Source organism: Streptomyces sp. NPDC047880, from assembly GCF_040706515.1.
In the GTDB taxonomy this organism is placed as follows: Bacteria; Actinomycetota; Actinomycetes; order Streptomycetales; family Streptomycetaceae; genus Streptomyces.
On the sequence record NZ_JBEZOK010000024.1, the window covers coordinates 1 to 55,120 of the forward strand.

The 55,120-nt window shown below is 70.0% G+C and carries 58 protein-coding genes, 3 tRNA genes and 1 pseudogene; 37 read left to right on the top strand and 25 right to left on the bottom strand.

Annotation, left to right across the window (positions count from 1 at the left end):
- Positions 1–118 precede the first annotated feature (118 nt).
- The 4 genes from AB0937_RS29265 to AB0937_RS29280 form a co-directional block, all read right to left on the bottom strand.
- Entirely contained in the window at positions 119–1,927 is a 1,809-nt protein-coding gene (locus tag AB0937_RS29265; RefSeq protein ID WP_366715933.1) for a copper resistance protein CopC, read from the bottom strand.
- Between the two features lie 131 nt (positions 1,928–2,058).
- A complete protein-coding gene (locus AB0937_RS29270) occupies positions 2,059–2,538 on the bottom strand; it encodes a cupin domain-containing protein (RefSeq protein WP_366715713.1) in 480 nt (159 codons plus the stop codon).
- The gene (locus tag AB0937_RS29275) at positions 2,535–3,143 is read right to left on the bottom strand and encodes a GNAT family N-acetyltransferase (RefSeq protein WP_366715715.1); all 609 of its coding nucleotides are present in this window, start codon (positions 3,141–3,143) and stop codon (positions 2,535–2,537) included. Before AB0937_RS29275 ends, AB0937_RS29270 begins: the two co-directional genes overlap by 4 nt.
- Entirely contained in the window at positions 3,136–5,415 is a 2,280-nt protein-coding gene (locus AB0937_RS29280) for a penicillin acylase family protein (RefSeq protein WP_366715717.1), read from the bottom strand. The genes AB0937_RS29275 and AB0937_RS29280 overlap by 8 nt, the downstream gene beginning before the upstream one ends.
- A gap of 81 nt (positions 5,416–5,496) precedes the next feature.
- On the opposite strand from AB0937_RS29280, the gene AB0937_RS29285 reads away from it, so the two are divergent.
- On the top strand, positions 5,497–6,219 hold the full coding sequence (locus AB0937_RS29285) for a siderophore-interacting protein (RefSeq protein ID WP_366715718.1): 723 nt from the start codon (positions 5,497–5,499) through the stop codon (positions 6,217–6,219).
- Between the two features lie 36 nt (positions 6,220–6,255).
- Positions 6,256–6,849, top strand: a complete 594-nt coding sequence (locus AB0937_RS29290; protein WP_366715720.1) for an HhH-GPD-type base excision DNA repair protein — start codon at positions 6,256–6,258, stop codon at positions 6,847–6,849.
- A gap of 362 nt (positions 6,850–7,211) precedes the next feature.
- Here AB0937_RS29290 and AB0937_RS29295 read toward each other — a convergent pair.
- Positions 7,212–7,435 (bottom strand): annotated as a pseudogene (locus tag AB0937_RS29295) (ATP-binding protein); the annotation flags it as partial.
- A gap of 106 nt (positions 7,436–7,541) precedes the next feature.
- On the opposite strand from AB0937_RS29295, the gene AB0937_RS29300 reads away from it, so the two are divergent.
- On the top strand, positions 7,542–7,838 hold the full coding sequence (locus tag AB0937_RS29300) for a type II toxin-antitoxin system VapB family antitoxin (protein WP_003999914.1): 297 nt from the start codon (positions 7,542–7,544) through the stop codon (positions 7,836–7,838).
- A gap of 143 nt (positions 7,839–7,981) precedes the next feature.
- Complete coding sequence (locus AB0937_RS29305; RefSeq protein WP_366715935.1) at positions 7,982–8,599, top strand: LytR C-terminal domain-containing protein; 618 nt, start codon at positions 7,982–7,984, stop codon at positions 8,597–8,599.
- A 13-nt stretch (positions 8,600–8,612) separates the two neighbouring features.
- Here the strand turns inward: AB0937_RS29305 and upp are convergent, their stop codons facing one another.
- Positions 8,613–9,248 (bottom strand): uracil phosphoribosyltransferase, encoded by a 636-nt coding sequence (upp, locus tag AB0937_RS29310; protein WP_234848532.1) that lies wholly within the window; start codon positions 9,246–9,248, stop codon positions 8,613–8,615.
- Positions 9,249–9,380: 132 nt separating this feature from the next.
- Between upp and AB0937_RS29315 the strand changes: the two genes are divergently transcribed.
- The 8 genes from AB0937_RS29315 to AB0937_RS29350 all read left to right on the top strand — a co-directional run bounded on the left by AB0937_RS29315 (position 9,381) and on the right by AB0937_RS29350 (position 13,958).
- On the top strand, positions 9,381–9,614 hold the full coding sequence (locus AB0937_RS29315; protein ID WP_366715723.1) for a hypothetical protein: 234 nt from the start codon (positions 9,381–9,383) through the stop codon (positions 9,612–9,614).
- A 275-nt stretch (positions 9,615–9,889) separates the two neighbouring features.
- A complete protein-coding gene (locus AB0937_RS29320; protein ID WP_366715937.1) occupies positions 9,890–10,432 on the top strand; it encodes a hypothetical protein in 543 nt (180 codons plus the stop codon).
- A gap of 62 nt (positions 10,433–10,494) precedes the next feature.
- The gene (gene tadA, locus AB0937_RS29325) at positions 10,495–10,926 is read left to right on the top strand and encodes a tRNA adenosine(34) deaminase TadA (protein ID WP_366715725.1); all 432 of its coding nucleotides are present in this window, start codon (positions 10,495–10,497) and stop codon (positions 10,924–10,926) included.
- Positions 10,927–10,971: 45 nt separating this feature from the next.
- A tRNA-Ser gene (locus AB0937_RS29330) sits at positions 10,972–11,056 on the top strand.
- Positions 11,057–11,172: 116 nt separating this feature from the next.
- The gene (locus AB0937_RS29335) at positions 11,173–11,349 is read left to right on the top strand and encodes a hypothetical protein (RefSeq protein ID WP_366715726.1); all 177 of its coding nucleotides are present in this window, start codon (positions 11,173–11,175) and stop codon (positions 11,347–11,349) included.
- Complete coding sequence (locus tag AB0937_RS29340) at positions 11,349–11,642, top strand: Dabb family protein (protein ID WP_366715728.1); 294 nt, start codon at positions 11,349–11,351, stop codon at positions 11,640–11,642. The genes AB0937_RS29335 and AB0937_RS29340 overlap by 1 nt, the downstream gene beginning before the upstream one ends.
- A 197-nt stretch (positions 11,643–11,839) precedes the next feature.
- The gene (locus tag AB0937_RS29345; RefSeq protein WP_366715939.1) at positions 11,840–12,787 is read left to right on the top strand and encodes a SigB/SigF/SigG family RNA polymerase sigma factor; all 948 of its coding nucleotides are present in this window, start codon (positions 11,840–11,842) and stop codon (positions 12,785–12,787) included.
- A 268-nt stretch (positions 12,788–13,055) separates the two neighbouring features.
- Positions 13,056–13,958, top strand: coding sequence for an RNA polymerase sigma factor SigF (locus AB0937_RS29350; RefSeq protein ID WP_366715730.1), 903 nt, complete (start codon positions 13,056–13,058; stop codon positions 13,956–13,958).
- A 313-nt stretch (positions 13,959–14,271) separates the two neighbouring features.
- On the opposite strand, the gene AB0937_RS29355 is transcribed toward AB0937_RS29350, so the two are convergent.
- Entirely contained in the window at positions 14,272–14,469 is a 198-nt protein-coding gene (locus AB0937_RS29355) for a hypothetical protein (RefSeq protein ID WP_366715733.1), read from the bottom strand.
- A 216-nt stretch (positions 14,470–14,685) separates the two neighbouring features.
- On the opposite strand from AB0937_RS29355, the gene AB0937_RS29360 reads away from it, so the two are divergent.
- The 3 genes from AB0937_RS29360 to AB0937_RS29370 all read left to right on the top strand — a co-directional run bounded on the left by AB0937_RS29360 (position 14,686) and on the right by AB0937_RS29370 (position 18,641).
- Entirely contained in the window at positions 14,686–15,174 is a 489-nt protein-coding gene (locus tag AB0937_RS29360) for a MarR family transcriptional regulator (RefSeq protein ID WP_366715735.1), read from the top strand.
- A gap of 13 nt (positions 15,175–15,187) precedes the next feature.
- Positions 15,188–17,728 (top strand): MFS transporter, encoded by a 2,541-nt coding sequence (locus AB0937_RS29365; RefSeq protein WP_366715737.1) that lies wholly within the window; start codon positions 15,188–15,190, stop codon positions 17,726–17,728.
- Between the two features lie 91 nt (positions 17,729–17,819).
- Positions 17,820–18,641 carry a YceI family protein gene (locus AB0937_RS29370; protein WP_366715739.1) on the top strand — a complete coding sequence of 274 codons (822 nt, stop codon included), beginning with the start codon at positions 17,820–17,822 and terminating at the stop codon, positions 18,639–18,641.
- On the opposite strand, the gene AB0937_RS29375 is transcribed toward AB0937_RS29370, so the two are convergent.
- Both AB0937_RS29375 and AB0937_RS29380 read right to left on the bottom strand, forming a co-directional pair.
- Positions 18,624–19,325 carry a GAF and ANTAR domain-containing protein gene (locus AB0937_RS29375; RefSeq protein ID WP_366715741.1) on the bottom strand — a complete coding sequence of 234 codons (702 nt, stop codon included), beginning with the start codon at positions 19,323–19,325 and terminating at the stop codon, positions 18,624–18,626. The two genes, AB0937_RS29370 and AB0937_RS29375, sit on opposite strands and share 18 nt — an antisense overlap.
- Positions 19,326–19,382: 57 nt before the next feature.
- Positions 19,383–20,102 carry a GAF and ANTAR domain-containing protein gene (locus AB0937_RS29380; protein ID WP_366715742.1) on the bottom strand — a complete coding sequence of 240 codons (720 nt, stop codon included), beginning with the start codon at positions 20,100–20,102 and terminating at the stop codon, positions 19,383–19,385.
- 273 nt (positions 20,103–20,375) lie between these two features.
- Here AB0937_RS29380 and AB0937_RS29385 point away from each other — a divergent pair, with 273 nt between their 5' ends.
- Together AB0937_RS29385 and AB0937_RS29390 are read left to right on the top strand one after the other, a co-directional pair.
- On the top strand, positions 20,376–20,669 hold the full coding sequence (locus AB0937_RS29385; protein WP_366715941.1) for an STAS domain-containing protein: 294 nt from the start codon (positions 20,376–20,378) through the stop codon (positions 20,667–20,669).
- 10 nt (positions 20,670–20,679) lie between these two features.
- A complete protein-coding gene (locus AB0937_RS29390) occupies positions 20,680–21,150 on the top strand; it encodes a PPOX class F420-dependent oxidoreductase (RefSeq protein WP_366715744.1) in 471 nt (156 codons plus the stop codon).
- Here the strand turns inward: AB0937_RS29390 and AB0937_RS29395 are convergent.
- The 8 genes from AB0937_RS29395 to AB0937_RS29430 form a co-directional block, all read right to left on the bottom strand.
- Positions 21,147–21,920, bottom strand: coding sequence for a TetR/AcrR family transcriptional regulator (locus tag AB0937_RS29395; RefSeq protein ID WP_366715746.1), 774 nt, complete (start codon positions 21,918–21,920; stop codon positions 21,147–21,149). The genes AB0937_RS29390 and AB0937_RS29395 overlap by 4 nt on opposite strands.
- Positions 21,921–22,038: 118 nt before the next feature.
- The gene (locus AB0937_RS29400) at positions 22,039–23,535 is read right to left on the bottom strand and encodes an MFS transporter (RefSeq protein WP_366715747.1); all 1,497 of its coding nucleotides are present in this window, start codon (positions 23,533–23,535) and stop codon (positions 22,039–22,041) included.
- Between the two features lie 106 nt (positions 23,536–23,641).
- The gene (locus AB0937_RS29405; RefSeq protein WP_366715749.1) at positions 23,642–25,798 is read right to left on the bottom strand and encodes a glycosyltransferase family 39 protein; all 2,157 of its coding nucleotides are present in this window, start codon (positions 25,796–25,798) and stop codon (positions 23,642–23,644) included.
- Positions 25,795–27,219, bottom strand: a complete 1,425-nt coding sequence (locus AB0937_RS29410) for a bifunctional glycosyltransferase family 2/GtrA family protein (protein WP_366715751.1) — start codon at positions 27,217–27,219, stop codon at positions 25,795–25,797. The genes AB0937_RS29405 and AB0937_RS29410 overlap by 4 nt, the downstream gene beginning before the upstream one ends.
- A gap of 14 nt (positions 27,220–27,233) precedes the next feature.
- Positions 27,234–28,826 (bottom strand): HAMP domain-containing sensor histidine kinase, encoded by a 1,593-nt coding sequence (locus tag AB0937_RS29415; RefSeq protein ID WP_366715753.1) that lies wholly within the window; start codon positions 28,824–28,826, stop codon positions 27,234–27,236.
- Positions 28,823–29,563, bottom strand: a complete 741-nt coding sequence (locus AB0937_RS29420) for a response regulator transcription factor (RefSeq protein WP_366715755.1) — start codon at positions 29,561–29,563, stop codon at positions 28,823–28,825. Before AB0937_RS29420 ends, AB0937_RS29415 begins: the two co-directional genes overlap by 4 nt.
- 105 nt (positions 29,564–29,668) lie before the next feature.
- Positions 29,669–30,547: a DUF2797 domain-containing protein gene (locus AB0937_RS29425; RefSeq protein ID WP_366715757.1), complete on the bottom strand. Its 879-nt coding sequence runs from the start codon at positions 30,545–30,547 to the stop codon at positions 29,669–29,671.
- A 190-nt stretch (positions 30,548–30,737) separates the two neighbouring features.
- Positions 30,738–31,136, bottom strand: coding sequence for an HGxxPAAW family protein (locus tag AB0937_RS29430; protein ID WP_366715758.1), 399 nt, complete (start codon positions 31,134–31,136; stop codon positions 30,738–30,740).
- A 98-nt stretch (positions 31,137–31,234) separates the two neighbouring features.
- Between AB0937_RS29430 and AB0937_RS29435 the strand changes: the two genes are divergently transcribed.
- The gene (locus tag AB0937_RS29435) at positions 31,235–31,711 is read left to right on the top strand and encodes a MarR family transcriptional regulator (protein WP_366715760.1); all 477 of its coding nucleotides are present in this window, start codon (positions 31,235–31,237) and stop codon (positions 31,709–31,711) included.
- A gap of 5 nt (positions 31,712–31,716) precedes the next feature.
- Here the strand turns inward: AB0937_RS29435 and AB0937_RS29440 are convergent, their stop codons facing one another.
- Both AB0937_RS29440 and AB0937_RS29445 read right to left on the bottom strand, forming a co-directional pair.
- Positions 31,717–31,983, bottom strand: a complete 267-nt coding sequence (locus tag AB0937_RS29440; protein WP_366715762.1) for a hypothetical protein — start codon at positions 31,981–31,983, stop codon at positions 31,717–31,719.
- A 109-nt stretch (positions 31,984–32,092) separates the two neighbouring features.
- Positions 32,093–33,337 (bottom strand): hypothetical protein, encoded by a 1,245-nt coding sequence (locus AB0937_RS29445; RefSeq protein WP_366715763.1) that lies wholly within the window; start codon positions 33,335–33,337, stop codon positions 32,093–32,095.
- Positions 33,338–34,358: 1,021 nt separating this feature from the next.
- On the opposite strand from AB0937_RS29445, the gene AB0937_RS29450 reads away from it, so the two are divergent.
- A complete protein-coding gene (locus AB0937_RS29450; RefSeq protein WP_366715765.1) occupies positions 34,359–34,724 on the top strand; it encodes a hypothetical protein in 366 nt (121 codons plus the stop codon).
- A 777-nt stretch (positions 34,725–35,501) separates the two neighbouring features.
- On the top strand, positions 35,502–36,035 hold the full coding sequence (locus AB0937_RS29455) for an NUDIX hydrolase (RefSeq protein WP_366715767.1): 534 nt from the start codon (positions 35,502–35,504) through the stop codon (positions 36,033–36,035).
- Here the strand turns inward: AB0937_RS29455 and AB0937_RS29460 are convergent.
- Positions 36,013–37,353: a hypothetical protein gene (locus AB0937_RS29460; protein WP_366715769.1), complete on the bottom strand. Its 1,341-nt coding sequence runs from the start codon at positions 37,351–37,353 to the stop codon at positions 36,013–36,015. The genes AB0937_RS29455 and AB0937_RS29460 overlap by 23 nt on opposite strands.
- 113 nt (positions 37,354–37,466) lie before the next feature.
- Here AB0937_RS29460 and AB0937_RS29465 point away from each other — a divergent pair, with 113 nt between their 5' ends.
- From AB0937_RS29465 to AB0937_RS29480, 4 genes are all read left to right on the top strand, one after another.
- Positions 37,467–37,709, top strand: a complete 243-nt coding sequence (locus AB0937_RS29465; protein ID WP_366715770.1) for a hypothetical protein — start codon at positions 37,467–37,469, stop codon at positions 37,707–37,709.
- A 205-nt stretch (positions 37,710–37,914) separates the two neighbouring features.
- Positions 37,915–38,358 carry a hypothetical protein gene (locus AB0937_RS29470; protein WP_366715772.1) on the top strand — a complete coding sequence of 148 codons (444 nt, stop codon included), beginning with the start codon at positions 37,915–37,917 and terminating at the stop codon, positions 38,356–38,358.
- A gap of 70 nt (positions 38,359–38,428) precedes the next feature.
- The gene (locus AB0937_RS29475; RefSeq protein ID WP_366715773.1) at positions 38,429–39,313 is read left to right on the top strand and encodes a protein kinase; all 885 of its coding nucleotides are present in this window, start codon (positions 38,429–38,431) and stop codon (positions 39,311–39,313) included.
- A 275-nt stretch (positions 39,314–39,588) separates the two neighbouring features.
- Positions 39,589–40,335, top strand: coding sequence for an RICIN domain-containing protein (locus AB0937_RS29480; RefSeq protein ID WP_366715775.1), 747 nt, complete (start codon positions 39,589–39,591; stop codon positions 40,333–40,335).
- A 1,389-nt stretch (positions 40,336–41,724) separates the two neighbouring features.
- Here the strand turns inward: AB0937_RS29480 and AB0937_RS29485 are convergent.
- Both AB0937_RS29485 and AB0937_RS29490 read right to left on the bottom strand, forming a co-directional pair.
- Complete coding sequence (locus tag AB0937_RS29485; RefSeq protein ID WP_366715777.1) at positions 41,725–42,366, bottom strand: GNAT family N-acetyltransferase; 642 nt, start codon at positions 42,364–42,366, stop codon at positions 41,725–41,727.
- Positions 42,347–43,105, bottom strand: coding sequence for a GntR family transcriptional regulator (locus AB0937_RS29490; RefSeq protein WP_366715779.1), 759 nt, complete (start codon positions 43,103–43,105; stop codon positions 42,347–42,349). The genes AB0937_RS29485 and AB0937_RS29490 overlap by 20 nt, the downstream gene beginning before the upstream one ends.
- A 465-nt stretch (positions 43,106–43,570) precedes the next feature.
- On the opposite strand from AB0937_RS29490, the gene AB0937_RS29495 reads away from it, so the two are divergent.
- The 12 genes from AB0937_RS29495 to AB0937_RS29550 all read left to right on the top strand — a co-directional run bounded on the left by AB0937_RS29495 (position 43,571) and on the right by AB0937_RS29550 (position 53,889).
- On the top strand, positions 43,571–43,840 hold the full coding sequence (locus tag AB0937_RS29495; protein ID WP_366715781.1) for a DUF6284 family protein: 270 nt from the start codon (positions 43,571–43,573) through the stop codon (positions 43,838–43,840).
- Positions 43,837–44,283 (top strand): Pycsar system effector family protein, encoded by a 447-nt coding sequence (locus AB0937_RS29500; protein ID WP_366715783.1) that lies wholly within the window; start codon positions 43,837–43,839, stop codon positions 44,281–44,283. The genes AB0937_RS29495 and AB0937_RS29500 overlap by 4 nt, the downstream gene beginning before the upstream one ends.
- A 71-nt stretch (positions 44,284–44,354) precedes the next feature.
- Complete coding sequence (locus tag AB0937_RS29505) at positions 44,355–45,164, top strand: protein spdB (protein ID WP_366715785.1); 810 nt, start codon at positions 44,355–44,357, stop codon at positions 45,162–45,164.
- Entirely contained in the window at positions 45,164–45,499 is a 336-nt protein-coding gene (locus AB0937_RS29510) for an RRQRL motif-containing zinc-binding protein (RefSeq protein WP_366715787.1), read from the top strand. Before AB0937_RS29505 ends, AB0937_RS29510 begins: the two co-directional genes overlap by 1 nt.
- Positions 45,500–45,525: 26 nt before the next feature.
- Positions 45,526–46,083 (top strand): hypothetical protein, encoded by a 558-nt coding sequence (locus AB0937_RS29515; RefSeq protein ID WP_366715789.1) that lies wholly within the window; start codon positions 45,526–45,528, stop codon positions 46,081–46,083.
- A gap of 114 nt (positions 46,084–46,197) precedes the next feature.
- The gene (locus AB0937_RS29520; RefSeq protein ID WP_366715791.1) at positions 46,198–48,315 is read left to right on the top strand and encodes an FtsK/SpoIIIE domain-containing protein; all 2,118 of its coding nucleotides are present in this window, start codon (positions 46,198–46,200) and stop codon (positions 48,313–48,315) included.
- Positions 48,316–48,519: 204 nt separating this feature from the next.
- On the top strand, positions 48,520–48,981 hold the full coding sequence (locus AB0937_RS29525) for a hypothetical protein (RefSeq protein ID WP_366715793.1): 462 nt from the start codon (positions 48,520–48,522) through the stop codon (positions 48,979–48,981).
- A gap of 11 nt (positions 48,982–48,992) precedes the next feature.
- Positions 48,993–49,460 carry a hypothetical protein gene (locus AB0937_RS29530; protein WP_366715795.1) on the top strand — a complete coding sequence of 156 codons (468 nt, stop codon included), beginning with the start codon at positions 48,993–48,995 and terminating at the stop codon, positions 49,458–49,460.
- Positions 49,461–49,549: 89 nt separating this feature from the next.
- Entirely contained in the window at positions 49,550–50,452 is a 903-nt protein-coding gene (locus tag AB0937_RS29535; protein ID WP_366715797.1) for a DNA primase, read from the top strand.
- 328 nt (positions 50,453–50,780) lie between these two features.
- Entirely contained in the window at positions 50,781–52,175 is a 1,395-nt protein-coding gene (locus AB0937_RS29540; RefSeq protein ID WP_366715798.1) for a phage/plasmid primase, P4 family, read from the top strand.
- 239 nt (positions 52,176–52,414) lie between these two features.
- Positions 52,415–52,612, top strand: coding sequence for a helix-turn-helix domain-containing protein (locus tag AB0937_RS29545; RefSeq protein WP_366715800.1), 198 nt, complete (start codon positions 52,415–52,417; stop codon positions 52,610–52,612).
- Complete coding sequence (locus tag AB0937_RS29550; protein WP_366715802.1) at positions 52,612–53,889, top strand: tyrosine-type recombinase/integrase; 1,278 nt, start codon at positions 52,612–52,614, stop codon at positions 53,887–53,889. The genes AB0937_RS29545 and AB0937_RS29550 overlap by 1 nt, the downstream gene beginning before the upstream one ends.
- 80 nt (positions 53,890–53,969) lie before the next feature.
- Here AB0937_RS29550 and AB0937_RS29555 read toward each other — a convergent pair.
- Together AB0937_RS29555 and AB0937_RS29560 are read right to left on the bottom strand one after the other, a co-directional pair.
- Positions 53,970–54,042: transfer RNA gene (locus AB0937_RS29555), tRNA-Arg, on the bottom strand.
- Positions 54,043–54,287: 245 nt separating this feature from the next.
- Positions 54,288–54,443, bottom strand: a complete 156-nt coding sequence (locus AB0937_RS29560; RefSeq protein ID WP_366715804.1) for a hypothetical protein — start codon at positions 54,441–54,443, stop codon at positions 54,288–54,290.
- Positions 54,444–54,655: 212 nt separating this feature from the next.
- Here AB0937_RS29560 and AB0937_RS29565 point away from each other — a divergent pair, with 212 nt between their 5' ends.
- Positions 54,656–54,877: a hypothetical protein gene (locus AB0937_RS29565; RefSeq protein WP_366715805.1), complete on the top strand. Its 222-nt coding sequence runs from the start codon at positions 54,656–54,658 to the stop codon at positions 54,875–54,877.
- Positions 54,878–54,902: 25 nt separating this feature from the next.
- Here AB0937_RS29565 and AB0937_RS29570 read toward each other — a convergent pair.
- Positions 54,903–54,993: transfer RNA gene (locus tag AB0937_RS29570), tRNA-Ser, on the bottom strand.
- Positions 54,994–55,120 lie beyond the last annotated feature (127 nt).

Consider the following 55,120-nt stretch of genomic DNA (forward strand, 5'->3'; position numbering starts at 1 on the left):
GCCGCGAACGCCTCCAACTCACCACGCACCAAGCCAATCTCGTCCGGAGTCACACACCCTCAACGCCACACCAGGCCCGGAGGACACGCACCACCGCAACCGACCTGACCAAGCACTACTAGGGTGCGATCCGCACCCGGCGCTCCACCGACACCTGGTCCACGTCCGACACCCGCACGGTCGTCTTCATCGTCCAGTTCCCGGCGAGCGGCAGGTTGACGGAGTTGGTGCTCCAGTAGCCGCCCCGGTCGACGAGTTCGGCGTCGATCGGGCCGACCTTCCGGGAGGGCAGGGCGAAGGTGATGCGGACCTCGGGGACGACGATCAGGCCCTTGTCGGAGCCGGCGACCACGGCCTGGACGCCGTTCTCGCCGACGCGGGCCGGATCCAGGGTGACCTGGACCGTGCCGCGTCCGCTCACGGATGCCGTGCCCGTGTCGTAGGGCACGGTGACCAGGGTGGTGGGCGGCAGCGCGCCCGCCGGGGCCTGCCGGGCCGCCTCGGCCTGGGCACGGGCCGGGAGGGTCCCCGTGAGCACCGTGGTGATCATCAGCACCACCGCCGCGACGGCGGCCTCCACCAGGACGGACCTGCGCAGCAGGCGCTGGGCGTCCGGACCGGCTCCGGGCACGGGAGACCCCTCAGCCCCCTTGTCCGGCGTCCCGGGCTCCCCAGGGCCCTGGCCCTGCGCCGGTGCCCCGACCGGCTGCGGGACCCGCTCCTGGACGGCGGCCGCCCGGGTGACGGCCGCCGGGGCCGCGATCCGCGCCGTCCAGCGCCGTGAGTACCGGGCCGCCAGCAGCAGCACGGCCACCCCGGCCAGCTTGGCGAGCAGCAGACGGCCGTACGACGTGCCGGACAGCGCGGACAGGGAGCCTAGGCCGCGCCAGGACTGGTAGACGCCCGTGACGGCCAGGACGGTCACCGCGGCGAAGGCGATCCGGGAGAAGCGGGGGACGACCTCGGCCATGTCGGCCGCCAGGTCGCCGCCGGAGGAGCGGCGCAGGGTCAGCAGCAGCGCCACCAGGCCGCCGAGCCAGACGCCCGTCGCCAGCAGGTGCAGCACGGACGACGTCATCGCCAGCGGCACCTGGATCCCGGCGGAGGCGTGCTCGGCCGCCGCCCAGGTCAGGGCCAGGGCGGCGGCCAGGGCGGTGCCCGTGGCCAGGGCGAGCGGCCGCTGCTCGGCGTCACGGCGCCTGGACAGCCACATCAGGAAGGCCGCGGTCAGCAGGAGGACGGCCAGCCGGGCGAGCAGGGCCTGGCCCGGGCGGCCGGTGACAGTACGGCCGAGGGCGTCGGCGTCGAACGCGGCGGCCGGGCCGGTGCCCGCCTCGTACGGGGCGCGCAGCAGGAGCAGGACGACCGTCGAGCCCAGCAGCGTCCACCAGGCCGCCACCAGCGGCCGGCGCAGGGCGGAGGTGTCCGCGGGCCGGCAGAGCAGGGCGAACGCGGCCAGGCCGACGAGCAGCGCGCCGGCGAGGTAGGCGAGGTAGCGGGCGGCGTCGTTGAGGCCGCCGGTCAGCGGGTCCTCGGTCGGGCCCGTGTCGATCTGGGTGGTCGTCGCCGAACGCTTCCCCACGGAGAAGGAGAAGGCGCCGGAGACCGGGTGGCTGTCGGCGGAGACCACCCGCCAGGCCACCGTGTAGGTGCCCTGGGCGAGCTTGCGGGGCAGGCCGATCCGGGCGGTGTCGGAGCGGCCGTCCGCGTGCGTGGCCTCGCCGGTGTGGACGCGGCGCTGGTCGGGGCCGAAGACCCGGAAGGAGTCGTCGAGCAGGCCCACGGACTCGGTGAAGGTCAGGGTGACGTGACGGGGGGCCTTCCGGACGAGGGATCCGTCGTCGGGGTCGGTTCCGCGCGGGGCGGCGTGGGCGGAGGCGGGGGCTGCTCCGGCGAGGAGCAGTACCAGCACGGTGCCGAGCAGCACCAGGGCCTGGAATCGCCGGGGGCGTCCGACATTGCGATCCTCGTTCCGCCGTTGGTCCACGTGGTTCTCCGGGGTCGGGCTGGACGGCTCCGGGTTATGTACGGACGGGATCGGTGTAGTGCTCAACGGGCTCAGGGGGCGGACCTGGACAGTCCTGCGATCTTGTCGGCCACCGCGGGGTAGCGAGCCGTCAGCTCCGCGGCGTCGCCGTGTTCGTAGCCGTCGAAGGTGAAGCCGGGCGCCATCGTGCAGCCGAACAGGGCCCACTGTCCGGCCCCGTGCACCCTCCCGCCCATCCACGTGCCCGCGGGGACCGTGAACTGGACGTGCTGTCCGTGCAGGACGTCCGGCCCGAGCACCACCGTCCTCGCGGTACCGTCCGGGGCGAGCAGCAACAGCTCCAGGGGATCGCCCCGGTAGAAGTGCCAGATCTCGTCCGTCGGCAGGCGGTGGAGGGCGGAGAAGTCGTCCGCCGTCAGGAGCGCGACGATCGCCGTGCCCTCCGGCCTGCCGTCGGGTCGTTCGGCGCCGGCCCAGGTCTGGCGGAACAGGCCGCCCTCGCGCGGGATCGGTTCCAGGCCGTAGTGGGCGATGAGGTCCTCGGGGGTCACCCGGGGAACAGTATCTCCCGGTCCAGGAAGGCGAGCCGGGCCTTCTTCTCCGGCAGGTACACGTCCGGCAGGTCGATCTCGGGCAGGACCACCACCGGGCCGGGAGTGAAGCCGAGCCTGAGGAAACGGGAGATCGCCTTCTCGTTGCGCAGGTCCGGGTCGACCACGATCCGTCGGCGGTCCAGACCCGGCAGGACGTACCCGGCGATGGCCGTCACCAGCCGGGCGGTCCAGCCGCGTCGTCCGCCGTCCGGGCCCGCGGGGGCGAGGAGCAGGTGGACGCCGATGTCGCCGGGGCGGACCTGGTAGCACTCGCTCACGCGGTCGGCCTCCGGCTCGTAGGTCTGCAGGAGCGCGACCGGCTCGCCCTCCCTGACGACGAGGTAGGCGTGGTGCGTCTCGAGCGTGGCCATGTGGGCGTAGACGTCCGCGACCTGTCGTTCGGTCAGGTCGGTCATGCCCCAGAAGGCGGCCCGGTCCTCGCGCACCCAGCGGTGGATCACGGCGGCGTCGGCGCCGGGGTCCAGCGGCAGGACGCGGACGGTGCCGAAGCCGTCGGTCACCTCCTCGTGGACACAGGGGCGGGAGGCGTACGGGTCAGACATCGGTTTCCTTCGTCAGCTGGGCCCAGTCGGTGACGACCGGGACGAGGTCTCCCGCGAGCCACAGCGGGAGCTGGTCGCGGTGGTGGGGCGAGCCGGGGACGCCCGAGGCGCCGAGCGGGACCACCCAGCGGCTGTCCTCGCGCCGGGCCAGGTCCCAGACGTACCGGGCGGCCGGGCCCCGGGCGGCGCGGTCGGTGAGGCCCGGCACGCCCGAGGTGCACAGCACGCAGTCGTGGTCGCCGGACAGCCCCGGTTCGTCGTAGGGCTGCTCCGGCTCCAGAGCCCGCCAGGGGGCGAGGCGGTGGGTGTCGCCCCAGACCCCGGCTGGCGGCCGCGGGGCGACCTCCTCGATCGCCGCGCGGACGGCGGCCGGGCGGTCGATGCCGTACAGGTCCTCGGCCCGCAGCAGGTGTTCGAGGGCGAAGCCGACCCGCGGGACGAGGGCGAGCCAGGGCTGGAACACCTCCGGGTACGCCGGCGGGGTGGTGAGCGCGGCGAACGCCGGGTGCGCCGCGAGCCGCCGTACGACCGCTCCGCGCACGGCGGCGTAGAGGGCCGCGTCGGCGCTGCCGGCGTCCATGCGGCGGTCCCAGCGCAGGAGCCGGTCCCGGAGGGCGGCGGCCTCGGGGGTGAGACCGTCGAGGGCGTCGAGGTGGTCCAGGAGCGGGGACGCGGAGGCCAGGTGGGTGTCGGTGTGCAGGGCGGGCATGTCGGCGGCGGACCAGCGCTCCTGGCCCGCGAGCAGCGCGGTGATGCGGTCGGCGCGGTGCGGCGGGGCGAACTCGACGCCGAGGGGTTCGGCCGGGCCGCGCTGGTTGGCCATGACGGCGACACCGTCGGTGAGTCCGGCACGCGGTGACACGTGCCAGCCGCACCACTCGTGCCCGGGCTCCCACGCGGGCACCAGGCGCAGCCGGTTGGCCTCGGCGCGCAGCGGCACCCGCCCGGCCACGCGGTGCAGGACACCGCCCTCGGTGTCGGCGGCCTGCACGACGTTGACCGGCTCGGCCCAGCGATCGAAGGCCCGGTCCACATCGCCGACGCGACGGGCCCGCAGCAGCGGCAGCAGGGCACTGAAGCCGAGGTCGCCGGTGACCCGGGGCGGGTAGCGCAGACTGACCGCCACGGGCACGCCGGAAGGGCCGGCCGGGTGGTCCGCGCCGCCCGGGCGCGGCGAGTCCGCCCGGGCATCCGCACCGGCCGGGTCACCGTTCGGATCCTGCGGGCCTGCCGGGTCTCCGGGCGCCGCCGGCGCCAACGGATCGTCCTCGTGCGCCAGGTCCGCCGGATCGTCCTCGTGCGCCTGGTCCGCCGGATCGTCCTCGTGCGCCGGGTCCGCCGGATCGCCGTCGATGCCTTCGGGGCCACCGATGATCAGTGGGCCCCGGTCCGTCTCGATCACCTCGACCTCGACCGGCTCCTCGCCCGCCACCTCGATCGTCTCGGTGTGCCGCGACGCCCGCCGCCAGACGCCGTCCGGGTCGAGGGCCTCCACGCCGGCGCCGGTGCGTCGCAGCCGCTCCCGGTAGAGGTCCTGGTAGTCGGCCATGGCGTTGGTGATGGCCCAGGCGACCGTGCCGGTGTGCCCGAAGTGGGCGATGCCGGGGACGCCGGGGACGGCCAGACCCACGACGTCGAACTCGGGGCAGGACAGGTGGATCTGCTGGTAGACGCCGGGGTCCTCGATCCAGCGGTGGGGGTCGCCGGCGATGACGGCCCGCCCGGTGGCCGTCCGCTCGCCGCCGACCAGCCAGCCGTTGCTGCCGGAGGTGCCGGGGCCGTCGGTGGCGAAGAGGCCGATGGCGTCCGCGTCCAGGTGCGCGGCGACCTGCTCGCGCCAGAGCTTGGCCGGGAACCCGGCGAACAGGATGTGGGTGGCGAGCCAGACGCCCAGCGGCGTCCAGGGCTCCCAGCGGCCGGGGGCGAGACCGGTGCGGGCGAACTCCGGGGCGGTGGCGTCCGCGAGCCCCTCGTTGACCCCGTCGACGTACGCCCGCACCCAGCGCGCCGTCCCGGGGTCCCGTCTCTCCAGGTCCGCGAAACAGCGTCTCGCGGTGTCGTCGAGCCGGGCCCGTCGCGCGAACCGGTCCCAGGCCAGGGCGCTCCCGCCGAGGAAGGACGCCGAGGTGCCCTGCGCCCGGTGGCGCTCGACCTCCAGCTGCCAGGCCCGGTCGCGGGCGGTCACGAGGCCCTGTGCCCGGGCGAGTTCGGCCGCGCTGCCCGCACGCAGGTGCGGGATGCCCCAGGCGTCACGGTAGATCTCGACGGTCACGCTGTATCCCCATTATCCTTTAGGTTAGCCTTGCCTAAGTCAAAGCTGTGGCCGGAATCGTACGCGAAAGGCTGAAACGCGATGGGGCAGGGGCGGGGTTGGGAGGGCGCGGTCCTCAAACTGCTGCGCGGCAAGGACTTCGAGTTCACGGTGACGGACGTCGAGGACGTCACCCCGCACTACCGGCGGCTGCGCTTCACCGACGGCGGTCTGCTGGCCGCGACCGGCGTGCACCCCACCATGTGGGTACGGCTGTGGTTCGACAACGCGGGCAAGCCGCACCAGCGGGCGTACACCCTGGTCGACCCCGACGCCGAGGCGGGCACCTTCGGCCTGGAGTTCGCCCTGCACGAGGGCTGCGCCAGCGACTGGGCCAGGGCGGCCAAGCCGGGCGACACCATCGAGGCGACCGTCCAGGGCACCGGCTTCGAGCACCCGAGCCCCGCCCCCTCGCACGTCTTCGCCGTCGGCGACCCGGCCTCGCTCCCGGCCATCAACTCCCTCCTGGACGCCCTGGGCTCCGCACCGGCCACCGTCTGGTTCGAGGGCGGCGACGACGCGCTGCCCTTCCGCACCGACCCGGACCGGCACGAACTGCGCGCGGTACCGCGCCGGGACTCCGGCGCCCACCTGGTCGACCGCGTGAAGTCGGACCTGCCCGGCCTGCTCCAGGACACGGCCGACCCCTACGTCTGGATCGCCTGCGACACCGCGACGACCCGGACCCTCGCGGCGTACGTCCGCAAGGAGCTGGGGCTGCCCAAGCAGCGGGTGCACGCACTCGGGTACTGGCGGGCGACCTGAGCAGCGGCCGGGCCCGCCCCGGGGGATGATCGGGGCATGGACGTCACCCTTCACCTCGCCCAGGATCCCGAGGCCGACGCGCTGCTCGGCCGCAGTCCGCTCGCCGCGCTGGTCGGCATGCTGCTGGACCAGCAGGTGCCCATGGAGTGGGCGTTCAAGGGCCCGGCGACGATCGCCCGGCGGCTCGGCGCGGACGACCTGGACGCGCACGAGATCGCCGCGCACGAGCCGGAGGCCTTCGCCGCGCTGCTGTCCGAGAAGCCGGCGGTGCACCGCTACCCGGGCTCCATGGCCAAGCGGATCCAGCAGCTGTGCCAGTACCTCGTCGAGCACTACGACGGTGACGCCGAAGCCGTCTGGAAGGATGTCGGCACCGGCAAGGAGCTGCTGAAGCGCCTCGCCGAACTGCCCGGCTTCGGCAAGCAGAAGGCCCAGATCTTCCTGGCCCTGCTGGGCAAGCAGCTCGGCGTACGGCCAACGGGCTGGCGAGAGGCCGCGGGCTCCTACGGCGAGCCGGACTCGTTCCGCTCGGTCGCCGACATCACGGGCCCGGAGTCGCTGGTCAAGGTGCGGGCGCACAAGCAGGAGATGAAGGCGGCGGCGAAGGCGGCGAAGGCAGCCGGCAAGTAGGGCCCACCCGAACGAGACCCCCGAGGCCCGCCGCACACCGCCGACGGACGCGTCAGCCGCCTGGCCCGTTCCCCGCCGACCGACCCGTCACCCACCCGACCCGCTCCCGCAGACCGACCCGTCACCCACCCGTCCTCTTCCCGCCGACGGACCCGTCACCCACCCGGCCCGCTCCCGCCGACGAACCCGTCACCCACCCGACCCGCTCCCGCCGACGAACCCGTCACCCACCCGACCCGCTCCCGCAGACCGACCCGTCACCCACCCGTCCTCTTCCCGCCGACGGACGCATCAGCCACCCGACCCGCTCCCGCCGACGGACCCGTCACCCACCCGGCCCGCTCCCGCCGACGGACCCGTCACCCACCCGCGCCGGCGACCAGTCCGTTGCGGTTGAGCATCGCCAGCGGCACCCGGATCTGCGCGTCCGGCAGGCACTGCCCGTCCCGCAGCAGGGCGCCCAGATGCGGGGCCGGCCCTGGAAGGCGTAACCCGACGCGCTCCGCAGGGCCTCCCGGGGAAGGGCGGCGGCGCGCCCGGACACCTCCGGGGCGGCGGCCGACGGCATGGCCTCGCGGTCCGGCATGTTCACGCCCCTGTTCCGGGTTCATACCGCCTTGTGGGGTTACTTTCAGCGCCGCACCTCGCCGCCATGGCTGCGCCCGGAAGGTCTTGACCGGTAGGCTTTCCGTGTGATCTTCAAGCGCATCGGAAACGGCCGGCCGTACCCCGACCACGGCCGGGAAAGCACCCGGCAGTGGGCGGACGTCGCGCCGCGCCCGGTCCGCCTCGATCAGCTCGTGACGACCAAGGGTCAGCTCGATCTGGAAACACTGCTCGCCGAGGACTCGACGTTCTACGGCGATCTCTTCGCGCACGTCGTGAAGTGGCAGGGCGACCTGTACCTGGAGGACGGGCTGCACCGCGCGGTGCGGGCGGCACTCCAGCAGCGTCAGGTGCTGCACGCGCGCGTGCTCGAACTCGACTGATCCCCGGCGGTCGCTCGACCGATCCCCGGCGGTAGCGGGTTGGCCCTTTCGGGTTCCGCCGGGCGATGTCGAATGATCATCTAGTAGGCATCGCCGCCCAGGCGCACTACGCTGCGCTCATGAGCATGCTGACTCCCCCCGGCATGGGCGGCAAGTACCGCATCACGGGCAACAAGTACCCCAAGATGCGCCGGCCCCGGCGGCGCGGCAGGCTCGTCGTCCTGACCGTCGCGTCCGTCGTCGTGCTCGGCGTGGGCGGCTGGGGCACACTGCAGCTCATCGACGTCTTCACCGGCGGCGGCCGAAAGGCTTCGGCGGCCGGTGACGGGACGGACTGCGGCGTCACGACCAAGGCGAGCCCCTCGCCCAGCGCCAAGCCCGTCCCGCAGCCGCGCACGATCACCGTCAACGTGTTCAACGCGACCACGCGCAGCGGCCTGGCGAAGAAGACCGCCGACGAGCTCAAGAAGCGCGGCTTCAAGATCGGCGACGTGGGCAACGCGACCAAGCAGTACGACAAGCGGGTCAAGGGCACCGGCCTGCTGCTCGGCCCCGCCGCCGCGCTCGACACCTCGCTGCCCGTGCTCGGCACGCAGCTCCCGGGCGCCGAACGGCGTACCGACGCGGCCCGCAAGGGCGCCGCCGTCGACCTCGTCATCGGGGACGGCTTCAAGGAGCTGGCGAAGAAGCCGGACGCCGACCGGGCGCTGACCGAACTGGCCAGGCCCGAGCCGGCGCCCAAGCCCAAGAAGGGGTGCTGAGGGCCCGTCCGGCCTACTCGGCGGCCCCGTACATCCGGTCCCCCGCGTCCCCGAGGCCCGGCACGATGTAGCCGTGCTCGTTGAGCCGCTCGTCGACCGAAGCGGTCACGACCGTCACCGGCGTGCCCGCCAGCTCCCGCTCCATGATCTCGACGCCTTCCGGGGCGGCCAGCAGCACCACGGCGGTCACGTCGTCGGCGCCGCGCCGGATCAGCTCCCGGATCGCCGCGACCAGCGTGCCGCCGGTGGCGAGCATCGGGTCGAGCACGTACACCTGACGACCCGACAGGTCCTCCGGCATACGCGTCGCATACGTGGAGGCCTCCAGGGTCTCCTCGTTGCGGATCATGCCGAGGAAGCCCACCTCGGCGGTCGGCAGCAGCCGGACCATGCCGTCCAGCATGCCGAGCCCGGCCCGCAGGATCGGCACCACCAGCGGCCGCGGGTGGGAGAGCTTGACGCCCGTGGTCTGCGCGACCGGCGTCTGGATGTCGACCTGTTCGGTGCGCACGTCCCGCGTGGCCTCGTAGGCGAGCAGGGTGACCAGCTCGTCGGCGAGACGGCGGAAGGTCGCGGAGTCGGTGCGCTGGTCGCGCAGCGTGGTGAGCTTGTGGGCGACCAGAGGGTGGTCGACGACGTGGAGACGCATGTCCACCACAGTAACCGGGCGGGGTGCCCCGGCCTGCACGGCAAGCCCGCCGTACGGCCGCCACCCGGACGCTGGCGTCAAACCGCCCGTCCGGGGGAAGGTGGGAAGGACGGACTGGGGGTGGTGAACCTGATGCCCGACCGGAAATTCCGAGACGATCCGTTGCCGCGCACCTGGCCAGGGGCGGGCCCGACGCCCGACCGGCCGGACGGGACCGACGAGTCGGAAGCCGAGCGGCGCCGCCGTCGCGCCCGCTTCCTGCGCGACCTGGCTGAGGCCCGGGCGCTGCGCGACCGCGTCCAGCCGCGCCGCGCCAAGACGGCCCGGCTGCGGCACGCGATGCGTATGCGCACCTTCCGCTGGTAGGAAACGGGTGAGGAACCTCCGGCAAAGATCACGAACCGCGCGGAGGTTGTCGCGGGTGACCGCGCGTGCAGCAGGGCAAATCCGCGTACGATCCGCAGGTGGCGGCAACGAGCGTGCGGGCAGAACTGCCGGACACAGGGAGCCGAAGACGTCCCCTGAACGCCTTGTTTCTGCCACGATTCCGAGTGGGTGGGGCTCGGACGAGCACTCCCCGCCCGTAACCTCCGCCGGGGGGACCTCCAACCGGCACGCCTATGACCAGTGGGAGAGTCACGGTGTACTTCGCCGCACTGCTCGCGCGCACCGAAGACGGGTGGGAAGCGAGCGACACGGAGCTCGACGATGTGGAAACCCTGTCGGATCTCGCCGACCTGGCCCGTGAAGCCTCCCCCGACGAGGACACGGTGCTCGTGCTCATCGAGCAGGAGGACGCCTGGTTCGGCGTCGTCCGCGTGGACGGTGAGGAGGATCCTCGCATCTACGTGTCGGACGCCGCCGCCGCTGCCCGCAGCAGCTACGGCGAGATCCTGCTCACCGACGAGCTGCTGGGCCGCGATCCGGACGACGGGGACGACCTCGACGCCCTCGACCTCGACGGCACGGAGGACGGTGAGTCCGACGAGGACGACGACGATGCCGAGGACGGTGCCGGGGCCGCCGGCTCCGCCGAGTCCGTGCCGCACGGCCCGGTCGGCGACGCCCTGATCCTCGACGACCTCGGCGTCAGCGAGAAGGAGCTGCGGCTGATGTCGACGGACGCCGTCACCGAGATCGCCGAGTCCCTGGGCGCCTCGGAGACCCTGGAGACCGTCCGCTGACCGGTCGTGACGACGCGGGCGCGGGGGTCCCGGATCCGGTCCGGGACCCCTGGCGGCCCGCCATGCGACGCGCCCTGGACGAGGCCGCCGAGGCCGTCCGGGGCGGGGACGTCCCCGTCGGCGCCGTCGTCCTGGCCCCGGACGGCACGACCGTGCTCGCGGCCGGGCACAACGAACGCGAGGCCGGCGGCGATCCGACGGCCCACGCGGAGCTCCTCGCGCTGCGGCGGGCCGCCGACGCCCTCGGGGCGTGGCGGCTGACCGGCTGCACCCTCGTGGTCACGCTGGAGCCCTGCACGATGTGCGCGGGCGCGATCCAGCAGTCCCGCGTCGACCGGCTCGTCTACGGCGCCCGCGACGAGAAGGCCGGCGCGGCCGGCTCCCTCTGGGACCTCGTCCGCGACCGGCGGCTCAATCACCGGCCCGAGGTGATCGAGGGCGTGCTCGCCGAGGAGTGCGCCGGGCTGCTCACCGCGTTCTTCCGCGGTCGCTGAATACCGATTTCAAAGCACGCGGCACCTTGCTGTAAGGTCTCCCTCGGTAGCGTGTCCGAGCGGCCGAAGGAGCTCGCCTCGAAAGCGAGTGTGGCGCAAGTCACCGAGGGTTCAAATCCCTCCGCTACCGCTTCGGAAGGGCCCCGTCGTCAGGCGGGGCCCTTCGTGCGATCTGCCCCTTCGGGTGATCCGTCCTTCGTGCGATCATGTGCGCTGCATGGGACACCAGTGACAGGGGAGGCCGCGATGGCGGTGAACGCCAAGAAGGTCGCCGTCTACGCCGTCGTGGTCTTCGCGCTGTACGTGATCATCACGGACCCGGCCAAGGCCGCCGACTACGTGCAGATAGGCTTCCAGGGCATTTCGGACGCCGCCAAGGCCCTCGGCGACTTCGCCACGTGGGTCGCCAACGGAGGAAAGTGATGATCCGCCACCTGGTGCTCTTCAAGCTCAACGAGGGCGTCGAGCGTGACGACCCCCGCGTCGTGAAGGGCGTCGAGGCCTTCCGCGCGCTCGGCGACACCATCCTGGAGCTGCGCCACTGGGAGCTCGGCTGGAACGTCAGCGACCGCCCCATCGCGTACGACTTCGCCATCAACTCCGCCTGCGACGACGCGGACGCGCTGCGGCGGTACGTGGAACACCCGGACCACCAGGCGGGCGTCGCGCTGTGGCGGGAGTTCGCCACGTGGGTGATCGCGGACTACGAGTTCTGAGACCGGTTCCGAGACCGGCCGCTCCGGGCCCCCTGTCGCTTCGACCGGGGGTCCTTCTGTTGCCCGAGTTGATTTATGGGGCTTTCATCACTCAACACGTAGTTATGGGGTGCTTGCACACAGTGCACATGTCTTGTGATGCTATGACCGCTTTTGATGGAAGAGTTGACGGATGAGTTGACGATGACGAGGTGGAGTTGACCGTGCTGGCCAGTACCGCACCTCAGGCACCGTCCGCTCAGGCACCCTCCCCCCAAGCACCGTCCGCTCAGGCACCCCCCTCGCCGGCACCGTCCGCTCAAGCACCGTCCGCTCAGCCTCAAGGTGCGCCGGCTCAGGCCGCGTCACCGGAAGCCGCTCCGGCGGCGGCCCAGCGGAGCAGTCGTGGCGCCGACACCCGGGCCCTCACCCAGGTCCTCTTCGCGCAGCTCAAGGAGCTCCAGCCGGGCACCCCGGAACACGACCGCGTACGCGGGGCGCTCATCGAGGCGAACCTCCCGCTCGTGCGCTACGCGGCCGCCCGGTTCCGCTCCCGCAACGAGCCGATGGAGGACGTCGTCCAGGTCGGCACCATCGGGCTCATCAACGCCATCGACCGCTTCGACCCGGACCGCGGTGTGCAGTTCCCGACGTTCGCGATGCCGACCGTGGTCGGCGAGATCAAGCGGTACTTCCGCGACAACGTCCGCACGGTGCACGTGCCGCGCCGGCTGCACGAGCTGTGGGTGCAGGTCAACAGCGCGACGGAGGACCTGACGACCGCCTTCGGACGGACCCCGACGACCGCGGAGATCGCCGAGCGGCTGCGCATCACCGAGGACGAGGTGCTGTCCTGCATCGAGGCCGGGCGGTCGTACCACGCGACGTCCCTGGAGGCCGCACAGGAGGGCGACGGCCTGCCGGGGCTGCTGGACCGGCTCGGCTACGAGGATCCCGCGCTGGACGGCGTGGAACACCGCGACCTCGTACGGCACCTGCTCGTCCAGCTGCCCGAGCGGGAGCAGCGGATCCTGCTGCTGCGGTACTACAGCAATCTCACGCAGTCCCAGATCTCCGCGGAGCTCGGCGTCTCACAGATGCACGTGTCGCGGCTACTCGCGCGTAGCTTCCAGCGGTTGCGGTCTGCGAACCGCATCGACGCATAACCGCAAACACTGGCGAGATGTCACCGTCGGGAGGGAATCGCCCATCAGGGCGGTTGCCGACAGTTGAGAGCCGAAAACCCGTCAGACCCCTTGTTTGCAGGGCGTATTCGCGTCCCAGATGTCGACATGTCACTACAGCGTGTTGCCGACATGTGACATTCTGCGGGAAGCGCGTTTGCCGGAGCTCCGGCTCCGGTATTCAGGTGAAGGCTGCGTTCCTCAAGCGGGGGCGTTCGCCGCGACCGTCCCGCGACCCAAAGGGGGTGGCATGTCCGCAGAACAGGGCAGCTCGAAGGTGCTCACGCTCGCGGAGAGCGAGTCAGCTCCCCATGCTCTCGACTCACTCGGCTCCATCGATGACGTGCCGGCCCTCGCGGCCGAGCCCGTTCCGGTCCTTCCGGCTGCGGGCGCCATCGACACCCGCACCCTGTCCCGCTCCCTGTTCCTGCGACTGGCCGCGCTCGGCGAGGACAGCCCCGAGCGTGCGTACGTCCGCGACACGCTGATCGAGCTGAACCTGCCGCTCGTGCGGTACGCCGCCGCGCGGTTCCGGTCGCGGAACGAGCCGATGGAGGACATCGTCCAGGTCGGCACGATCGGGCTGATCAAGGCGATCGACCGGTTCGACTGCGAACGGGGCGTGGAGTTCCCGACGTTCGCGATGCCGACCGTGGTCGGCGAGATCAAGCGGTTCTTCCGGGACACGTCGTGGTCGGTGCGGGTGCCGCGCCGGCTGCAGGAGCTGCGGCTCGCGCTGACCAAGGCGAGTGACGAGCTGTCACAGAAGCTGGACCGGTCGCCGACGGTCACCGAACTGGCCGCTGTGCTCGGGGTGTCCGAGGAGGACGTCGTCGACGGGCTGGCGGTGGGGAACGCGTACACGGCGTCCTCACTGGACTCGCCTGCGCCTGAGGACGACGGTGGCGAGGGGTCGCTGGCGGACCGGCTGGGGTACGAGGACACCGCGCTGGAGGGTGTGGAGTACCGGGAGTCCCTGAAGCCGCTGCTGGCGAAGCTGCCGCCGCGGGAGCGGCGGATCATCATGCTGCGGTTCTTCGCGAACATGACGCAGTCGCAGATCGGCGAGGAGGTCGGCATCTCGCAGATGCACGTCTCCCGGCTGCTGACGCGGACGCTGGCGCAGCTGCGGGAAGGTCTGATCTCGGACTGACAGGGTCCTGACGGAGGGCTGAGGCGCGGTCGTCGGACCGCGCCGTCCGCCTGCGCCTGTCGCCGGGTCGGGGGGGTGTCCGTCCTCGAAACGGCGCGATGGGCCCCCAGACCGACTGACTGTCCGTTGACGCGCCAACCGCTGCGGGCGGACACCCCCGACACGTCCCCTGCTCGCCGTACGCGCGTGCGGGCGCGTCGTGGCTCGCCCCGGCTGCGGGCACGCGCCGCTCAGCCGCGCCCCGCTACGGCCGGGTTGCGGACCCACTCCGCCCCAGCAACGACGCCGGGTTCCGGAGAACCCGCCGTACGTCTTACGCCAGCGCCAGCCAAGCCACCGCCGCGACGATCGCCACGGCGACGACCACGCCGAGGATCACGCCGATGCGCGGGCCGCTGTTGGTGGATGCCGCCGCCTGACGGCCCTGCGGGGCCTCGTCGACGAACGCGCGGAACATCTGGGTGCTGCCGGCGGGGTCGTGATTGCCCTGCGGGGCCTGGTTGTTAGCCATGGCCCGAGACCCTAGCGAAAACGGCGGAGCTCCCCAAGTGGGGGTTGGGGTTCCGTTTGGGCCCGAGTGACCCCTACCGCCAGGCTCACCACCAGCACATTTACTCCCGCAATACTTGCCTTTGCCAACTTTTTATACCTGAACCCCCCTCTTTTATTTGCCTGCAGCAACCAACCGCTCCTATGGTTGCCCTAAGCAACGAAAGCGGGAGGTGTCATGGCCGAAAAGGCGCAGTACGAAGAGCTGGTCCGCCAGTTCAGCGCCTTCGGTGCCGTGAAGCGGGAGCTCGGCCGGATCATGCCCGCCGAGTGCCCCGGCGGGTCGGCAGCCGTTCTGACGCTGCTGGGACGCCACGGCGACATGCGCATGAGCAAGCTCGCCGAACTGCTGGCGGTGGACATGTCGGTCACCAGCCGGCACGTCGCGCACGTCGTGGACCGGGGCTGGATCGAACGCTCCCCCGACCCGGCGGACAAACGCTCACGCATCCTGCGCCTCACGCCCGCGGGCCACGCACAGCTCGACGAGCTGTCCCGGCGGACCACCGAAGTCCTCGCCGAGCGCCTGAGCGACTGGACCGACGAGGAGGTCGGCCAGCTCACGGACCTCATGGCCAGGCTGCGGGAGAGCTTCGACTGCCGGCCCGGGACCCGGGCCGCGCCGGCCGCTTTCGACCAGACCACCCGTACACCCGCAAGCACGTAAGAAAAGGAAGCCCATGGCAACGACCACACCAGCCGGTGTGCGGGCTCATGCCAAGCACGGGGGAGGGTCCCACGGCTCCTCCGGCGACGGCGCTCCGATGACGCACCGGCAGATCATGGAGGCCCTCACCGGCCTTCTGCTCGGCATGTTCGTCGCGATCCTGTCGTCGACGATCGTCTCCAACGCCCTGCCCCGGATCATCGGCGACCTCGGCGGCGGCCAGAGCGCCTACACCTGGGTCGTCACCGCGTCCCTGCTGACGATGACCGCCACCACCCCACTGTGGGGCAAGCTCGCCGACCTCTTCTCCAAGAAGCTGCTGATCCAGCTCGCGCTGGTCGTGTTCGTACTGGGGTCGGCGGCGGCCGGCATGTCGCAGAACCCGGGCATGCTCATCACGTTCCGCGCCGTCCAGGGCATCGGCATGGGCGGTCTGTCCGCGCTGGCCCAGATCATCATGGCGGCGATGATCTCGCCGCGTGAGCGCGGGCGTTACAACGGCTACCTCGGTGCCGTCTTCGCCACCGCCATGGTCGGCGGTCCCCTGGTCGGCGGTGTCATCACCGACACCGACTGGCTCGGCTGGCGCTGGTGCTTCTACGTCGGCGTGCCCTTCGCCGTGATCGCCCTGATCGTGCTGCAGAAGACCCTGCACCTGCCCGTCGTGAAGCGGAAGGTCAAGGTCGACTGGGCCGGCGCCTTCTTCATCACCGCGGCCGTCTGCCTGCTGCTCATCTGGGTGACCTTCGCCGGTGACAAGTACGACTGGATCTCCTGGCAGACGTACGCGATGGTCGGCGGGTCCGTGGTGCTGCTGGCGCTGTTCGTCCTCGTCGAGGCGAAGGCCAGCGAGCCGATCATCCCGCTGCGGCTGTTCCGCAACCGCACCATCACGCTCGCCTCCGTGGCCTCCCTGTTCGTCGGCGTCGCGATGTTCTCCGGCACCGTCTTCTTCAGCCAGTACTTCCAGCTGGCGCGGGACAAGTCCCCGACGATGTCCGGTGTGATGACGATCCCGATGATCGCGGGTCTCTTCGTCTCCTCCACCGTCTCCGGGCAGATCATCACCCGCACCGGCCGCTGGAAGGGATGGCTGCTGGCCGGCGGCGTGCTGGTGACGGCCGGCCTCGGGCTGCTGGGCACGATCCGGTACGACACCGAGTACTGGCACATAGCGATCTTCATGGCGCTGATGGGCCTCGGCATCGGCATGATGATGCAGAACCTGGTGCTCTGCACGCAGAACCAGGTGGAGCCGGGTGACCTTGGCGCCGCCAGTTCCACGGTGACCTTCTTCCGGTCCCTGGGCGGTGCCGTGGGCGTCTCGGCGCTGGGCGCGGTCCTGGGCAACAAGATCACCGACTACGTCGAGGACGGCCTGGCCGACCTCGGCGCGAAGGGCGCGGCCCTCGGGCACGCCGGTACCGGCGGTGGCGGCATCCCCGACCTCGACGCGATGCCCGCGCCGATCCGCACCGTCGTGGAGAGCGCCTACGGCCACGGAGTCGCGGACGTCTTCCTCTACTCGGCCCCGATGGCGCTGCTCGCCCTGCTGGTGTCGCTGTTCATCAAGGAGGTCCCGTTGAAGACGAAGGGCGGGCTGGCGCAGGCCGCCGAGCCCGAGACCCCCGCCGTGGCTCCCGCCGAGGCGGTCGCCGTCCAGGCTCCCGCCGCGGAGAAGGCCGCGCCGAGCTGGGCCGTGGCCGACACCGGGACCGCCGACGGCACCGGACCCGAGGACACGCGGCGGCTCGCCGCCGTCGCCACGGCGGAGCGTCCGGAGGAGACCTCCGGTGGTGTCCCGGTCCGTGGGTTCGTGCGCGGCGACGAGTCCGCGCCCGTGCCGCAGGCCGCCGTCACGCTGATCTCGCTGGCCGGGCGCCAGCTGGGCCGGTCCGTGGCGCAGGCCGACGGCTCGTACGCGGTGGACGCGCCGGGCGCCGGATCGTACGTCCTGATCGCCTCCGCCGACGGCTTCCAGCCGCAGGCCTCCACGGTCGTCGTGAACGGCGAGCCGGTCGCCTACGACATCCTGCTCAACGGCACCAGCGGGCTGACCGGCCTGGTGCGGGCCGCCGAGAGCGGGGCTCCGGTGAAGGACGCGATGGTCATCGTGACCGATGTGCGCGGCGACCTGCTGGCCAACGGGACCACGGGTGAGCAGGGCGAGTTCTCCTTCGCCGAGCTGGTGCCGGGGGCGGTGACCGTCGCGGTGAACGCCGACGGGTACCGGCCGCGCGCCCTGCCCCTCGAGGTGGGCGGCACCGGGGTCACCCGGGTCGAGATCGACCTGGACGCGGGCGCCCGGGTCCAGGGTGTCGTCCGCGCCCCGCACGGCCCGCTGGCCGACGCCCGGGTGACCCTGGTCGACCAGGCGGGCAACGTCGTCGGCTCGGCCACGACCGGGACGGACGGAGCGTACGCCTTCACCGACCTGGACGGCGGCGAGTACACCGTGATCGCCACGGGCTACCCGCCGGTGGCCACCGCCCTGACGGTCACGGGCGCCGGCACCGACGCCCACGACATCGAACTCGCCCACCCCGGCGAGTAGCCACGACCCCGGCCCGTGACAGGGGTGAGCGCGCTCTGAGCGGAGGTGCGCCCCCTGTCGCGGGCCGGCTTCTTTCTGAGGAGCAGCAGAGATGGGACTGACCGCGAGGATCCGTACTCGCGACGGATGGGCCGTGCCGCACGCGGTCGTCACGGTCGCGGACATGACCGGCGCGCAGGTGCTGCGGGCCGGAGCCGACGCGGAGGGTGCCGTACGGGACACGACGCCGATGGAGGCCGGGGCGTACACCGTCATCGTCACGGCTGTCGGCTACGCGCCCGCGGCCGCCAGCGTCATCGTCACCGCGAGCGGGCGGGCCGAGGTCGGCACGGTGACGCTGGCCCGGCAGGGCGGCACCGAGCTGCCGCCGCCCGGCCCGTGGACCGTCGACCCGGTGCACTCCAGCGTGGCCGCCGTGGCCCAGCACCTGGGCATCTCCAGCGTGCACGGCCGGTTCACGGAGTTCTCCGGCGCGATCGAGATCGCCCCGGACGACGTCACCAAGTCGCGTGTGGAGGCGGTGATCCGGGCCGCGTCGATCGACACCGGCAACGGCATGCGCGACGGGCACCTGCAGTCGCCGGACTTCCTGGACGTCGAGCGGTTCCCGGAGATCACCTTCCGGTCGGCGGGGCTGACGGCGGCCGGCTCCGACCGGTGGACCGTCCACGGCGAGCTGGGCATGCACGGAGTCGTACGGCCCGTGGACCTGGACCTGGCCTACCTCGGCACGGGTCCGGACCCGTGGGGCGGCACCCGGGCGGCGTTCCGCGCCACGACCGAACTGCACCGCGAGGACTTCGCGATGAACTACAACCAGGTGCTGCAGGCGGGCATCGCCGCCATCGGCACCACGCTGAAGGTGGAGCTGGACATCCAGGCCGTGCAGGGCGAGTCACTTCCGGCGGCGTGAGTCCGGCGCGGACACCCGCGCCACCAACTGGCCGCACAGATCCCGGAGCTTGACATTCCGGTCCTGCGAGGCCCGGCGCAGCCGCTCCAGCGCGATCCGCGCGTCGATCCGCTCCCGGGCCATCAGGATGCCGATCGCCTGGTCGATGACGCTGCGGGAGAGCAGCGCGGTGCGCACATCGGCGGCCGACTGGCGCCGGCGCTCGATCCGCAGCGCCACGTCGATGGCGTCCCCGGCCCGGGCCGCGAAGGCACGGGCCGCGTCCCGGCCCGGGTCCAGGGCCCGCGCCCGCACTCCGTAGAAGTTGAGCGCGGCGCCCTTCTCGCTCTCCACGACGACGGGCACCGCCAGCGCACAGCGGACGCCCACGGACAGCGCGTACTCCCGGTACGCCGGCCAGCGGGACTCCTCGGCGAGGTCCGGGGCGTACTGCTCCTCGCCGGTTCCGGCCGCGTCGACGCACGGGCCCGAGCCGTTCTCGTACTGGCGCAGGTCCAGCCCGCTGGGCATGCCGTCACTGCCGGCCAGGGTGAGCAGCCGACCGGCGCGGCGCACGGTGATGCTGCACGCGTCGGCGCCGGGCACTTCCTGCACCGCACGGTCGGTCAGATCCCGCAGCAGGGTGTCGAGACCGCTGCTGCGCACCATCGCCTGGTCCAGCGTGTCGGACGTCTCGGAGCTCATGACCGTACGGGTATCCCGTCACCACCCGAACACGCCCCCGACGTGACTCATGCCGCCTCAGGGCGAGTTGTCGCCCACGATCCGGCGGGCGAGGTCGCGCAGTTTCACGTTCTCCCGCTGGGAGGCCCGCACCAGGCTCTCGAAGGCCGCGGCCGCGTCGATGCCCTGGCGTTCCATGAGGATGCCGGTGGCCTGGCCGATCAGGTCCCGGGTGTGCATGGCCTCGGTGAGCTGCTCGCGCACGGTGGCGGAGTCCAGGGCGATGCTGACGTGCGCGCTGAACAGCCGGCCGACGCGCGTCGCCTCCTCGTCGAAGGCGCCCGGTTTGCGCGCGTAGGCCGTGAGCACGGTCAGCCGGCGGCGGTCGGCGCGCAGCCGCAGGCACAGCGCCGAGCGCAGTCCCAGGTCCGCCAGCACGTCCCAGCCGTCGTCCGCCTCGCTGTCCGTTATGCGGGCGATCGGGTTGTTCCACAACTGGTCCCACAGCCCGTGCTGTTCGCGGCCGGTGTGCCGGGCCTCGGCGGCGCGCACGACCTCGTCGGTCCAGGCCAGGGTGCGGAGCTTGTTGCCGCGCTCGATCACGGAGATGCCGGCGTGCTCGGCCCCCGGCATGAGATGCACGGCCAGGCGCACCGCCGTGCGCAGCGCACTGTGCGGCGTGAGGGTTTCGTGCAGTTGCTGAGACGCCACCGTCAGCGCTTCGGCCAGCTCGACGCCAGCCGGAAAACGGGGCAAATCAGGAAACTCGGACGCAGCCACCACGAACCTCTTCGGCATGCACGGCCATTGGCCGTGCGCAGGAGAGCTCCGCAGCACATTCCCGACTGCGAGCACAGGACGGACAGCACTCTAACTGCTCGGTTGCCTCCAAGTGACGTCCGGCCGACGCCGCCCCGAGAGCTTCCACCGCACGCCCCCCGCATGGTGGAATGGCCTCCGGGTCAGGAAGCGGCCTTACCGGAATCCGGACGAACGTCTGCCAGGTGAGCCGTGACCTTCTTCACGAATCCCACAGAACCGCGCGACCTCCCCGGCCGCGCCCACCTCACCCTGCCCGCCGAGATCGACTACTGCAACGCGGCGGAGCTGCTGCCACTCGTCATGTCCGCCGCCCGCGCCCGGGGCGACCGGCTGGAGGTCCTCGTCCTGGACCTGACCAAGACCTCCTTCATGGACTCCCAGGGCATCCGCCTCATCAACGACGTGCGGCAGCGGCTGCACCCGGGCGCCACGCTGCGTCTGGCGGCCCGGCCCGAGGGGGTCACCGGCCGGGTCCTGGAGCTGACCGGACTGCGCCGGGACGTGCCCGTGTACGACAACCTCACCGAAGCCCTGGGGTCGTAGGCTGCCGCCCATGGCACCGAACATCGCGACGAACACCCGCGTCTCCCTGGACGAGTTGCTCGACTTCGTACGCCCCCGGCACCACGCCATCCTGCTGACCCGGCGGGCCGACGGCACCCCGCAGGGCTCCCCGCTGACCTGCGGCGTCGACGACTCCGGCCGGATCGTCGTCTCCACCTACCCGGAGCGCGCCAAGACCCGCAACGCCAAGCGGGACCCCCGTGTGAGCCTGCTCGTGCTCAGCGACGACTGGAACGGCCCCTGGGTGCAGATCGACGGCGCGGCCGAGGTCGTCGACGCCCCCGACTCCGTCGAACCGCTCGTGGAGTACTACCGGAACATCGCCGGCGAGCACCCCGACTGGGACGAGTACCGCGCGGCCATGCTCAAACAGGGCAAGTCGATCATCCGGATCACGCCGGAGCGGTGGGGGCCGGTGGCGACCGGGGGGTTCCCGGCACGCCTGGTGGAAGGGGACTAGTCCCCGGGAGGGCCGCTCTCGCGGGCGACCATCGCCTCGATGCCCGCGATCAGCAGTTCCAGCGCGAACTCGAAGTCGCGCTCCAGCATCTCGGCGACGGTGTCGCCGCCGCGCGCCGCCATGATCTCCCGCGACTCCCGCAGGACGTCGGCCGCCTGCGGGGCCGCGGTCACGGCGTCCAGGGCCTGCTGGAAGTACTCGTCCACGCTCACCCCGCCGGCCGCGGCCCGGGAGGCGAGGTGGCCCTCCAGGGTGCCGTAGCCGTAGACGAACTGGAAGACGGCCGAGATCGTGCTCGTCATGCGCTTCGCGGGCAGCCCGGTCCTGCGGACGACGCGCTGGACGACCCGGGAGAACGCCAGGTTGTTGGGGCCGATGTTGAGGAAGACGCCGACCAGCGCGGACACCCAGGGGTGGCGCACCAGCAGCGTCCGGTACTCCCGGGCGAGCGCCCGCACCTGGTCCCGCCAGTCCTCCCCGGCGTCCGGGTCGGGCAGCCGCATCCCGCCCATGACCTCGTCCAGGGCGAGTTCGAGCAGGTCGTCCTTGGTGTCGACGTACCAGTAGACGGACATCGCGGTGACGTTCAGCTCACCGGCCAGCCGCCGCATGGAGAACCTGGCCAGTCCATCGGCGTCCAGCAGCCGCACGGTGGCCTCGATGATGCGCGCCCGGTCCAGCCCCGACGGCTGCCCGCCACCGCGCCGCCGGTGCGCCTTGCCCTCCAGCCAGACGCTGGACCGCGCGGCCTTCTCGGCTGCCTTCGCCATGGCGCACCTTCCTCGACCTCTTGCTGCCGGTCATGCTAGGCGCCCCTGAGGGCCGCGGGGAACTGCGCGATCAACCGCAGCGCGCCCGCAGCCGCACGAGGACCGCACCCCCGGGCTCCTAGACGGACTCTGCCCGCTCGGCCCGCCGAAGCAACGCGGCCGCGACCAGCCCGCCCGCCAGCACAGCGACTGCCCCGACCAGCTGACTGGTCTCCAGCCCGGAGGCGAACGCATCGGAGATCCGGGCCTTCTCCGCGGCCGAGTCGGCGGAGGCCAGCGCCGCCGGCAACGACGCCGCCGACACGGCGACCAGCGACGCGAACCGGGAGTTGAGCACCGCACCGAGCACGGCGACACCCAGCCCGTTGCCGAACTCGGCGAGCGTTCCGTTGATCCCCGCTCCCACCCCCGCCTTCTCCGGCGGGATCGCCCCCATGATCGCGTTGGCCATCGCCGGCATGGACAGCGCCACACCCGCCCCCATCACGACCAGCCCGAGCAGCATCCCGCCGTACCCGTGCCCACCGAGCAGCGCGATCGCCGCGAGCCCGGCGGACACCAGGGTCATGCCGAGCGCGATGGCCGCCGGCGTCCCCGCCTTCAGCACCAGCTTCGCCCCGACCCCCGTGAAGTTGAGCGCGACGACGGTCAGTGCCAGCGGCGCCGTCCGCAGACCGGCGTCCAGCGGCTCGTACCCGAGCACGAACTGCAGGTGCTGCGTGAGCAGGAACAGCGAGCCCGTCATACCGAACGCCACGAGGATCGCGCCCGCGACCGCGCCCACGAACTTCTGGTTGCGGAAGAAGTGCATGTCGAGCATCGGGTGCTCGGTCCGCAGCTCCCACAGCACGAACAGGCCGAGGACGACCACGCCGATCAGCGCCGAGACCAGCACCTGCGCGGAGGTCCAGCCGTGCTCGGGCCCGGTGATGATCGCGTACACCACGGCCGTCATGCCGATGGTCGACAGCACCGCGCCGACCAGGTCGGGCCGGTCACCGGCCTTGTGCTTCGACTCGGGCACCAGCGCGGCGACCGCGACCAGGCCGAGCAGGGCGACCGGGATGTTGATGAGGAAGATCGCGCCCCACCAGAAGTGGTTCAGCATCACACCGCCGATCAGCGGCCCGGCGGCGAACCCGAGCGAACTGACCGTCGACCACAGCGCGATGGCCTTCACGCGCTCCTGGTCGTCGAAGATCTGCACGACCACGGCCAGGGTCGTGGTCATCAGCAGCGCACCGCCGACGCCCATGCCCGCGCGAGCCGCGATCAGTTGGCCGGGGCTCTGGGACAGCCCCGCCGCGAGCGATCCCACGCCGAAGATCGCGAGTCCGGACATCAGCATCAGCTTGCGGCCGTAGCGGTCGGCGGAGTTGCCCGCGGTGAGGAGCAGGCCGGACTGCACCAGGGAGTAGGCGTTCATCATCCACTGGACGTCGGCGGTCGAGGCGTCCATCTCGCGGGTGAGCGAGGGGATGGCCACGTTCAGGATCGTGTTGTCGAGCAGCACGGTGAGCTGCGCGAGGCAGATGACACCGAGGATCAGCCAGCGCTGTGGGTGACCGCCCTGCGCGGTGAGGGGTGGGGCCTTTTCCTGGGGGGACGTTGTCATGCTGTACACCGTAGAACAGTTCCTATACGGCGTACAACGGAGTTTCGGCGCGGCGGCGAAGGGCGGTGGCTTTCGGCCACCGCCCTTCGGTCCCGTCGGGGACGTGTCAGCTGCTCGCCTTCTGCGTGAGGTCGTAGAAGGTGGACGAACCGGCCGTGACCTTCTTGAAGTTGGCCTCGACCCAGGACGTGATCCGGGAGGAGGTGCCGTCGCTGCTTCCGCCCATGCCGCCGCCCATGCCGCTCGATGCGATGAAGTAGTGGATCTTTCCGTCCGCCACGTACTGCTTGAACTGGGCGAGGGTCGGGGACGGGTCGGTGCCGTTGAAGCCGCCGATGGCCATCACCGGGTCGCCGGTGGACAGCTGGTAACTCGCCGCGTTCTGGGCGCCGATGGCCGCGGCGGCCCAGGTGTACTGGCCGGCGTCGGTCTCCAGCAGCTTCTTGGCCTGCGCGCTGACGCCGGCGCCGTTGAGCAGACCGCCGACGCCGCCACCGCCCATCCCGCCCGTACGGCCCGTCCCGTCGCCGTTCCGCTGGTTCTGGCCCGGGCCTTGCTGGTTCTGGCCGCCCGGGAAGCCGCCGCCCGGGAAGCCGCCGCCGGGGAAGCCGTTGCCCTGCTGGTTCTGGCCCGGCTGGTTCTGGCCGCCGCCCGGGAAGCCGCCTCCGCCGGGACCGCCACCGCCCGGGCCGCCACGGCCGCCCGCGACCGCCGGGCCCGCCGTGACGATCGAGCCGGTGTGCCCCTCGTTCAGGGTGGTGAGGGTGTACGCAGCCGGACCGGCCAGCGCGGCGACGAGGCCCAGCCCGGCCGCCCCCAGGGCCAGCCGGCGTCCTAGCCGGCCGGCGAAGATCAGGCCGAGGGCCGCCGTCAGGCCACCGACCAGGACGAGCCACTTCAGCCAGGGCAGGTAGTCGGAGGAGCGGTTGAGCAGGACGTACCCCCAGGCCCCGGTCGCCGTCATCGCGGCGGCCAGGGTCAGCGAGGCCCACGCCCCCTCGCGCTTCTCCCAGAGCAGTGCCGCGCCCATGCCGACCAGCGGCGCGATGTAGGGCGCGAGGGCCACCGTGTAGTACTCGTGGAAGATGCCCTGCATGTAGCTGAAGACCAGCACCGTGGTGAGCAGCGCGCCGCCCCAGACGAGGAAGGAACCGCGGGTCACCGAGGTGCGCCCGGCCCTGCGGGTGGCCACCAGCCCCGCGACGAGCAGGATCAGCGCGGCCGGGATCAGCCAGGAGATCTGGCCGCCGACGGAGGAGCTGAACAGCCGGTCCCAGCCGGTCTCGCCCCAGGCGCCGCCCGCGTTGCCGCCACCGCCGCCGCCTCCGACGCTGCCGGTCTCGTCGCCGTTGAGGCGCCCCAGGCCGTTGTAGCCGAAGGTCAGTTCGAGGAAGCTGTTGTTCTGCGACCCGCCGATGTAGGGGCGGGAAGACGCGGGCCAGAGTTCGACGATCGCGACCCACCAGCCACCGGAGACGACGATCGCGGCCAGGGCGGCGGCGAGCTGCCCGATCCGCTTCCGCACCGTCACGGGAGCGCAGACGCCGTGGACGAGGGCGAGCGGCGGCAGGATCAGGAAGGCCTGGAGGGTCTTGGCGAGAAAGGCGAGGCCGACCGCGGCACCGGCCCACAGCAGCCACTTGGTTCGGCCGTCCTCCAGGGCGCGGATGACGAAGTAGCAGGCCGCGGTCATCAGCAGCGCCAGCAGCGCGTCGGGGTTGTTGAAGCGGAACATCAGCGCCGCGACCGGGGTGAGCGCGAGCACGGCGCCCGCGATCAGACCCGCCGCGGGGCTGAAGCGGCGGCGCACGGCCGCGTAGACGACGGCCACCGTGCCGACGCCCATGAGGACCTCGGGCGCGAGGATCGCCCAGGAGCTGAGACCGAAGAGCCGCACGGACAGGGCCATGGGCCACAGGGCGGCCGGCGGCTTGTCGACCGTGATGGCGCCCGCCGCGTCGAGCGCGCCGAAGAAGAACGCCTTCCAGGACTGGCTTCCGGCCTGCACGGCCGCGGAGTAGAAGGAGTTGGCGTAGCCGGAGGCGCTCAGGTTCCAGAAGTAGAGCACGGCCGTCGCCAGCAGCAGGGCGAGGAAGGCCGGGCGGGCCCAGCGGGGGTCCTCCGGGCGGCCGCGCCACAGCCGCTGCGGGAAGGGCGGCCGGGGGGCGCCGGCGTGCGATGCCGGCGCGGGTTCCGGGAGCCGTGTCCCCGGGCCGGGACTGGTGGCTCTGCCGGTGATCTGCTGGTCGAAGTGGACGGTCATCGCAAGTCCCTCGCATCGGTGTCGTGCGGGCGCACCGGCAGCAACTGCACGGTGGTGTCCCGCCAGGGGTCCGCGGCTGCACCGGCGCGGAAGGGGGCGGTGTCGTACGGGGCGACATTCGGCGCGTCGTGCTGAGCGACATCCGGCGCGTCGTACGGGGCGGCACTCGGCGCGTCGTCCTCGCGCCGCTCCGGGAACACCCACGCCCGGAAGAGCAGGAAACGCAGCACGGTCGCCGCGAGGTTGGCCGCGATGAGGACGGCCAGTTCGGTGGAGTGGGCGGGTTCGGAGGCCGCCGCGTTCAGCGCCGCGAGCGAACCGCTGGTCAGGGCGAGTCCGATACCGAAGACGACCAGGCCCTGCGCCTGGTGCCGTACGGCCCCGCCGCGCCCGCGCACCCCGAAGGTGAGCCGCCGGTTGGCCGCGGTGTTGGCGACCGCCGAGACCAGCAGGGCAAGGGCGTTGGCGGCCTGGGAGCCGGTGAAGACCCGGCAGCCGCTGTAGAGCAGCAGATAGAAGAGGGTGGACAGGGCGCCGACCACGCAGAACCCGACGAGCTGGCGGGCCAGTCCCCTCGGCACGTCCTCGAGGTCACGGTCGCGCGGGTCGTCGCCGAAGGGCCGCGCAAGCCGGTCCAGCGGCAGCGAACCGGTGGCCAGGGCCCTGCCGACCCGCCACACGCCCTTGAGGTCGTCGGTCGCGGTCCGGACGATGTGCACGGTCGAGTCGGGGTCGTCGACCCAGTCGACCGGCACCTCGTGGATCCTGAGACCCGCCCGCTCGGCGAGCACCAGCATCTCGGTGTCGAAGAACCAGCCGGTGTCCTCGACGAGCGGCAGCAGCACCTGGGCCACGTCCCGGCGGATCGCCTTGAAGCCGCACTGGGCGTCCGAGAACCGCGCCTGGAGCGAGCCGCGCAGGATGAGGTTGTAGGCCCGGCTGATGAACTCCCGCTTGGGTCCGCGCACCACCCGTGAACTGCGGGCGAGCCGCGAGCCGATGGCGAGGTCCGAGTGACCGGAGATGAGCGGCGCCACCAGCGGCAGCAGGGCGTTGAGGTCGGTGGACAGGTCCACGTCCATGTAGGCGAGGACCGGGGCGTCCGAGGCCGACCAGACGGCCCGCAGCGCCCGGCCGCGCCCCTTCTGCTCCAGCCGGAAGGTGGTGACCTCGGGGATCTCCGCCGCCAGCCGCCCGGCCACCTGCGGGGTGGTGTCCGTGGAGGCGTTGTCCGCGATCGTGATGCGGAAGGCGTACGGGAACGTCCGGTCGAGGTGCTCGTGCAGTCTGCGGACGCACGGCTGGAGGTCCTTCTCCTCGTTGTAGACGGGGATCACTACGTCCAGGACAGGCGTACCGGCTGGTGCGGCCGGGAGGTGCTCCCGCGCCGGCAGGGTGCCGGGAGAAGAGTCGGTTCGCATGGAGCCGACTTTCGTCAGACGCCCTGTTGTGCCCGTGTGGTGAGGCTGTGGCGTGCCTGTGAGTGCTGCTGCCTGTTCATTTCCGGCTGCGGCCGGGGCGCGGGGGCGGGCAGGTGCACGGTGAACACGGTCCGCCCGGGCGCGCTGTCGACGGTCACGGCACCGCCGTGCGCGCTCGCCACGGCCTGCACGATGGCCAGGCCCAGGCCGGTCGAGCCGTTGGCGCGGGAGCGGGCCGAGTCACCGCGGGCGAACCGCTCGAAGACGTGCGGTAGCAACTCGGCGGGAATGCCGGGGCCGTTGTCCTCGACGTCCACGCACAGCCAGTGGCCGCGCCGCTGGACGCGGGCGGTGACGGTGGTGCCGGACGGTGTGTGCGTACGCGCGTTGCCCAGCAGGTTGACCAGGACCTGCTGGAGCCGGGCCGCGTCGGCCGACACCGGCGCCGGCTCGTCGGGCAGGTCGAGCCGCCAGTTGTGGCCCTGGCCGGCCGCACGGGCGTCGCTGATGGTGTCCACGACGAGCGGCACGAGGTCGGTCTGCTCGAATTGCAGCGGCCGTCCGGCGTCGAGCCGGGCGAGCAGCAGCAGATCCTCGACGAGGAGGGTCATGCGGCCGGCCTCGGACTCGATCCGGCCGAGGGCGTGCCGGGTGTCGGGCCCGACGTCCTCCCCGCCGCGTCTGGTCAGTTCGGCGTATCCGCGGATGGAGGCGAGCGGGGTGCGCAGCTCGTGACTGGCGTCGGCCACGAACTGCCGGACCCGCGTCTCGCTCTGCTGCCGCGCGTGCAGGGCGCTGTGGACGTGGTCGAGCATCCGGTTGAGCGCGGCACCGACCTGCCCGACCTCGGTGTGCGGGTCGGTCTCGGAGTCGGGAACGCGCTCGTTGAGGGCCACCTCACCGGTGTGCAGGGGCAGTTCGGAGACCCGGGTGGCGGTGGCGGCGACCCGGCGGAGGGGGCGGGTGGCCACGCCGATGAGGACGGAACCGGCGATGGCGGCGGCGACCAGTCCGGCTCCGGTGACGCTCACCTCGACGAGGACGAGGGTCCTGATGGTGCTGGTGACCGACTCGGTGGGCAGGGCGATGTAGTAGGTGCCGCCGTCGAGTCCGTTGACGTACTGCACGCGGTACTCGCCGCGGCCGGGGAGGTCGACGGTGTGCACGCCCGTGGTCGGCACCCGGGCGAGGGCGGCCTTCTGCTCGCCGGTGAGGTCGACGGGGGTGTTCGCCTGGTAGGGGCCGTTGTCCTCGGGGTCGGCGACGGCCCCCCCGGTGATGCCGCCGTCGGCGCCGACCTCGGCGGCGACGGTCCACGGCCGCGCCGGCCCCATGATGAAACCGGTGATCCTGTCCCTCGCGCCGGTGTCCTTCCCGCCGGGTTTCACGGGTCCGGACAGCCGCTTGCCGGAGTCGTCGACCTGCTCGTCCAACTGTTCGTACAGATGCGAGCGCAGCGCCAGCGTCGTCACGGTCCCGATCACCGCGCACACCACCGCGATCAGCACCACGGACGCGACGACGAGCCGCGTCCGCAGTGTGCGCGGCCTGCCGGCCCGTCGCCCGCCCGCCCGCTGCCGCGTGCGCAGCCGCCGTCGTCCGCTCACGACGCCGCGGGCTTGATCAGGTATCCGGCACCACGCCGGGTGTGGATCATCGGCTCCCGCCCGGCGTCGATCTTCCGCCGCAGATAGGAGATGTAGAGCTCGACGACGTTGGCCTGGCCGCCGAAGTCGTACGACCACACCCGGTCGAGGATCTGCGCCTTGCTGAGCACGCGCCGCGGATTGCGCATCAGGAACCGCAGCAGCTCGAACTCGGTCGCGGTCAGATGGATGTCGTCCCCGGCCCGGGTCACCTCGTGGCTGTCCTCGTCGAGAGTGAGGTCGCCGACGACCAGCAGGGAGTCCGAGCGCCGGTCGGCGGCGCCGGAGCGGCGTATCAGCCCACGCAGCCGGGCGACGACCTCCTCCAGGCTGAACGGCTTGGTGACGTAGTCGTCCCCGCCCGCCGTCAGCCCGGCGATCCGGTCCTCGACGGCGTCCTTGGCGGTCAGGAACAGCACGGGCACGTCCGGCAGTTCCCGGCGCAGCCGCCCGAGGACGGCCAGCCCGTCCATGTCGGGCAGCATCATGTCGAGGACGACGGCGTCGGGCCGGAAGTCGCGGGCGGTCTGGAGCGCGCCCGTGCCGTCACCGGCGCTGCGGATCTGCCACCCCTCATAACGCAGGGCCATGGACAGCAGCTCCGTGATCGACAGCTCGTCGTCCACCACCAGCACGCGGACGGGGCTCCCGTCCGGCCTGAGCAGTTCGGTGCGCCCCTGGGGCGAGGTCGTGGTCATGTGAACACGATGTCGGGCACCTCTGAGAACGCGCTTTCGGCAACCTGTGTTTTCCCTGAGAAACCCACAGGTGCTTCTCAGGGAACACCTGGGAAGCCGCAGGGGTCAGAACAGGCCGTCCTGCACGCCCGGGGCCTGGGCCTGTCTGTACTGCTTCACCGGAACGGTCAGTTCGTCTCCCGTGGCGGGCACGAGCCCCCATCCGGGCATCAGCCGCGTGTCGAGCACCACGACCCCGCCGCCGGTGGCCAGGTGCAGATCGGGTCCGGCGGCCGCGACCAGCTTCCCGCCGACCGCACCCCCGGCGACGAGCTCGCTCACGTCCCCGACGGCGACGGGCACGCCGGCGAGCCCGAACACCCCGACGTGGTCGACGACCCGCAGCGGCTCCCGCACGAGCGACTCCGGCCACGCGGGGAGCGCTACCGCCCGCTCGTACAGCTCGGCGACCTCACGGGCCCGGTCGGCGGCGTCCTCGGGCAGCGCGGCACGCACGGCCCGCTTCTCGGCGTACGGAATCCGGTCGGGGACCCGCAGGGCGGCCCTGAGCAGCTCCTCCGTACGCCGCGCTGCCATGAGCGGACCGACGCCGAGCCAGGTGAAACAGACGGCCCCCTGCTCGAGCAGCCGGGCCGAGCCCCGCTCCCGCGCCGTGATGCCGACCTTGACCATGCCGGGTCCGAACCACGCCAGATACACGTGATACGGCCGTGGATCGTCGGCGAGGGTGTCCGCCGCCACCGAGTGCGCACGGTCCAGCCGTGCACACTCCTCACACCGCGCGCCCGTACCGCGCCCGGGCACCACGGCACCCAGCGGACACGCGTGCCCCCGGGCACCCACGCAGCCGCGCACGCCCCCCTCCGCGACCTTGAAGGCCACACGCTTCCCCCAGGTCAGCGCGCTGCGCCGCCCGCCGTCCCACGCCAGCACGGGACCGTCCACCGACCATCGCAGCCCCGAGCATCTCCACGCCTGTGCCATCTCTGCCGAGGGTAGGGGGCACCACTGACATCGGGCGGATGGGTGGGGGGCGTGGGGGGCGTGTGCGGGGGGGGGAGGGGTGACAGGCGACGGTGGACGGTCAAGGGCGGGCGGCCGACGACGAACGGCCGGCCGGAGACCGGCGCCTTGCCCACGGCCGACGACGAACCGCTGGCCGAAGTCCGGGGCCTTACCGCCCCTGGTCGGTCCCCGCTGCGGCGACGGTCTCCGGCTCGCCCGTGCGCTGCACCGGCATGACCGGCTGCACTGCACCCGCACCCGCCGCACGGCGTCCCCGCCCGGCCAGCCGGCACCCCAGGCACTCCTCGTGCCCGCCCGGCGCCGCCGAGTCCCGCACGCGCCAGCTCCACTCGGCCCGGGGCCGCACCCCCGGCCCCTTGCCCCACCCGGCGAGGTGCAGGGCCCAGGTGACGAGCAGACTCACGACGCCGATCGCCAGCCCGCCGGCGATCAGCACACCGGAGACGGTGCAGACTCCCAGCCCCGCCACACCGGCCCCGACCGAGGCGATGGCGAACCCGACCCATCCCGCGACCGTGTGCCCGTGGTCATACTGATGTGCACTCACGTGTCACTCCCTCGCACCTGAGGACTCAGACCCGGCCGAACCCCTCACCTGCTAAGACTTTTACCACCCAAACATCTCACGAACTAAGGGATCTGGGAATGCAAGCGAAGCCTCGTCCGGCCGCCACGCCGGAGCAGGCGCTGTCGGCCATGGATCAGCTCATCGCGACTCACCTGGTCGGACAGCACGAGATCGCCCAGCAGGTGGGGCTGAGTGTGACCGACCTCACATGCTTCGCCTACGTCATCGAGGCCGGCGAGAACCTCCCCACGGCAGGTGATCTCGCGGCCCGTGTCCACGTCACCACCGGCGCGGTCACCGGCATCCTGAACCGCCTGGAGCGGGCCGGCTACATCACCCGCCGCCCCGACCCCGAGGACCGCCGCCGCATCCGCGTCGCGGCCCTGCCCGACGCGGTCGCCCGGGTCCGCGAGGTCTACGAGCCGTACTACGCCCGCCTCACGCACCTCTTCGCGGACTACTCACCGGACGAGATCGCCGTCCTGCACGACTGGTTCACCCGCGCGAGCACACTGGCCGCGACCTACCTGGAAGAGCACTGCCGCCCCGGCTGACGGACCTACCTGGTCTGCCGGGAGTGCCGGCTCGCCCGCCGGCGCACGGTGAAGACACAGGCGAGCATGCCGAGCGCCCAGGCGATCAGGAGGGCTCCCCACAGCGGCATGGTCACGATCGGCACGAGCAGGCGGATCTCGACGTCCGAGCGGTTCTCGAAGATGAAGATCAGAGCGACCGCGGTGATCAGAACGAACGGCGCGAAGCGGCGGACGCCGGGTCGGGCGAGGAACGACTGGCGCGCCTTGTGGTCCGGGCTGGTCTGAGCCATGGAGCACCTCTCCCTCACATCGCCCCCGACTCCAGCGTCCCCTCACCCGAGGCGGCCCGCCACCGACGTGGAAGGAGCCCGAGGCGACCACGCCGACGGGGGGCGGCTCTTACCGCCACTCCAGGACGTCCCCCACGCTCAGCGCCCTGTCCGCGCCCCCGGCAGTGATCTTCTTCGGGGTCGCGCCGGGAGCGATGGCGGAGACGAAGAACTCGAGCCGGGTGCCCTGGAGCGAGGCGAAGATCATCTGCTTTCCGTCCTGCGAAACGGCCCGCACCGTGTTCTTGCGGTCCGTCGCCGGGATGATCGGATCACCCAGGGCGCCCTTCGGGAGGTCCGCCGTACCGTCGAGCCGAGAAGTGTCCAGCGTCCAGAAGGAGTTCTTCCGCTTCGGGTCCTTGGCCTTGCCGAGCCGGGGGCCGCACAGCACGGTGCTGTCGTCGGCCCAGCCGTAGGGGTAGCAGTCGGCGTCGAACGGAATGCCGGTCGCCTTGACACCTTTGACCTTGAGCAGCGCACTGCGCTGTGGCACGTCGACCACGTTGTAGCCCTTCCAGGTGATGAAGGCCGTCGCCTTGCGCCCGTCGGGACTGATCCGGACTTCCTTGCCGAAGAGCCCGCGCACCGGGTCACCCGCGAGCGCCAGGCCGGCCCCGTCCATGTAATCGCCATCACCGCCCGCCTGTTCGGTCACCGCGTGATCTCCGGCGACGGAACGGCTGGCGATCCGCACATGATCCGAGGAGTCGGTCTCGGTGAACCAGACGGCACTGCCGTTCTGGGCGAAGACGGCGTTCTCCTCCTTGGGCGTGTCCCCGAAGTCGTCGCTCGGCGCACCGGACAGCTTGGTCAGCTTGCCGCTGGTGTCGACGTAGCCCACCCCCGTCGCCTCGGTCTCCCGATCGATGAGGACGACGGCCATGCGGGAGAAGTCCTTGTCGAAGAGCTGCCGCAGCCGGGTGGCGGCGACGGCGCGCGGTCCGTCCTCGGACGTGCCGGCCACGGGGAAGTTGTCGGCGCACAGCTCCACGAGCGGGGTGGCGACATCGTCGGCCTCCGCGACCACGGCCTCGGCCGGGACGGTGAAGGTCCGGGAGACGGTCCGTTTCCACGTGGCCGGATCCCAGCCCGTGACCGTCACGCTGGCGGGCCTGCTCGCGGGCACGGAACACGAGGCGGTGACGATCACACCCTTGTCCGGGAAGGCCCCGCTCCCCTGGTCTGCGTTCTTGCCCCCGCCCTGCTGTCCGGCAGCCGCCTTGGCGCCCTTGGCGTCGGGGTCGGCGTCGTCATGGCCCCCGCCGCACCCCGCGACGAGCGGAAGCAGCACCGTGGCGACAGCCAGCGCAGCCATGCCCCCGCCCCTCCGGCGGTCTCCCTGGCCCTGTGTGGTCCTCACGCCCGTGTCCCCCTCGCGATGTCCTGCCCAGCAGCGGCCACGTGATCGTAATGCGAACGGGTGCTGGTCGCCGAGGAGTTGGTCGACGGCCGAGGAGCCGCTGAGCGTGGAGCGGCCGGTCGTCCCGACGGGGCAACGCAACGCCGGACGGCACGTGAGGGTCTCCCTGCATCCGACGCGAGCACCCTCAAAGACGACATCGTGCAGTCGGACGCTTTGATGACATCGTCAGCGCGTCCCCTGTAGGCGTTGATGTCCCCGATTGACGCCAAAGGCCCCCTGGGATAATCCCAGGGGGCCTTTGATCTGTGTGCACTCGGCAGGATTCGAACCTGCAACCTTCTGATCCGTAGGGTTGGGCAGCCTATTGGGAGGGTCGCGCCTCCGTCTGAACTGATCGTTGACGGTGAGGATCAAGGGTCTCTGTGTGCCGCCGTCGCCGTCAGGGTTGCCGCAAACCCTGACCGTTGCCTCGCCTCATCGGCGGGTATCAAGACCGTTCCCTTCGACCGCTCCGGCAACCCACCTCCCGGAGCGGGCACAGCCCACCGGGCTTCTGCATCGCGCGAGGGCATGTCCACACACGACAAATTCAGGACCACCGCACGAAACAGTTGCCAACTCCACCGCTCCGAGGCAATCGAAAAGTATGCGCCAGCCTTGCCGGCCGCCTCAGAGAAGAGTCCCTCATTGGGCGAGCTAGCCTAAATGCTGCCCAAACGGGCGGATCCAGGGCCGCATCCGCACGACCTCCGGGAATTCGAACACCAATCAACGCCTCTAATTGAACCCAAAAAGGCCGGTTTTTGCACTTTACTCGGATATCCGCCTCTAGAGAGTGAGATTGGCTTGAATTCGCCTATTTCATCCTGGAGTCGAACACGAATGCGACCTAGCATGATCACGTCATCGCGAACCGAGAGAGCGTCACCCTCGGTTTCGATCTTGCTGGATTCATTCACCCGGAGAAAAAAAAATGAAGCGTATTCGCCGGTCGGCGGCGATCGTGGGCTTTGCCAGCGCCACGCTCCTTGCACTCTCCAACCCGGCTCAGGCCGCGCAGGGGACCTGGAAGGTTGACATCCCCAGGTGCAAGATTTACCAGGAAGTCAAGCTCATGGGGAACCCGAAGCACGACCACATGCGCTGGTACACCACCGGCGGGTCCAACGGCTGTGAAGCCTGGATCAATGACACCGCTCATGGCACCACTAAGGGACGCAAGGAAATAACCAACAACGGCTCCTACTACAGCGACTGGTACTACGACGGCCCGGGCTACAAGATGGCGGTCTGTGGCCGAAACAGCAGCGGCCAGATGGAGTGCGGACCGTACAACTGACGCAAAGCAGATGATTCAGGCATTTCCGGGTTCAGGGACTCCCCCTGCACCCGGAAATGCTCAGCAGGCTACGGAGTTAGGGTGTAACTCCCCGGTCGCGAACATGGGCAAGGCCTGGCGGGCGGGGGCTTCTTCCCGACCTTGAAGGACAGCGATGCTTGCTATGAGCCGTCGACAGTGGCGCCACTGGATAGTGCTGACCGTTGGGGCCTGTTGCCTGGCTGCATGCTCGACGCAGGGCACCTCCCCCGAAGCTGCGGAGAGCCCCTCGCCCTCCAAGCAGACCCGTGAGTCAGGCGATGAGCCCGCCGCTGATGCCCCTCAGACCACACCCACCCGAAGCAGCGACGGCTCATTGCTCATAGAGGCGGCGGGCTGCAAGGTATACGCACAACGGGCGAGTGGTCGGATCCGTTGGTACACGCCTGGTGACTCGCAGAACTGCCAGGCGTGGATCCATCGTTACAAGGTATCCAACGGTAAGTACGAAGATACGAGTACCGGCTTCCGAGATATCACGGATAAGCAGTCCTACTACAGCGATTGGTACCCAACCACACCGGGCGACGAAGTTTGCGTGAATAACGCGATAGGTCAACTCGAATGCGAGCCGGAAAAGCAAGGCTAGTTACTGTAGTCATCCGAATACTCTCAGTTCTGCCTGGGGCCGGAGCCCTCGTCGGCGCATCTCGTCACAGTGACGCGAAAAGAGGGGAACATGCACCCCTCGTCAGATCGGTCTGAGATCCTGGAGACCGATCGAGAGGGGCCGCAGGTATGGAGTGGAAGACCCACGGTGAGCGACAGGTCTACACCAACCCTTGGGTGAATCTGTGTCTGGTCGACGTCCAGCAGCCTGACGGACGAAGGTGGGAGTACCACGTCGTCCGCCTCCGGCACCTTGCCGTTGCCGCCGTGGTCAACGACCGCAAAGAGGTCCTGATGATGTGGCGACACCGCTTCATCACGGACTCGTGGGCTTGGGAACTGCCCATGGGCCTGGTCGAGGACGGCGAGACGCCGGAAGAAGCGGCTGTCCGCGAAGTCTTGGAAGAGACCGGTTGGCGTCCCGGTCCCATCAAGCCTCTGATCTATGCCGAGCCGGCGAACGGCATCACAGACTCGCAGCACCACGTCTTCCGCATCGACGGCGCCACCTACGCTGGTCCGCCCACGGAGAAGAACGAGTCCGACCGAATCGAGTGGATCCCGCTCTCAGAGGTGCGCGGGATGATAGACCGACGCGAGATCGTGAGCAGTGGCTCACTCGTGGGTCTGCTCTACCTGCTCATGGACGAAGCGATCCGCTGACCGCCGGGAGGAGTTCCCGTAGCCGTGCCTCGAAAGCCAGGGCTACGGGCTCCTGCCTGTGCGGGGTCAACTGGTCGTAGAACTCCCTGAGATGCCCTGACACTCGCTCCGAGACCACCGCCGACGCGGGCTCAAGGGCTTGCGTGGCGGTGTGGCACGCCTGGTCAAGCTTGCCCTGGTCCAGCTGCGTACGAGCCAGCCAGAACGAGTGGAACGCACGGCCTCGCTGGTTTGTGTGGTGCTCCCGCCGCAGGGCATCGGCGATCAAAGGTTCGGCAGTCGCCGCTTCGCCCAGTCGGCCATGGGCGATGCCCGTGTCCACGATGAGCTTCGGCTCGTCGAAGTAGGTCACCCATGAGGGGTCCGGATCACTCGCCCCAATCCGCTCGAACTGGCTGTGCGCTTCCCCGATCGCCCGGTGCGTGCCATCACGATTGCCGAGGGTGGCGTGGGCGAATGCTTCCCGCATGGCCAGCATCGACATAACGCGGGGCGTGCTGCCGAGTGCTGACCGAGCCTGATCCTGGGCTGCGGTCACGAGTGCCAACGAGTCCGCGGGCTTGTCCTGGTAGGTCGCCTGCAAGCTCATGCAGGCGAGGACGTTGGCCATGAACTGCCGGTCGTCGATCTCCTTCGCCAGTTGCAGGGCCTCGGTGAAGTAGGCGCGGGCCTGGTTGTACTGGCGGGCGTCGAAGTAGGTCCAGCCCGTGAGGCGTGCCAGCTCGGCTGCGATGCCGTACAGACCGTTCTGGATGGACGGCGGTCGGCTCTCCTTCAAGAGTCCGACGACATGACGGAGCTGTCCGACAATGGCTGGCCGCAGTGCCTCGCCGCCGTGCTGGTCGTCTCGTCGCCAGTAGTCCTCGATCGAAGAGCGGAAGGCTTCAAGCGTGGCCTTGTTCAGGCTGGTTCGCGTGGCCAGGGCCAAGATGCTGTCCACGTCGGGACCTGGCAGAGACGCGGGGGCCTGCTGCTCCTGCTCCGGCACCTGGGGTGCTTCGCGCTCGGCGACCACGAGAGCCTGGGGCGTCTCCCACGCTCGGCGGGCAAGCCCGAGCATGTCCCCTGGGATGCGTAAGCCGTCGGAGATTCGCTCGATGACATCCATGTGCTGCAAGTGACGTCGGCCTGCGATGACTTCGCCCACGCGGCTCGGCGTGAGGTCGCAACGCCGGGCGATCATCGACGGGTAGATCCCCGCCCTGACCTTCACTAGCCGGAAGACTCCGGCGAAGTCCCGGACCCGACACGCATCGATCATCTCGGGATCGGTGAGCAGCCTGGCCGGCAGTTCCTGCGGCCGGTCCGGGTCGGGCATCGGCAAGCTCCCAAACTGCGAGGGCTACGCAACGTCGCTGGTTCTCTACTTCCGGCGATGTTAACCAAGTTGGGTAATCAGCCTGACCTTTTAGCGACGGCCCTCCGATAGCGATGCTCCCTTGCATGGCGAGCAACCAGCAGACCAGACCAGGCATCGGTGAACTGGCGAAGGACACCGCCAAGGGACGTATCGGCATCGTCATGGGTGAGTTCGGCGGCCGAGTGCAGATACGGCCCATCGGCGGCGGCCGGGAGTGGGATGCCATGCCGGACAAGGTGGTGCAGCCGAGTGCTCGGGAGGAACTGAGCGCACGCCTGGCCATCAAGAACGGCAACAGCAGGTACGGCCTGTGATGCGCGCCATCGGCCGATACGCGGGAGTCCTCTTCATCATCATGATCAGCGGGTCGTGCGGCCTGGTGATCGGCATGGCTCTCGCTGTCGGCCAGTAGACCGGCCGCCCCGGACGGGTGCTCATTCCCCGGTTCCCCCACCCCCGTTCGGGGCGGCCTCCCAACTCCGTAAGTGCCACGCTCCACTACCCAGAAGGAGTACTCGCATGACGGCAACGGCGAACGATCAGAGGTCCGGCCGCGCGGTGGCTGGCGAGGAGCTGTTTCAGAGCCTCGCCCACTTCGTGGTCGTCCGCAACGGGCAGTCACCCGAGCGTGCCGAGCGGATCGCGGACCAGGCGGTCGCCTTCGTGGTCACCGCAGCCACCGCGATCGTCCCCATGGTCCCGTCGGACGACGTGGACCTGGGCCTGCACGCGCTCATCCTGCACACGAAGGAGTACGCCGAGCTGTGCGAGCGGTACGCGGGCCGCTTCCTGCACCACAACCCGAAGCCCGGCGGCGGGGCCCGCGACCCGGAGCAGGTCGCCGCTTCGGCACGCGCCATGAAGACGGCGGGCTTCATGGTCTTCGATGACCTGTGGACCGTGGACGGCACGAACCTTGCCCAGTGCGACTCCGACTGCGGCCGCCCGTACGGCCAGGCGTAGCACAAGACAGCAGCGGCGCGGCCGGCCTCGACTCATGGTCGGCCGCGCTCGCTCGGAAGGAGAAGAGACGTTGTCCGGCTCACCCTCTGAACTGCCGATCGTGGTGCTCGACGCCCTCATGCCCACGTCCCAGCGCCTGGTCCTTAACCGCCGGGGCTCCATGGTCTGGGAGGTGCAGAGCCATCGAGGCCACTACGCGGTCAAGGTCGGCTATCCGATCGAGGCTACGGCCGACTGGCCCGCCCAGCCCTGGACCGCCCTCGCGCCCGCCCGCGAGGGTGCCGTGCTGCATCGCCTCGGATGCGACGACTTCGCGTACGGAGAATGGGAATGCGGGACGTGGAACTTCCAGCCGTGGCATGAAGGGCCGAACCTGCACCAGCTGTGGGAGCCCTGCCGAAGGCAAGCCCCGTCCATCGCACCGGACCCCCGTGTGGCGCTGGGTTGTGTCGAGGTCCTGGCCGAACTGCACGCCAAGGGCTGGGCCCACGGCGACGTACAGCCCGCCCACTTCATCGTCGGGTCGGAGCGGACACACCTCATCGACCTGGCTCTAGCCCGAGGCGGACATGTCCCCGAGGGATACGACTTCCCGTTCCGCGGCTGCCTCGTCCACTACGAAGCACCGGAGATCGCGCGCAGCGTGCTCGCCACCGGGGAAGCCGAGCCCACGCCAGAAGCCGACGTCTACGCCCTCGGCTCCTCCCTGCTGATCTCGGCCACTGGTTGGCGGGCTATCGAGTACCCGGACGACGCTCCACGCCCCGTCCAGAGAAAGGCCGTGGCCAACGGCAGACGCCGCCTCGTCAAGGCGCCCGGTGAGCTGGGCGAGTTGATCGAAGCCATGCTCAGCCATGCTCCCGAAGACCGGCCGACCATCTACGAGGTGGGTAAGGCCCTGCGCCGCGATGCCTTCAACCGCGTTGGCAACGCCCTTCGAGACTCAGATGACTGACCCTCATGCGAACCCTGCGAGGCCGCACTCAAACTAACCGTGGGCCACTGAAGCGCCGTCCAGCCGTCCTGCCACACACTAGGCAGGACGGCTATCCTGCGATTACTCATCCGAAAGCATTGGCCATCGCAAGATCGACGGAAGTACGCATTCCATAGCTGCCGTCACTACCCGCAGCCGTAGTTGAACTACGCTCCCCGTACGGAACCTCCCCCCATCCGTACAACGTCCTATTCGGTGACCAGACTTCGCCGCATTGACGGAGGGCGCAAGGAGTGGACAGGACGACCGCGATAGTCATCCTCATCATGGTATCCATCGTCATACTGGGTGCCATCTACTTCCTTCTCCGCACACAGCAGGCAAGCACTACTACCCAGACGAGCGTCCTAGGCGTCTCTGCGGCAATACTCGGCCTGCTCGCTACGTACTTCACGGCCATTCTCGATGAGCCAGATAAAGCACCAAAGTCGGCCCCTGCCGGCGGAGCAACAAGCCCGAGTGAATCAAGCACGATCGCACCTTCACCCGGCGACTCAGGCGCAGCCAAGCACTCACCCTCGCGGAAATCCGCACCTTCGACCTCCCACGGCGTGGATGGCAGCGCCTCCATGAACTCGCCTGAGCCGCTCGAAAAGAGCACCAACTGGAAACATATAAGCGCCACTAAGTCACCGTATAAGGGCCTGTGCCTGGAAGCCGAGGGACAAAAAGTAGTTACAGCTACTTGTCGCGACTCCAAAGCCCAGCTTTGGACAGCGACAGACCGCGGTGAGATCGTCAACCATGACGCGCGCTGCCTTACACCAGAGGGATTCGGCGGCGGCCAGACCATGATTGCGCAAGTATGCAACGGAAGCAATCTACAGAAATGGGAAATGCGTGAAGGTCGCATTTGGTCTGATTCTCTATGCCTGACCATTCGCGGCCCCTATACGGACCCGGGCGCGGCGATCCAGACATGGAATACAGCGGAAGACCCGAAACCTGCGAATGAGATGTACTGGAGTCTCTCAGATTGAGTCTCGTCCTGCGGCTACTTCCCACCATCCGCAGCGTGAAGAGACGCAGCGCCTTCTGTGCAGTCGAGGCCTTGGTCCGTACCGAGCGGCTCGGCGCGTTCTGCGCGACCGAGGAGGGTGACAGGGCCGGTGCAGATCGTCCGCCTTGTCGGCGACAGGGCGGGCGAGACCAAACACTGAAGCGGTTGCCGTCACCCCGCGCCGTCAAGGCCAACGTCAGAGGCCCTGTGGATCGCTCCACAGGGCCTCTGACATGCTGTGCACTCGGCAGGATTCGAACCTGCAACCTTCTGATCCGTAGGCGCGTTCGCCCCGGAACCTCACGCTCACGAGCAGCCACCCACCGCCGCTATTGCACGATGGTGAGCCCGCATTGGTCCGTCGCCGTGCGCTGGTGTGCGTGACTGTTGATGTCAGGCGTTGATGTCAGGACGCCTATTCTTTTCGCTGGTCACACCGCGCCTATCCGAGCCTCAACCCTTGTGCAGCGGCACGTCGACATGAGTGGCGGGGACCTCGTGCCGCCCCTCGCTCAGGCTATGTCCCGGGACACGCCCCATGCGTTGAACCAGCGGGACGACGGCGGCGATGACTCCGGCAGACGTGCCGATAGGGGTCGCAAGACCCGGGAATGCCAGCACCAGGGCTACTACACCCAAGCCGATCACGGTCACAGCGAGACCAGCGAGCCATCGCCGACGACTCAACCTGACACTGACGGGGAGACGTTCTTCACCGTCGGCGGGTACTTCGCCGTGCGGCGTCCGAGGATTCATGGGTACCGTCATCGCAGACCTTTCTCACGCTAGGGACAAGGTCGGGGCGGCTCCCGTTCCAGCGGGGGCCGCCTTCCCGCGACCACGCCACCCTCAACAGCAACAGGGTGACCTACGGGGCGACGGACGCGCACGTTCCTCTTTCAGCTCCAAATGTTTGCAATTCTCTATAGCCAATTCGCTTTTACGCATCTAGAGATGCGCTGACGTGCGTCTTCTGCCTGCTTAACCCATATCCCATGGCGTACGCAATGGGATATGGGTTATAGTGGATCGCGGCATTTACCCAGGTCGTGAGCCTCATTTCCCGACCCTGGCCTTACTGGCGGCTTACCGCCGCGCTGATGGACTCAAAGGTCTGGTGGTGACCTGCCGGCGCGCTGTTAACCATCCCCGCAGAGGCGTTTGCCGCCTTGAGGGACTCCATGCCCACCAATTGTGACGAAAGTCACAATAGATTCACGTCCTCAGCTCCATAATGAGCGCGTCCTCGCTCTGGATCAGCAGTGGTCGAGGCGTGAGAGGCTGCACAATTCGCGCCCCGAAGGCGTCCAACCACGGTGGCGGGATAAAACCGGTGCTTCGCGGTGCGCCGGTGTGCGTGGACTTGACGTCAGCGGGTCGTTCCGTTCTCGCTGTTCACCCCGTCATTGGCGCGTGCTTCAGTCCCCTGGTGGGGCACATGCCGCAGGGCAGCGGAGCCAACCGGCAAGAGGTCATGCGGCAGGGCCACCTCACCCGCTGGGCGCTGGGCGAGCCATCCCGAACGACGGTGGGCCGGTGCCTCGGTGCGGACATGCTTGAACCCCAACCGTTCGTAGTAGGCGTGCAGCCCTGTGTTCGTTCGCCACGTATCAATGCGCACCCAGGTTCGGCCTTCGAGTGCCGCGAGGCGCGACATCCAGTCGATGACACGCGTTCCGAGGTGCCGACCGGACGCTTCGCGCGCGACCATCAACTTGTACAGGTAGAGCGCTGATTCAGGGCGGTCCTCGTCCGTCCAGAAGTCTCGGTCAACGGGGCCGCGGCTGACAGTGGCCAGCACCTTGTCACCCTCACCGACGACGACCCATGCCCGACCTTCATCTATGCTGGCGCGCCATTTCCCGATGGCACGTTCGCCCGTCTCCGGGTCGCTCCACTGGTCCGTTCCCTTGGTGCTGAGCCATCGTTCCGCCTCTGCTCGAAGAGCCATGAGGGCGGGAACGTCCTCCGCCGCTGCGGGGCGGAGGTATTCAGTCCGTGCTGACTTCATAGAGGATCTTGTGCCTGTCTCCGGGGAGGATGGTGACCATGCAGCGGAGGGGACGACCGTCCGCGTCGTAGCCAGTTCGGGTGTGCTCTGCGATGGGTGTTGCCGCAGGGAGAGCAAGTAGTTCGGCCTCCTGGCGCGTGGGCATGCGGACGGAGATCTCATCCCTGTACTTGGCCTGCACAAGCCCGACGGAGGCCAGTACGCCACCCGGGGCGGAGACGTCGCGCGGCTCCATCAACGGCGTGCCGGTCACAAGGTCCTGCGGAAAGTACGAGTCGGCGAGAGCATAGGGCCGGTTGTCTATGTACCGAACGCGCTTGCGCGCCACGGCCAGCCCGTCTTCGGGGAGTTCGAGGCACTCACGCACGTGGGGCGGTGGCTCCACGATCGACACCGTGATGTCTTGGCGGGGGGCGTTCCCGTTCTCGGAAATCGCGCTGGCCCACTGATCACCGGCGGTCCGTCCTTCAACCGCCGTGGCATGGCGACTCCGGCTCTCCAGCGTCGTCCAGTTCCACACGACAGGCGGGTAGTCCTCACGGACGTACTTGCCCTGCCCCTGCCCCGTGACGACCAGCCCTTCCTCAATCAGGAGGCGGACGCCGGCGCGCACCGTCTCGCGGCTGTAGCCGTACTGGCTCATCATCTTGGATTCGCTGGGGAGTGCCTCGCCTCCCCCCAGTCGGCCGGACTGGATCTGTTCGCGCAGGTCATAGGCGATTTCCTGCGCCTTCGTCATGCCGCGTCGCACCGGTGATGCATCTCCTCTGCTCCGACTCCTCCGTACAAGTTAGACCAGGGGGCTTGACTCTCCAAGCAGGTCTCGTGCAATGTCTTGCCCAGCGGCACTCCTCCAGACAAGCCGGACGGGGTGTCACGTACGGTTCTGCCGTACATGCTGCGCCCGGAGGGCCCCGTGAAACGGGCTCGAAGGAAGCGACTGCTGCTTGAGAACTGAACAGCGTGCCTGGGAGGCCGTCCCTCCCCTGCCAGCAAGAGGACGGATGCGCGTACGGGTGCACCTCGTACGCGACTGCACGACCAGCCCCCGCAGCAGTTCTGCGGGCCGGTTGCCTCCGCTGCTCGTCTCGTACGAGCAGCGCTGAGGGGAGCCGGATCTACCGACTTCAACGGCGCGCGGCCCCGGTGCTGGAACACCGGGGCCGCTGTTCGGGCCGTTCCTGTCTGAGAGGAACCAGACCCAATGGACCACATCGTTACTGTTCAGGACGCTGTTACCGCGTTCGCCGACTTCATGGAGCCGACGGGTGCGGAGCTGGACGCGATCGAGCAGGAGATGCCCGTCATCCTGGCGGACGTCGAGCTGCTCGACGCGCAGATCATCACCCTGGACCGCATCCCGACCGAGCTGGACAACCGACGCCTTCGCCGGGCCCGCCGCCGGGCGCTGGCCGCCCGTATCGCCCTGGCCAACCGCACCGCCAGCACGGCCCAGGCGGGGGGTGCGGCATGAGCGCCACCACCCGGAGCTTGAAGGACGTGCACGCCGAGGTGAAGGCGGAGATCACGCGGACGGACACCAAGACCGGTCTTCTGCTGGCGTTCGTCGGCGCGGTCCTCGCCGGCACATGGACGGTCGCCCGAGACCTGCCCCTGACCCTCCCCGCCTACGTGGCGGGCGTGCTCGGGATGGTGCTGCTGGTCGCGGCGGCCGCTCTGCTGCTGCGCTCGACGAGGCCGAACCTGCGCGGCCGGCACGGGTTCCCGCTGTGGGCCACGCTCACCGCCGAGGAGATCACCGACGCCGTCTCCACCGACCTCGCCGCCGACATCGCCGGACTCTCCCGCCTCGCGGTCACCAAGTTCACCTGCCTGCGCCGCGCGGTCGACCTCACCTTGACTGGTGGGGCGCTGCTCATCCTGGCCGCCCTGCTCACGGCGGGGGGTGCGCTGTGAAGGCCGCGAACCTGCTGCGCATCGCTCGGGCCAAAACGGTACTTCCCGCCGTCGCGATGACGGGGGTATCCATGGTGCTCACCCTCGCCGTGATCGTGATGTGGCTCGGTGAGGCAATGCCCAAGAGTGTCGCCCTGGTCGTCGGTCTCGGCCTGGACGGCGGTTGGCTGGCCACCCTCGCCTACGAGCGCCGCCTCGCCGCCCAGGGTGACCACAGCACCCCGGTAACCGTGGTCGGTTGGGTGTTCGGCGCCGCCGCAACCGGCGTCCTGGTCACCCACGCGCTCATGGCGGAGAAGGAATCCATCGGGGCCTGGCTCGCCGTCTCGTGGCTGCCGTTTGCAGCCAAGGCGCTGTGGCTCGTGCACGGGCTGTGGGAGCGCACCGCGCTCACCCCGGACGCGCTGGAAGCAATCCAGGGCATTCAGCAGGAAGCGCGCGACGAGGCGGCCGTGTCCCGAGCCCGACTGCGGTCCGACGCCGCCACGGAGGAGACCAGGTTGACGGCCGTGACGCAGGCCGGCGCCCGCGTCGCACACGTCCAGGCCAAGACCGCCGAGGCCCTCGCCGAGGCCTGGTCGACGCTGGAGAAGGCACGCCAGGGTGAGGACACCGGCAGGGCGCTGACCAGCGTGACGAGCCGCGTCACGCCCGACGTCACACCCCGCTGGGAACTCCCGGTTTGGGGACCCTCGGAGGCCGTTCCCGCACTGGAGTCGGGACCCGCGCTGACCGACGAGGCGCTTGACGTTCTCGTCGACGAGATCCGCCACAGCGAGGTCCCGGCCCTGTCGTATCGCGAGATGGCCGCCCGTTTCCGTACGGCCGGTCACTCCGCCTCTGAGGTCCGCCTGCGGGCCGCGTGGAAGCGCGTGGCCTGATGGCCACGCTGCCGGTGTTCCGGTGGCGCCTGGCCCCGGACGGCTACGCCACCCGCCGCCAACTCCGAGCGCAGGGCTTGCGGCCCGGCGGACAGGACGTGGCCGCTCAACTCGAACGGCCACGCCGCCACCGAGGGCCGCTGGTCGCCTACCTCTACCGCATCGAAGACGCCAAGCCCGTGCGACCCATGACGCCGGCGAAGTGGGCGGCCCTGGCCAAGGCCAACACTGCCCGCCGCACCTGCCCCGAATGCGGACGGGATGCGGGCTACGTCATCCCCACCTCACTCGGCACGTGCACAACCTGCGCCTACCCCGACGAATCCGCCGCCTAGCGGCAAAGCCCGAGACGGAGACAGTCGTGAAGACATCCGTGAGCACGCACAAGCTGCCCGGCTACGGCTCCACCCTGCGCACCTCCAAGCGGCTGACCGAGCAGGCCGTCAAGCTCGTCAGCCGGTCCGTGTCCGGCCGCATGCCGGACGTGGAAGTCATCCTGACCAACGAGCGCGGCATGGCCGAACTGATGGTCGCCGCTGACATCGCCCTGGCCGGCGCCGCCGACCGCCGTGCCCTCAACCGCGCCACCCGCCAGGCCAAGCACACCGCCCGCGAGATCCAGGCAACGGCGATCCCGCGCCCGGACGGCTCGACGCTGATCCTCATCGACGCCGACAAGCACCCCACGCCGGCTGACTTCGCGGTGACGCTCGTGCACGAGCTGGTGCACGCCATGCAGTTCAGCCGCAAGGGCGTCCTGGAACGGATCGTGCGCAACACCCGCGCCGAACTCGGCATCGAGCGCCAGTCCCGCCGCCAAGCCCGCGAACACGAGCGGCTGGTGGAGCTGGACGAGAACGAGGCGCACAGCCGCGAGTACCTCGCCGAGAAGCTCGTCCCCGGCGCCCGCGCCGCCTGACACCGCACGCCCCACCAGTGCTGCCGGGGTGGCCTCTTTCCTGCCACGGACCAGGCCACCCGGCGCCTCCCTCAACTCCCGCCCTGCATCGGGGCAGTCAGGAGACCCCTCAGCATGTCCGACAACGTCGTAAGCCTCCACAAGGACACCGAACCTGCCACTCAGGACGCGTCGGTGACCACGCTCACCGTGGTGCCGGACGCACCCGCCCCGGCCCCGGTGCCGTTGTGGGTGCGCTCCGGGCGAGCCGTGAAGCGCATCGCCACCGACGAAAAGACCACGACCACCCTTCGCGCGGTGGCCCGCCACGGGATGTACACGTTCAACGGGGGCCGGATCGTGGCTCGCCGTACCTGGGACGGCCGTACCGGTTCCCGCTACGAGCGCATGATCCGGGCGGCTGAAGCCGCGGGGAACCACGAGCTGGCCGAGGAGTGGGAAGAGCGTCTCCAGCGCTTCCGTGATGCCCGGCACCGGCGTCGCATGGACCTGCTCACCTCCCCCGTGGACGTGGCCAAGGGTGCCGCCATCGGCACCGGGATGAGCATCGGCACCCTGGTCGCCCTCGGCATCGTGATGGCCCTCAACACCAAGGACGTCGCCGACGTCATCACCCCGCTGACTGCGGTGATCGAGTTCATCGGCCTGCTCATCACCATCGTCCAGGTCGTCTGGCCCTACGCCGTCACCCTCGGTCCGCTGTTCGCCCTGCTCGCCTTGTGGTCGGTAGGCCGCAAGCAGCAGGCCGCCCCGAACTGGGCACTGCCCGACAACGTCCGCAACGGGGAGGGGGAGCCGATCACGCCGTCCATCGTGGTAAAGGCCCTGCGCGACCTCGGAGTGCCTGCCCTGCGGAACGCCATCAAGGAGATGGGCGACGCCGGCGCCTCGATGCTGGGGCCGATCCGGATCGCCGGATGCGGTGTGGAGGTCGACGTCACGCTGCCGTCGGGGGTGTCGACGGTTGAGGTGCAGCAGCGGCGGCGCAAGCTCGCCGAGAACCTCACCCGCCACGAGCACGAAGTGTTCATCACCATCCCGCAGGCCGCCCGCACCGTGCGGCTGTGGGTCGCCGACTCCGGCGCCCTGGACGAGCCGATCGGCCCGTCTCCTCTCGTCACCGACGAGACGATGACCGCCGACTACGCCAAGGGCAAGGCGCCGTGGGGGCAGGACCTGCGCGGCGATGCGGCGACCCTGAGCCTGTATCAGCGCCACCTGCTCATCACGGGCCTGTCCAACCAGGGCAAGACCGTGGCGCTTCGGTCGTTGGCGCTGTGGCTGTCGCTGGACAAGTCGGTGCAGTTCCTCATGGGTGACCTCAAGGGCGTGGGTGACTGGGCCATGTTCGATGGCCTGGCCACGACCCTGATCCAGGGTCCGACGGATGAGCACGTGATCCAGGTGACCGAGATGGTCGAGGGCGCCGTGGACGAGATGAACCGCCGTATCCAGGCCCCGCCCGGAACGACGTTCCCGCCGCTGATCGTGCTGGTCGACGAGGCGCAGGTGGCGTTCATGTGCCCGGCAAAGGACGAGGACAAGCGCCCCTACGGCGGCGCCAAGGCCAACTCCCGGTACTTCATGGCCGTCCGGAAGATCCACAACCAGGGCCGGGCCGTCAACGTGCTGATGTGGCAGGGCACCCAGGACCCGACCAACGAGAACCTTCCCAAGCTGGTCCGCGAGGGCGCCCACACCCGCGCCTCCCTCGCCCTGGGCACCGAGTCGCAAGCCCGCATGGCCCTGGGAGACAAGGCCGTCGACGGCGGGGCGGCGCCCAACCTGCTGCGTCCGGGCCTGGACCGGGGAACGCTCGTCGTCGCATCCGACGGCATTGCCATCCCGGCCGGACAGTCGTCCATCACGGTGCGCACGCACTACATCGACGACGACGCAGCCGAAGCCATCACCGACCGCGCCAAGGCGATCCGCGACGGCGTCACCACCCTGCACGCCATCGAGCGCGGCGAGGAGCGTGACCCGCTGGCCGACATCGCGAGCGTGCTCGGGGAGTCCTCGCGGGTGCGGACGAAGGATGTGCTCACCCGTCTGGCGAACCTGAACCAGGACGCCTACGGCGGCTGGTCGTTCATCGACCTCAAGCGCGTCCTGGACGACGCCGGCGCCGAGCCGTACAAGTCCGACGGCGTCATGGTCGTCGCCCGCGACCGCGTCGCCCGCGCGCTCGCCAACCGCGACGGAGACGGTTCCGCTTCCGCCGCCGAATGACAGGGAACCGACCCGCGACGGGTCAGGGATGCAGGGAGAACTCCCTGAACGCCTCCCTGACCCGCCTCCCTGGCCCTGACCTGCACGAATGATCACTCAGGGAGTCAGGGAGGCACGCAGGTCAGCACGCCTGAAACCCCCTCTACAGCACTCCCGGAAGGGGGTGCCTCCGCCTCCCTGAACCGGTACCGGAAGGGATTCCGCATGTACCCCGAACACCCCAGCCACGCGCCCACGCAGCGGGCCGTGGAAGTCCACCACCCCACCCCCATCACCCCCGCCGCCGTGACGCCGGCGCCGCTCATCCCCGTCCAGCCGCACGGCATGCCGACGGTCGCGAGCGTCGTCCTCCCGGACGGCCGTGTCGTCACCGGCTACGCCATGAACCCCGCCCAGCCCGAGCCGGTCGCGACCAAGCCGCCGGTCTCCCGCGCGGCGGTGAACGTCGCCCTCGGGGGCGTCGGGTTCCTCGCCGTGTGCGGCGGACTGCTGCTGCTCACCACCTTCATCACCGCCCTGACCGCGCTCATCACCCAGCTCATCACCCTGGCCGCCGTCATCTTCGGCGGCTGGATCGCCGTGCAGGTCTTCAGCGCGAGCGGCTCGGGGGGCAACACCTTCAACATCCGCAAGGCCGTCTTCAAGCGCAACCACTTCAACGGCTGACAGGAGCCCACGTGTTCGAGATCCGCGTCATCTGCGACCCCGCCGACTCCGACCGCGTCACCACCGCGCTCACCACAGCCTTCACCACCGGCGCCGTGCGCCGACGCCGGACCCGCGACGGCGCGCAAACCCGCCTCTACCTCACCGCCGACCACCTCCCCGACCCGGCGGACTGGCCCACCCCCGAGCAGGCATACGCCAAGGCCCCCAGCATCGTCAGCGAGATCGGCTGGACCGCGCGCACCATCGCCACGGCCGAGTGCTTCACCGAGCTGGACCGGGACTTCTACCTGCGCAAGGCCGCCCTGCTGGACCGCATCGCGCTCATGGACGAACCCGCTCCCGCCGGCGACCTCGCCACCGAGACCGCCGAAGCGGCGGCGGTCTCCCTGCTCGACATGGACCAGCCGGGCGTGATCTGCGACCCACGCGCTTACGTCCGCCAGCAGTACGCCCTCCTGACCGTCGACGACCAGTAGCTACGCCAAGGGCGGCCCCCTCGTCTCGCCAAAGTCGCGGGGCCGCCCCTGTCCACCTGCCACTGACTGACCTGTGGAGGTCACCCAGCATGACCCAACCCACCCCCATCCGGCGAGCACCCGGCCACAAGCCCCGCCTGCTGGACACCGCACTCTCCCTGGCCGCGAACGGCATCCCGCCCCTGCCCCTGCGGGCCGGGAAGGTGCCGTTCGGCAACTGCCCCGACTGCACCAACAACGCGTGCGGCGGCCGGCCGAACATGAAGAACCCCGGCCCCTGCCACTGCCCCGACATCTGCCACGCCTGGGCCGCCGCCACCACCGACCCCCACACCCTCACCTCCCCACCCTGGGCGTCCGCATGGCGCCGGGCCGCCGCCGTCGCCTACCACCCCGGCGGCGCCGGGGTGACCGTGGTCGACCTCGACAACGCGGCAGCAGTCGCCTGGGCCCGTGAGACGCTGCCCGCCACCCGCACCGTGCCAACCACACGCGGCGAACACTGGGTCTACCAGGGCGTCATGCGATCGGCGAACCACGTCCGTCCCGGAGTCGACGTCAAGTCGCACATGTCCTACGCCCGGTGGCTGGGCCCCGGCACCGGCCGCATGACTGCACTGCCGGACGCCGTGCGCGCCCTGGCCGTGAGGGAAGACACCACCCCCGCCCGCGCAGGAGTGGTGTCTTCCCTCCCCGCCCCGTGGGACCGGAGCATCGCCACCGGGTGCCGGCACACCGAGCAGTTCGTGCGCACCGGCCTGGAACGGGGCCTGTCCCTCGTCCGGGCCCGGACCGAATCCGGCGCCGGATCACAGGCGTTCGGCACGGCACGGTTCGTCGCCGTGCAGCACACCGCCTGCCCCGGCCCCTGCGCCCTGGAGGCCCTCGGTGAGGAGATCGTGGCCGCCGCCGTCTCCGTCGGCGTCCCGGAGCCCTACGCCCGCCGCGCGGTCACCAACGGCCTTCAGACACCCTCAGGGCGTGCGGCATGAACAAAGCAACACGAAACCCCGTAAACGGCCCTCAGGGCGCCGCACAGGGCCCGCCACGGCCGTCCGTGGGCGAACCGAAGGTCGCCGCCCGCAAGGGCGTCCTTTCTGCCCTTCGCCCTGACCCGCAGCAGGGAGACGGCCGTTACCCCGTCGCGTGGCTGCACATCAGCGCGCCCAATGGCGCCACCCCCAGCGCCACGTCACGGTGCGAGTGCGGGTGGCACCGCCGGGCGTTCGGCCGCAAGCGAGTGCTGGCCCTGATCGACGGCCACACCGACCACCGCGAGCACTGCCCGCTGCGTAACCCCCAGGAAGGGAGGGACACGGCATGACCACCCCCATCACCGCCCAGACCGAGGAACTGCCGCCGCCGTCCAACCCCCTGGCCGTCGCTCGCCGTCTCCTGCCCGACTGGCAGAGGGATGGACGCCTGATCGTTAGGCGCTGGCGTGGCTCGTGGATGCGCTGGAACGGCACCTGCTGGCGCGAGCTGGACGAAGCGCAGGTGCGCAAGGGCATGTACGAGCGCCTTGAGCACGCCGTCTTTCAGGCCCCTGCCAAGGACGGCGAGTTCGAGGAACGCGACTGGGCACCGACCAAACCGAAGATCGGCAACCTGCTCGACGCCATGGGCGCCATCACGCTCCTGCCCACCGAGACCGACGCTCCCGCGTGGATCGATGAACACGGGGACACCGGGCAGGACCACGGGCCCATCGTGGCCTGTGAGAACGGGTTGCTGCGGATCCGGGACCGTGCGCTTCTGCCGCACACACCGGAGTTCTTCAACCACGTCTCCGTCCCGTTCCCCTACGACCCCGACGCCACCGCACCGACGTGGGAGGGGTTCCTGGCGCAGCTCTGGCCCGACGACCCCGCCTCCATCACCGCACTTCAGGAGTGGTTCGGCTACGTGATCTCCGGCCGCACCGACCAGCAGAAGATCCTGCTCATGGTCGGCCCCTCCCGATCGGGCAAGGGCACCATCGCCCGCGTGCTGAAGTCACTGGTCGGTAAGGAGAATCTGGCCGGGCCCACCCTGGCCGGGCTCGGCACGAACTTTGGCCTGGCCACCCTGGTCGGCAAGCCTCTCGCCGTCATCTCCGACGCCCGCCTGTCCGGCAACGACAACAGCCAAGTAGTAGAGCGGCTGTTGACGATCTCCGGTGAGGACACGATCGACGTCGACCGCAAATTCCGCGAGCAGTGGACGGGCAAGCTGCCCACCCGGCTGATGATCCTGTCCAACGAACTGCCGCACTTCGGCGACTCCTCCGGCGTCATCGCCAACCGATTCATCCTGCTCAGCACCCGCCTGTCCTGGCTGGGCAGGGAAGACCCCACGCTCACCGACCGGCTCATTGCCGAGATGCCCGGCATCATCAACTGGGCCCTGGAAGGACTCGCCCGCCTGGAACGCGCCGGCCGCATCACCGAACCGGCATCCAGCCGCGAAGCGATCACCACCATGCGCGACACCGCCTCACCCACCAGCGCCTTCATCCGGGAACGGTGCACCACCGGCCCGGCCTGCACTGTGCCGGTGGACGCGCTGTGGACTGTCTGGCGGGAGTGGGCCGAGGACAACAACGTCAAGCCCGGCACCAAGCAGGTGTTCGGCCGCAACCTGCTCTCCGTCGTCCCTCAGCTCAACCGCACCCGCCCGCGGGCGCCCTCCGGTGAGCGGATCGCCACGTACCACGGGATCGCTGTCACCGGGTGAGCCCAGAATCCCCAGGGTCGCGGCCCATCGCGGCCCACCATCTCTGACCTGCGACTTTCCGAACCCTCATTGCGGCCCATCGCGGCCCACCCGACTCACGGCGTGGGCCGCGATGGGCCGCGATACCCCCGCGCAAAACCGCAGGTCACAGGCTTGGGCCGCGATGGGCCGCGACCCACAGCATTGTGACGCCATCCACGCCCCGACTGGCCCTCTCCTCACCTCAGGGAGATCACCGCATGACCACCGCCATGCCCCCGAGCTACGAGGCGCTCAAGGTCCCCGAGGTCATGACCGCGCTGCGCCTCAGCCGCAGCAAGGTCTACGACCTCATCCGCTCGAAACAGCTCGAAAGCTTCACGGCCGGACGCGCTCGCCGCATACCGGTCGACTCCGTACGCCGCTACATGCATGACCGAATCGAGGAGACCGACTGATGGCCAAGCGTGCCAACGGCGAGGGAACTATCAGCAAGCGTGCGGACGGCCGTTACCACGCCGCCGCCTACGTCTACCGCCCCGACGGCACCCGCACCCGCAAGTTCGTCTACGGCAAGACCCGCAAGGAAGTCGCCGACAAACTCACGGAGTTGCAGGAGAAGACCCGCCAGGGCATCCCGGCCGCAGAGTCCACCATGGCGTTCGGCGACTACCTCACCTACTGGCTGGCCACCATCGCCCCGCAGCGACTTAAGCCGTCCACCCTTAACAGCTACGAGGGTCTGACCCGCCTGTACATCCGCCCCGCCCTCGGTAAGAAGCGGCTGAACCGGCTGTCGCCGGCGGACGTGCGCCGGTTCCTCGCGGAGTTCAAGGACTCGTGCCTGTGCTGCCTGCGGGGTGCTGACAGGGAGCGCCCGGAGGACAAGCGTTCGTGCTGCGCCGTGGGCCGCTGCTGCGAGCGCCGCCCGGCGGCCCGAACCGTCCAGTACATCCACGCCGTCCTTCGGTCCTCCCTTCAGCAGGCGATCCGAGAGGAACTGATCGCCCGGAACGTCGCCCGGATCGTGGAGACCCCCACCGTCACCCGCAAGGAGGTGCGTCCACTGGACGCCGCAGAGGCCCGCCTCATGCTCAAGACCGCCCGTTCCCACCGCCTCTACGCGCTGTGGCTGCTGCTCGTATCGACAGGGCTGCGGCGGGGTGAGGCGCTCGCACTCACGTGGTCTGATGTCGACCTCACGAACGGTCAGCTCCGTGTCCGCCGGAACGTACAGCGCATCCGGCGAGAGCTGATCTTCGGCAGTCCCAAGACCACACGATCCATTCGTACGGTGTCCCTCCCGAAGCACTGTGTGCGTGCGCTCGCCCAGCACCGGGCCCAGCAGGAGCGGGAACGCAAGGTCGCGGGGAAGAAGTGGGAGCCCGCACCGGGGCAACCCGACGGGCTGATCTTCACCACGATCACCGGTCGCGTCACGGACCCGCGCAGCCTGAACCGGATGCTCACCATCCTTTGCCGGGACGCCGGCGTGCGACGCGTGCGAGTGCACGACCTCCGGCACACTTGCGCTTCTCTCCTGCTCGCTCAGGGCGTGGACGCTCGCACGATCATGGAGACGCTGGGCCACAGCACGATCACGATGACGCTCGACACCTACGCGCACGTCATGAACACGACGCTCAAGGCCGCTGCCGATCGGATGGACGACGCCCTCGGACTGGACGACTCAGAGGAGTCAGACAGCGAGCAGGAGCCGACCGCCGAGGAGTGATCGGCGTTTCTGGCTGCGTTGATGTCAGCGGTTGATGTCAAAGGCCCCCTGGGATGATCCCAGGGGGCCTTTGACCTGTGTGCACTCGGCAGGATTCGAACCTGCAACCTTCTGATCCGTAGTCAGATGCTCTATCCGTTAAGCTACGAGTGCTTGTTCTGTTTTATCGCCGCTCCCGGGCCTTCCGGCTCGCTCGCGGCGACAGGAAGAACATTACATGACTGCCGCCGCCATGTGAAATCCGTTAGCCATACCCCTTGCGACCTGCTGAAACCGCCCCCAGGGGCCGTCCGGGCCCGCGCGGTGTCAGCAGTCGGTCGAGCTGGACGCGCGCGGGTCCGGACGGTTGACGGCCCGAACGGGCCGGGCATGCTCAGGCGGCCGCCACCGAGGGACGGTCAGCAGACCTGGGAGGAGTAGGCGGCGTAGGACTCGCCGCTGATCGTGATCTGGCCGGCGGCCCGGGTGCACACGCCTGCCGTGTTGGCGCCGTTGCTCCAGACCTCGTACGCCGGGCGGGCCTTGCTGACTCCACCGTGCGGGGTCGCCGTCACGCGTCACGACGGCCGTGTACACGCTTGACCATCTGCGGTCCCTGAACGACTCCCACACCCAGACGTAGGCGTAGTTCTTGCCGCACCCGTAGTACTGCTTCACGGAAGCCGCCGCATATCCGTTGACCTTGATGTAACCGGTCGCGCCGACCTGGGAGACGCTGGAACAGCCCGGCGCCGACGCCGCTGCCGCAGGGCCGGCGCTGATCAGTGTGGCCGAGGCAGCGGCTGCCACGGCGGTGACAATGGTGGTGATGCGTCGCATGTTCCCCCGCATTCGAAAATGGTCGATGAAGCTCAAGTCCATCGGAGACGGCGAAGCGAAGAAAGGGCTGCGATCCGCAGCAGAGACGGGCATTCCGCGCATGCAGCCCTGTGACGTGGCTCACCATCTGAGGGAAAAGCCACTGAAAAAGCTCAGGGAGTCCGTATGACTTACCGGACTCCCTGAGCTGAGCGCGGAGGCGGAGGGATTTGAACCCTCGATGGGCTTTAAGACCCAAACCGCATTAGCAGTGCGGCGCCATAGACCGGACTAGGCGACGCCTCCAGCATCACTCCCGCGCGAGCGCGAGCGGTGCGTGCCGATGATGACACAGTCGAGCGTGCTGTCACCAATCGACCCCCACGGTACTAGGCGGGAAGGGCGCAGGGCAAAGGCCTTGTCAGGCCCGTAC

Excerpts from the sequence above, each read along its gene's own strand:
- AB0937_RS29275 (WP_366715715.1), bottom strand. The coding sequence starts at position 3,143 with ATGTCTGACCCGTACGCCTCCCGCCCCTGTGTCCACGAGGAGGTGACC.
- AB0937_RS29285 (WP_366715718.1), top strand. The coding sequence starts at position 5,497 with ATGGGGCAGGGGCGGGGTTGGGAGGGCGCGGTCCTCAAACTGCTGCGC.
- AB0937_RS29290 (WP_366715720.1), top strand. The coding sequence starts at position 6,256 with ATGGACGTCACCCTTCACCTCGCCCAGGATCCCGAGGCCGACGCGCTG.
- AB0937_RS29305 (WP_366715935.1), top strand. The coding sequence starts at position 7,982 with ATGGGCGGCAAGTACCGCATCACGGGCAACAAGTACCCCAAGATGCGC.
- upp (WP_234848532.1), bottom strand. The coding sequence starts at position 9,248 with ATGCGTCTCCACGTCGTCGACCACCCTCTGGTCGCCCACAAGCTCACC.
- AB0937_RS29315 (WP_366715723.1), top strand. The coding sequence starts at position 9,381 with ATGCCCGACCGGAAATTCCGAGACGATCCGTTGCCGCGCACCTGGCCA.
- tadA (WP_366715725.1), top strand. The coding sequence starts at position 10,495 with ATGCGACGCGCCCTGGACGAGGCCGCCGAGGCCGTCCGGGGCGGGGAC.
- AB0937_RS29335 (WP_366715726.1), top strand. The coding sequence starts at position 11,173 with ATGGCGGTGAACGCCAAGAAGGTCGCCGTCTACGCCGTCGTGGTCTTC.
- AB0937_RS29340 (WP_366715728.1), top strand. The coding sequence starts at position 11,349 with ATGATCCGCCACCTGGTGCTCTTCAAGCTCAACGAGGGCGTCGAGCGT.
- AB0937_RS29350 (WP_366715730.1), top strand. The coding sequence starts at position 13,056 with ATGTCCGCAGAACAGGGCAGCTCGAAGGTGCTCACGCTCGCGGAGAGC.
- AB0937_RS29355 (WP_366715733.1), bottom strand. The coding sequence starts at position 14,469 with ATGGCTAACAACCAGGCCCCGCAGGGCAATCACGACCCCGCCGGCAGC.
- AB0937_RS29360 (WP_366715735.1), top strand. The coding sequence starts at position 14,686 with ATGGCCGAAAAGGCGCAGTACGAAGAGCTGGTCCGCCAGTTCAGCGCC.
- AB0937_RS29365 (WP_366715737.1), top strand. The coding sequence starts at position 15,188 with ATGGCAACGACCACACCAGCCGGTGTGCGGGCTCATGCCAAGCACGGG.
- AB0937_RS29370 (WP_366715739.1), top strand. The coding sequence starts at position 17,820 with ATGGGACTGACCGCGAGGATCCGTACTCGCGACGGATGGGCCGTGCCG.
- AB0937_RS29375 (WP_366715741.1), bottom strand. The coding sequence starts at position 19,325 with ATGAGCTCCGAGACGTCCGACACGCTGGACCAGGCGATGGTGCGCAGC.
- AB0937_RS29380 (WP_366715742.1), bottom strand. The coding sequence starts at position 20,102 with ATGCCGAAGAGGTTCGTGGTGGCTGCGTCCGAGTTTCCTGATTTGCCC.
- AB0937_RS29390 (WP_366715744.1), top strand. The coding sequence starts at position 20,680 with ATGGCACCGAACATCGCGACGAACACCCGCGTCTCCCTGGACGAGTTG.
- AB0937_RS29395 (WP_366715746.1), bottom strand. The coding sequence starts at position 21,920 with ATGGCGAAGGCAGCCGAGAAGGCCGCGCGGTCCAGCGTCTGGCTGGAG.
- AB0937_RS29400 (WP_366715747.1), bottom strand. The coding sequence starts at position 23,535 with ATGACAACGTCCCCCCAGGAAAAGGCCCCACCCCTCACCGCGCAGGGC.
- AB0937_RS29405 (WP_366715749.1), bottom strand. The coding sequence starts at position 25,798 with ATGACCGTCCACTTCGACCAGCAGATCACCGGCAGAGCCACCAGTCCC.
- AB0937_RS29410 (WP_366715751.1), bottom strand. The coding sequence starts at position 27,219 with ATGCGAACCGACTCTTCTCCCGGCACCCTGCCGGCGCGGGAGCACCTC.
- AB0937_RS29420 (WP_366715755.1), bottom strand. The coding sequence starts at position 29,563 with ATGACCACGACCTCGCCCCAGGGGCGCACCGAACTGCTCAGGCCGGAC.
- AB0937_RS29425 (WP_366715757.1), bottom strand. The coding sequence starts at position 30,547 with ATGGCACAGGCGTGGAGATGCTCGGGGCTGCGATGGTCGGTGGACGGT.
- AB0937_RS29435 (WP_366715760.1), top strand. The coding sequence starts at position 31,235 with ATGCAAGCGAAGCCTCGTCCGGCCGCCACGCCGGAGCAGGCGCTGTCG.
- AB0937_RS29440 (WP_366715762.1), bottom strand. The coding sequence starts at position 31,983 with ATGGCTCAGACCAGCCCGGACCACAAGGCGCGCCAGTCGTTCCTCGCC.
- AB0937_RS29445 (WP_366715763.1), bottom strand. The coding sequence starts at position 33,337 with ATGGCTGCGCTGGCTGTCGCCACGGTGCTGCTTCCGCTCGTCGCGGGG.
- AB0937_RS29450 (WP_366715765.1), top strand. The coding sequence starts at position 34,359 with ATGAAGCGTATTCGCCGGTCGGCGGCGATCGTGGGCTTTGCCAGCGCC.
- AB0937_RS29455 (WP_366715767.1), top strand. The coding sequence starts at position 35,502 with ATGGAGTGGAAGACCCACGGTGAGCGACAGGTCTACACCAACCCTTGG.
- AB0937_RS29460 (WP_366715769.1), bottom strand. The coding sequence starts at position 37,353 with ATGCCCGACCCGGACCGGCCGCAGGAACTGCCGGCCAGGCTGCTCACC.
- AB0937_RS29465 (WP_366715770.1), top strand. The coding sequence starts at position 37,467 with ATGCTCCCTTGCATGGCGAGCAACCAGCAGACCAGACCAGGCATCGGT.
- AB0937_RS29470 (WP_366715772.1), top strand. The coding sequence starts at position 37,915 with ATGACGGCAACGGCGAACGATCAGAGGTCCGGCCGCGCGGTGGCTGGC.
- AB0937_RS29485 (WP_366715777.1), bottom strand. The coding sequence starts at position 42,366 with ATGAAGTCAGCACGGACTGAATACCTCCGCCCCGCAGCGGCGGAGGAC.
- AB0937_RS29490 (WP_366715779.1), bottom strand. The coding sequence starts at position 43,105 with ATGACGAAGGCGCAGGAAATCGCCTATGACCTGCGCGAACAGATCCAG.
- AB0937_RS29495 (WP_366715781.1), top strand. The coding sequence starts at position 43,571 with ATGGACCACATCGTTACTGTTCAGGACGCTGTTACCGCGTTCGCCGAC.
- AB0937_RS29500 (WP_366715783.1), top strand. The coding sequence starts at position 43,837 with ATGAGCGCCACCACCCGGAGCTTGAAGGACGTGCACGCCGAGGTGAAG.
- AB0937_RS29505 (WP_366715785.1), top strand. The coding sequence starts at position 44,355 with ATGGTGCTCACCCTCGCCGTGATCGTGATGTGGCTCGGTGAGGCAATG.
- AB0937_RS29510 (WP_366715787.1), top strand. The coding sequence starts at position 45,164 with ATGGCCACGCTGCCGGTGTTCCGGTGGCGCCTGGCCCCGGACGGCTAC.
- AB0937_RS29520 (WP_366715791.1), top strand. The coding sequence starts at position 46,198 with ATGTCCGACAACGTCGTAAGCCTCCACAAGGACACCGAACCTGCCACT.
- AB0937_RS29525 (WP_366715793.1), top strand. The coding sequence starts at position 48,520 with ATGTACCCCGAACACCCCAGCCACGCGCCCACGCAGCGGGCCGTGGAA.
- AB0937_RS29535 (WP_366715797.1), top strand. The coding sequence starts at position 49,550 with ATGACCCAACCCACCCCCATCCGGCGAGCACCCGGCCACAAGCCCCGC.
- AB0937_RS29540 (WP_366715798.1), top strand. The coding sequence starts at position 50,781 with ATGACCACCCCCATCACCGCCCAGACCGAGGAACTGCCGCCGCCGTCC.
- AB0937_RS29545 (WP_366715800.1), top strand. The coding sequence starts at position 52,415 with ATGACCACCGCCATGCCCCCGAGCTACGAGGCGCTCAAGGTCCCCGAG.
- AB0937_RS29550 (WP_366715802.1), top strand. The coding sequence starts at position 52,612 with ATGGCCAAGCGTGCCAACGGCGAGGGAACTATCAGCAAGCGTGCGGAC.